Genomic DNA, 53102 nt, shown 5'->3' with positions numbered 1-53102 from the left:
TGACGAGCTTGGCGGTGATAAGGTGCATGTCCTTACCGGTCTCATAGTCCTTCGGCCTGTTGACTGCCCAAGTCGGGATTCCGTGGGCGACCGGATCCTCGAGGATCTCCTCAATCTTCTTGACCTGCTCGTCGGTCAGGTAACCGGTCTTCATGTACGGGTCAATCCCTGCAACCCTGAGCACTATGGTAGCGAAGTTTATCCCTATGCCCTTGATGCCCGTAAGGGCCCATCTCAGCTGCTTATTTCCGTCCAAATCAACTCCCGCTACACGGACGATGTGTCTGAAGTTGTCCGTCATTACGAATACACCTCCATATCAATCCTTCAGAGAGGATTTTGGCGCCGGGACGGGGATTTGAACCCCGGTGTCCATACGGACACGGGCTCTCAAGGCCCGCGCCATCCCAGGCTAGGCGATCCCGGCATACACGCGGTAACCGCTCCCCTTTGCCAGCTCTCTCACTTCGGTGAAGTGCTCCTCCATTAAACCCTTAATATATTTTGCCCCCTGCTTTGTCTTGATAACAAGTTGCAGGAGGCCTCCATCGTTGAGATGCCGGGGAGCATTTATAACTATTTCCCTCAGGATTTCCTTTCCCGCGTGCACCGGGGGGTTAGTGATGATTGTGTCGAACTTTTCGCCCCTGACGGGCTCATAGAGGCTTCCCCACCTAACCTCGGCGTTTCTAACGTTGTTGATTTTTAAATTTTTCCTCGCTATGCTTACCGCCCGTCTGTTCACGTCGGTCATGACGACGTATTCAACAAAACGAGAGGCAACGATCCCTATCGCACCGTAGCCGCAACCGAGGTCGAGGACACGCCAGTTCCCGTCAAGTATCATACTCTCTATGAGCAGTTCCGTTCCTCTGTCGAGTTTCCCGAAGGAGAAGACTCCACTGGCCGTTATGAATTTAAAGCAGTGACCCCTAAGGCAGACCTCAATGGTCTTTGTCTTGAGGGGAACGTTTGGCTCTTCGGAGTAGTAGTGGCTCATGTGCAGGGATAAGAAAAGGGGTTTATAAAGGTAAGTCATGTCCAAGAGGTTTCAGCCAGTTATACCTTTGAACCGCTCCCCAACCACAGCAAAACCGTCACTATAACCACCGCAAGCCATATCCATCCGACCGCACCCATCACGTAAAACGGAATGTTCCCACTGCGGATTCCCCAGACTATGAAGCCCGTAAGCACCATGAAAACCGCCATCTCCAGTTGAATTGCCCACGAAATCCTGCTACGGCCTGCGAAAGAATCCCTGAAGGCAAAAAGTAGAAAGAGGTAGATAAGCCCACCAATTATCGCCGCGTATGCACCATACTCCATCCAAGACATGCTTTACCACCCTACCACAATGTTCCACATTTAACCTTAATAAACCCAAGTGCATAAACACATACTTGCATTGATGGACAGTATCCATAGCATCCTGAGAGTGAAGCCCATGATCCAAAGACTCCCCCTGCGATACAAGCTATACACGCAGCTCCTCCAGACAGTACACAAGCTGCAGTGCATCCAATGACTATTGCATATAATGAGGCACAGCAGGCTCCTACTATAACCCATGAAGGGGCCTCTGGCTGGGTACATATGAACTTTATGTAGATTAAGGGGTTTAGCATAAATTCACATGCAGTCAATGAGTCCATACTAACACTTACCCCTATTGTCCGGTATTGATCATATTCTGAAAGTTTGAGCCGCACTAAGTGTGATAAGTGTCTCAGCTCATAGGCAGTTCTGCCCCAAACCCAGTTCGTCTCGTCTCCGCGCCTAAGCTTCATGAGAACCTTGTTAAGAGTCCAGTAGTACTCCGAAAGGGTCAAGTTGTCGGCAGTAATAATCGTGTCTCCAACGGGAACAACTCTGCCCTCGTCATTGGGAGCAATGTTCATTGTGGTGAGATAAATCCAGTAACCACCATGGATTTTATCTGTAAGAATCCTCGTAACCAGTGTAAAGTTGTATTGGCTCCTCTCAGCCTTGTAAACAAGGGCGTACATCGTGTAGTTAAATGATTCATTGTAGAAGTTAATCCCAAGGAAAAGCAATTGCTCGTGCTTTTCCGTCATGTTGTAAAGCGTGACCACCGAGACGTTTACATTGGTGGTCAAGTTGGAAGTGCAGGAACTTGAGTTGTGGCAGGGGCAGGAAGTGTTAGTCAAGTTTGCGAAGTCTATGGTCTTATTCACCCAAATGACGTTCATCTGAAGCCGGCCCCTCTCATCATACCAAGCAACCACAGCCCTGCGGAAGGTTATGCTCGTGGCGTTCTCCGTCAAAGCCTTAGTCTCCTGGACAATTCCGAACTGGAGACTCAACAGCAGGGCAAGCAAGAAGACAGCACCAACCTTCTTGACCCGGCCTTCCACGGAGGCACCTCCGGAGATTATCACCAAATCCAATGTCAAAATCCTTAAAAACTTTTCTAATTATGAGTTATAATTAGTTCTGTTTTTTTTTCGTAGAATTTTCAATTTCCAACCGTAGTATTGGGGAGAAAACGAGACGAAAGAAGGCAAAGTAAAAGAGTGAACAAATGAACACAAACAACCGTTACTTGTGCAACCAAAGTTTCAGGGGCGTGGGGGCGTTAGCCCTCCGAAGGTTTAGAAGAAAACAGGGTTCATGGGACAAACCCCCGGAGTGGGGCTTTGAGAGTACAGGAAACTTTGGGAAAGAGCTTCACCAAAAAATTGTAGCTCCTCATTGCGTTATCCCTGAAGGGCTGGTTTCCCAACTTAAGGCCCGACGTTTTAAGTGAGAATCCTTTTGTAGGGGCCCTTTTGTATAGGTTTGCTTTTCTTTTGACGCCCTTCGGGCGTCTTTTTAGAGCTAAACCTTCGGCAAAAGAGTATTTAACTTAGTTTTCCCTTTCAAACAATCCTATTGATTAAGGAACCACTCAAAAAAAGAAACTTTGGGAAGGAGCTACCAACTTTGATGAAACTTTGCCCCGCAAAGTTTCTACCACAGCTTTGGATACCAGTCCCTAGGCATGAAGACCTTATCAACATCAACCGCTATTCCCTTGCTCTTCTGGAGCATCTCACCGCTCGTCATGGTGGCCTTACCGAGGGCAACGAGTTCATCCTTGAGGGTCATCACAGCAACTAAATCGCCCTTCTTGATGCCCTTGTGAACCTTGACTATTCCCGGAACGGCTAAGTCAGCACCGTGCGTTACTGCCGCAACGGCCGAATCTCTAATCCAGACCTTCGGCAGATGTTCAACGGCCTTCTCCATCGGCTGTATCGCCTTCCTGAAGTATTCCTCAATGCCATCCTCCTTCCAGAAGTGATAGTAATCAACAAGGTCGTGGAGGGTTACCAGGGTTTCATCCTCCTTGAAGGGGCCGCTTCTGGTACGGCGCAGCTCGGCCATGTGGGCACCAACACCGAGGGCAAGGCCAATATGGTGGATGAGCGAACGGATGTATGTTCCAGCCTCAACACCGACCCTGAAGAGCACGTCTTTGCCGTCTATCTCAAGGATCTCAATGTAGTAGACCTTTCTCGTCCTCAGCCTTCTCTTAACGGCACTTCTCAGGGGTGGCCTCTGGATTATTTCCCCCTCAAACTCCTTCATGACGGCGTAGATTTTGTCCTCCGGGACCTCGCCGTGGAGGTGCATCAGAGCAACGTACTCCTTACCCGCTGGAAGCAGCGCCTGAACCACCCTTGTGGCCCTCTCGAGGGCAACCGGCAGGACTCCGCTCACCTTGGGATCAAGGGTTCCGCCGTGACCGGCTTTGTTAAGGTTGAAGAGCTTCTTAACCCAAGCAACTACCTCGTGGCTTGTAGGGCCTGGAGGCTTGTCGAGGTTGATTATGCCGAACTGCATGTGCATTTCCATTGGCCTCTTCTCGGGCGGAAAGCCCCACTTGGGGTTTGTCTCAGCCTTCTCGTCCTTTATCAGAACCTCGCGCTTTATATCGGCTGGAAGGATTCTCCTCACTTCGTCCCTCGCCATGAGCATCACCCGATGAGCGTTATCGTGGTAACCTCGAGTTCGCGCTTTATAAACCTGCCCTCAGAACTTGAAGCGGTAGTTGAAGACAGGCCAACGGGGGAGGTACTTCACGAGCTTAAGATAACTCGGAATGAAGACCTCGCGCTTGTTCTTTTCGATGGCGGTGATGATTGCACTGACGACATCCTTAGGGTGTAGTGCCCCCTGTGGAACCCTGTCGTTCCAAAAGGGTGTGGAGACCTGCTTGGGATAAACCCGGATGAGCGTTATTCCCTTCTTCTCAAGCTCGTGCTCTAGATTAACTGAGAGATAGTGAAGGGCCGCCTTTGAGGCACCGTAGGAGGGAAGGTCCCTCACGTTCACGAAAACCACACCGCTCAAAACCATCACAACCTTGCCATCCCGAGGGATTAAGTCCAAGAGCTCACGTGTGAGAGCCACTGGGGCTATTGTGTTCACCCTGAAAATCTCTTCCAGCTCCTCTTCGCTCTGCTCTACCAGGGGCTTCAGTATACCAAAGCCTGCGTTGTTTATGAGAACGTCGAGCCTCTCAACACCGAGGTTTCTCAACTCACTTCTAATAACTTTAGGGACGTTTCTCTCCCGCAGATCTGCCACGATATAGTCAAAGTTACCCAACGATTGGAGTTTCTTTAATCTCTCTTCATTTCTCGCAACGCCTATAACCCGGTAGTCCCTCCCAACGAGAGCCTCCACCAGAAGCCTCCCAATGCCGCCGGTCGCACCTGTTATAAGTGCAGTTTTCATGCCATCACCAAAAGAGTCTCCAGAGAAGGACCTTAAAAGTGTTGAGAAGTTAAAAAGAGGCCAAATGGCCTCCAGGGATTTCACTCGAGGCTGATTCCAGCCTGCTCAAGGGCGGCCTTAACGGCCTCGTCGTCAGCGCCCCTCTCGATGTTGACCCTCTCTGGGAGGGGCTCGAGGTGCTTGACGTTCATCCTCCTGCGCTTGACCTTGTTGAGGCCAGCGCCGGTAACGAGGACGAAGTTCTTGTCGATGACGTCAACGACGACGACCTTCTGGCCAGCCCTCCTTCCTGCAATGATAACGGCTATTCTTCCAACCTCAATGGCTGGCATTCATCCCACCTCCTTCTTTTTGTTGCCCGGGCTAACGCCCGACCCCGCGTCACCGTCGGGGTAAAGGTGGTCGATGGCGGCCTTCACAATCGCGAAGACCCCATCGGGACCCCATTTAGCGGTGTTGATTATCAAGTCATAAATCGACTTGTCGTCGATGTCAATACCGTAGAGGTTTAAATACCTTTTCCTGTTGCCCTTCTCGCGCTCGGCTATCTGCACGAAGGCCTCCTCTACGGTTATGCCCTCCCTGCGGGCGACACGTCTGGCGCGCTCCATTATCGGAGCGTCGAGCCATATCTTAAGGTCAGCGTCCTTAACCATCCAGCCTGCAAGGCGGCCTTCAATAACGACGTTGCACTCCTTGGCTGCCTCAACCTGCCTCCTGTCAACCTCCCTGTCGATCTCGGGATGAAGCTCGGCATACTCCTGGAACTCCTGGAGGGTCATGCCCATCTCCTTGGCCATCTGGCGGAAGATTAAGCCGGCGTAGATGTGCTTGAAGCCGTAGTGCTTGGCGAGATTCCTGCACAGAGTGGTCGTTCCTGAACCGGCTAGGCCGCTGACGGTTATGACGAGGCAGCCCCTGGGCATGTTCGCACCTCAGAGGGAAATTCCAGCCCTAATCTGGGCCTTTATAACCTTCCTCATGCAGCTCGGGCAGAGGTTCGGGTAGGGCCTCTCTGGCCTCTTCTTGGTCTTCGGGAGCTTCCTGAGCTCGCTCGGCCTGCCGCGCGGGACGCCGTTGAGCGGCCTGCCGCACATGGCGCAGTGTGCAATCTTTGGCTTCTTCCTCTCAAAGTGTATGACCGTCCTTCCGCCCGGAGTCCTGACGTACTTCCTTCTCCATGACCTTGACCTGTACATTGGCTTCATTTCTCTCACCTCGCAACCCCTTTTTGTCAAACGTTTTTAAATTTAACCCATGTCGAGGAGCTTCCTAAGGATGTAACCCGTTATCATGGAGGTCATGATGTACCAGCCGATGTAACCAAGCTCGTTGGCTGGAAGGCCAGAGTGATAGAGCCCGTGGAACCAGTCGAAGAGGAAGAAGTCGAACGGTGACTTAGCTATACCGACCTCAACGTACCATCTCCTGAGCCAGCTGAAGAATATCCAGAATATCGGCATCGTCAGAAGCGTGACCTTGAACATCGTGTCCTTCATGACCTCGCTCTGGAGCTTCATGAGCTCCATCTGCTCCTGCTGGAGCTTCCTGAGCTTCTTCTCATCCTTGGAGGCCTGGGCCTCCTTGTACTTCTTCTGGAACTCCTTGCTCTTCTTCTGGAGCAGCTTAACCTTCTCCTGATCAACCAAGGCGTAGTTAATCAGGGTGAAGAACGTACCAAGTATTATTCCCGACACGGTAACTACCCATATCGGGTGGTACGACGTTATCATTGGCCCGAACAGGGTGTCAAGGAATATGTATATACCCTCAATCATACTCTCCCACCGCCAAATCCAGTACTTCAACAAGCTCGTGGACGGCCTCTTCAAGGCCCTTATCCTCATGGTTCTCGATTATCTTTATAAGCGCGTTGGAGTGCATCGCGTAACTAACCGCCGCGGCGCGGTTCAGGTCCTGGTGCCTCTGTATCTGCTCCTCAGTTTCAACGTCCCTATCGCGCTTGAGGTCCCTAAGCCTCCTACCGAGTATCTCGCTTGGAGCCGCCTCGATTATGACTATGAAGTTGGGGTTTATGACCTCTATAACCTCCTTGGGAAAGCCGAGCAGGTAGCCCACAGGAGTTCTTATTGTGGCATGGGTATCGAGGAGTATTGGCTCGGTCTTTGACATCTCAACGATTCTTCTTGCCGCTTTCATCTGGAGCCCCTTCTGAACGTTCGGATTGAGCTTCCTCATCTCGTCCCTGTGCTTCACCAGGCCGGCCTTCAGGGCTTCTTCGAACATCAGATCCCCAAAGTTGACCAGCTTGAACTTAGCTCTGGTCTTCCGGAGAGCCAGCCTGGTTATGGTGCTCTTTCCTACGCCAGGGATTCCTGTTATCATGACCACAAACGGCATCATGCTCACCCAAGGAGGTTTCTGGAAGAAGTAATCGAACCGGGTTTAAAAGGTTTTGTAAAGAAAGGAAAGGGTTCACTTGGAGAAGAACTTCCTCAAAGCTGGGAACATTTCCGTGGCCTGCTCTCTGGCTATCTCCTCGTAGAACCTGTAGAGTATACCGACGGTAAGGAGGATTCCTGTTCCAGTACCGAGCGCTCCAAGGAAGTCTGCCAGCACTGCAACAAGCGCCAGGGTGAATGAACCCAAGAAGGTAACATAGGGTATGTACCTGTTGAGAACCCTCTCGAGTATCCTCGGGTCCCTCCTGAACCCTGGAATCTGAAGTCCAGCGCTCTGGAGCTGCCTGGCTATGCTCTTGGCGTCTAGGCCGGTGAGCTCAACCCACAGGAAACCGAAGATTATCGCCCAGAATATCGTCATCAGGGCGTAAACGAGTGCCCTTGTTGGATCTGCTATGACGTGGTAGATGTCCCTTGGTGGGTAGAGATAGGTAACGAATCCACTTATGGGGTATCCATTGGCATCGAAGGTTCCAAGCCAGGTGTAGCCGAAGTTGTTAAGGAGCCTGGCCCAGAGCTGTATGTTGGCGTAGAGGGCAAACGTCAGGATTATCGGAATGTTGCTGACGTACATGAACCTTATCGGGTACCTTCCGCGAACGGTAACCCTTCCGTAGCTGAGCGGGATCTCAACGCGCATGCTCTCGAGATAGACGACGACTAGGAATACAACTATGGTTGCCAGCAGATCCATCATGTCCGGTAGCGCGCCTCTGTACAAAGCTCCCGTAACGTCACCGTAGAACAGGTGCTGGATGAACGCAGGTATGGCACCGGCTATTGTAGGTCCGCCTGTTAGTGGGTCGATGTATTCGGTAGTGGTCATTGGGTTGAGGGCCTTAACAATAACTGTCTGTGAAACTCCCGCGGCGATGAAGAGGCTGATACCACTACCTATACCCCACTTACTGACAAGCTCATCGAGAAGGATGAGCATCACCGAGGCAAATCCCAGCTGGAGGAGTATCAGTATGGCGAGCCCTATGCCTATGTAAACCGCACCTCCTGGAGTTTGGACCGTCTGGAACGCACCGAGACCCATATCAACCTTACCGAACGCTCCTGCAAAGACGTATATGGCGGCCTCAAAGAAGCTCATGAATACCGCGAAGAGCTTTTGAGCCGCTTGATAAAACCTCCTATCCTCATGGTTTGAGAGATCAAGGTGAACTATGTCGGAACCGACGAGAAGCTGCATGATAATACTAGCGGTGACAATTGGACCGATACCAAGGGTCAGAAGAGAACCGCTCCTACCGGCGAGAACGAATCTGAGCGTGGCGAAGTAGTCCTGAATCTGCGCTGGGATTCCATAGAGCGGAATCTCGGCGAGGATAAAGTACAGTAGCAGAACAATGCCTGTCCACATGAACTTCTCCTTGAGTGGGACGTGCCTCTTGGGCCTTTCAACTTCAGGGAAGTACCTCTCTATCGCGAACACTACGTTCCTTAATCCCATGATTAACACCCGCCAGAAGTTAAATTAAAGGAAAATCAGGCGAGGAGAACCTCGCCGCCAGCGGCCTTAATCTTCTCCTCGGCCTTGGGGGTGACGTAGTAGGCCTTAACGACTATGGCCCTGGTGAGCTTTCCTGAGCCGAGAACCTTGTCAACGCCGAGCTGAGTGGTATCGACGATTATCTTTCCACCTTCCTCGTAGGCGATGCCCATTTGCATGAGCTCGTCGAGGTTCTCGTCGAGGAAGCTCAGGTTTACGGTCTGCGGGGTGTACTGAACAGCCTTCGGCCTGTGGAAGCCCCTCTTGCCGAGGTGGTCCGGGGCATACTTGATGGTCCAGGTCCACTTGGTGTTTTTCCTCTTTCCAGTTCCAGCCATTCCCTTACCGCCTTTGCTTCCACCGCCACGGTGCTTCTTCTTGCAGCCCCATCCGTGAGTGTGACTTCCGCGGAGCTTCCTAACCTTCTTCCTTCTCCTAATCATCTCTCGCCACCTCAGAGCATTCTCTCAATGAGCTCGTTAATCTTCTCGCCGCGGTAACCGAGGGCTCCGCCTTCCTTGAATGAGCGCTTCTTGCTTCCCTTGAGACCGCCCCTCGGTGGGTGGAGCCTGAAGACGGGCTTGATGTTCGGGAGGTCAGTGAGCTTCATCTCGCCCTCGACGACCTTTTTGGCGAACTCCTCTATGCTCATTCCGAGCTTCTCCTTGACATACTCATCGGTAACCGGCTTGTTGCCTATGAGCCTGCCCCTCTTCCTGATGAGCTTGGCCAAGGTTTCCGCATCTATCTCGCCCCAGGTGATGTAGTCCTTGACCTTCTGAACCATGCCCTTGTAGCTCGGGGTGTCGTCGATGAGGACTAGGTGGTTGATCCTGTGGAGGCGGAGCATAGCGAGGGTGTCTCTCACTTCTCCCCTCGCCCTGATTCCGCTCCTAAGCCTGATGAGTGCAAGCTTTGCCATTCTCTCTCACCTCACTCCAGCTCAAAGTTGGCTGCCATCTCCCTTCCAACGACGATGCCGTACTTCTCAACCATCTCCGGCTTGATTGCAACCCTGTTGGTGTTGTAAAGCGCGTTGAAGACTGCCTTGGCGAAGTTAACGGTGGTCCTCGTCTCACCGAGGGTCTGGGACCAGACGTCCTGAACGCCAGCGAGGCTGAGTATCTTCTTTCCAACGTCACCGATGACCAGTCCAAGGCCACGCGGTCCGGGCATGAGCTTGACGCGGACGCTTCCCTCCTTGCCCTCGACGGCGAACGGAATTGAGTGTGGCCTCCTGCACCTGCACTCCCAGCTTCCACAGCCGCGCTTTATCTCAATGATGTTCATCTTGGCGTAGTTGATGGCCTTCCTGATGGCTATTCCGACCTCCTTACCGTGGCCGATTCCAAGGCCGACATAGCCATCCCTGTTGCCCACAGCGGCAAGAACGCGGAAGCGAATCCTCCTACCGCTGTCGGTCATCCTAACCGTCAGAGCGATGTCGAGCACTTCCTGGTTCTCCCTGAGGTTAACCTCAGGAAGGAGCACGTCAACTATCTCGGGCTCCTTAATCTGGTAGCCCTTGCGGAATATCTCGTGAATGTCAGTTATCTGGCCCTCCTTGACGAGCATACCGAGCTTGGTCCTCGGCTGCCACTCCTCCAAAACCCTCTGGGCGATCTCCCTCGGGTCGCTCATTCTCTCGCCTCCTCAAACTTTTCGATTATTCTCGCCTTGACCTCCTCAAAGTGCTCTGGGAGCTTTTCGGGCTCGAGGCCCTTAACGAGATAGCCACCGAACTGCTTCCTGTAGAGGGTCTCGTCCTCCTCCTTGAGGGTCCTGGCGTAGTTGGCGATGTGCTCGCCGGTTATCCTGTAGTCCTCCGGGTAGATCTCCTCGCTGTGCGGGACGTTCAAGCCAGCATCGACGGCTCCCTTGAGGACGGCGAAGACGCTCGAGCCTCTGGTCGGCGGGTGGAGGCCTATGTCAAGTATGGCCTCTTCAATGCCGGCCTTCTTGGCCTTGTAACCGATGAGCAGGCCAAGCAGGTAAGCGCTTGGCGTGTTGCCACCGTGGCCCTTCCAGCCGAAGTCCCTCATAAGCTCCCTGGTGTGAGCCGAAACGAGGGTCTTGTCACCCTTTGGATCGTAAACCACTATCTGGGCGATGTGGTGGTTGAGGCTCTTCCTCACGACAAGCCTCGGCTTGCCCGACTTAAGGAGAGCGAGCCTCTTGTGATAGTTAGTCTTACCCTCTCTCCTCCTCCTGAAGGGAACCCTATACCTCGGTCCGTGCGCCATCTCTCTCACCTCACTCCTTCAGTATGCCGTGCTCCTGCATGAACAGGTAGAGCTGCCTCTTGTTCTTGAACTGACCACCCTTGGCCCTGATGTAGAGCCTCCTGTAGGTGTGCTCGTCTATCTTGCCCTCGGCCTTGAGCTTCCTGAGCTCCTTCCTGAGGGCCCTGATGGTCATCATCCAGCGCTCCTTCTTGCCCATCCTGGCGGTCTTCTTACCCTTCCTGCTTCCCGGGCCCCTGTGGCGGCCCTTCTTCCTGGCCTCCTGGTAGGCCCTCGCCCTAGCCCTACTCTGGCCCTTGATGGGCTTCTTCTTTATGACGCCATCGTTGATGAGCCTCTTTATGTCCTCCCTCGTGATGGCAGCGGCGACGTCATCAATCCTCTCAGGGTCAATCCAGACCCTGTTCTCACCGCACTTCAAAATGTCAGCGGCAATCCTTCTCTGCATCTTGAGCATCAGTCTCACCTCACGGGTTGAGTACCTTCACACCAAGCTCCTTGGCCCTAGCAAGTATCATCTCTCTCTTCCTCGCGCCGACGGTCCTCGCTATCCTGGCAGCCTGCCTGGTCGGGTCAATTGCTTCAAGCTCCTTGACGTTGTGGACGAGGACTTCCTCGTAGCCGCTCGGGTGGAGCCCACGGACGAGCCTCGGTGAGCTCCAGCCTATGCTCGGTGAGCGGGCCTTACCCTTCTTCTTGAGCCTCATCTTGCTGTCAATACCCTTAGGCCTGCGCCACTTGGGGTCGTTCTTGAACTTCGGATAGCGCCACCACTCCTGCCTGAGGAACCTGGGCTTCTTCCTCTTGAGCCTGGCCCTAATCCTAAGGAGTCTCGCTTTCTCGTTCATTTCTCACACCTCAGAACTTTATCGGCTTACCCGCCTTCTCAACTATGTAGATACCGTCCTGGAAGACTCTCCTATCCCACTTGGTTATCCTGGTGGCCTGCTCGATGTTTGCGGCGGTCTGACCAACTGCCTCCTTATCAATGCCCTCGACGATGACCTCTGAACCCATGACCTTGACGGTAACACCGGGCAGTATCTTGGCCCTCCTCGGGTTCTTCTCACCGAGGAAGTTCTCGATGACGACCTCGTCACCCTGAACCTTGACGGTCATCGGGAAGTGACTGTAGACGACCTTGAGCTTGTAAGTGAAGCCCTCGGTGACGCCCTTGATCATGTTGGCTATGTGGGCCTTAAAGGTCCTCGCTATGGCGATGTCCTTCTTCCTCGGGAACTCCTTGTAAATGACAACCTTACCGTCCTCGGTGAATATCTGAACGCCCGGGTACTTGAGCTCCCTCTCGAGCTCGCCCTTCGGGCCCTTGACCTTGACGACGTTCCTCTCAATGGTGACCTCGACTCCCTCTGGAATCTCAACCTCTTCCCTTACCCACGCATCTATCGGCATCTCTCTCACCTCAGTAGACGTAGGCTATCAGCCTTCCGCCGATTCCCTTCTCTATGGCCTCTTTGTGGGTCATGACGCCCTGGGAGGTCGAGACGATGAGGATACCGAACTCGAAGGCCGGAAGGAACCTCTTCTCCCAGGCCTCGTACTCCCTCGCCTTGACCGGGAACCTTGGCTTTATCGCACCGGCCTTGTTTATCTTGCCTATGAGCTGCACCCTGTAGATGCCGGCCCTTCCGTCGTCGATGAACTCGAACTCACCTATGTAGCCGTTCTCCTGCATAACCCTGAGGACCTCTCCAATGAGCTTGGAAGCGGGCTTTATGTAAACCTCCTTCTTTCCGACCCTCTCGCTGTTGGTTATGTGGGAGAGAGCGTTAGCCAGCGGGTCAAGCAAAGTCATCTCCTCTCACCTCACTCGTACTTCTTAAAGCCCAGCTTGGGGGCTATCTCTCTAAAGCAGTGCCTGCAGAGCATCAAGCCATGGATCCTGATGATTGGGCCGTACTGTCCGCAGCGGACGCATCTCCTGGCGCCCTTTCCAAACTTCCTCGGCTTCCTCTTGTTGTAGTCAGCCTTCGCCATCTCACAATCCCTCCACCTGGACGTTAAACTCCTCCATAGCGAAGACGATACCCTCTTCCTTGGTCAGCTTGTGCCTGTTCGGTATCTTCTTCCTCTGCCTCCTCCTCTTGGCAACCCTGAATCCAGGCCTCTCAAGGGTAACGCAGACGTCCATACCAAAGATGCCTATCTCAGGGTCGTACTCGACGCCCGGGATGTTGATGTGCTCGTCTATACCAAAGCAGAAGTTGCCGTGCTCGTCAAAGTTGCTCGCCTTGAGCTTGTTGTCAACCGCAGCGAGGAGCCTCCTGAGCATCTCCTCAGCCTTCTTGCCCCTGAGGGTGACCTTCACAGCGATAGGCTCGCCGCGCCTGATTCCGAAGTCCTTGTTGGTCTGCTTCGCGCGCCTCCTTATCGGCTTCTGGCCGACGAGCTGCTCGAGCATGGTCTCGGCCTTGGTAAGCCTCTCACCGCTCTCGCCAACTCCAATGTTGATGGTGACCTTCGCAATCCTGGGCTTCCTCATGGGGTGAGCTTCCCAGTCAGCAAGTATGGCCTCTCTGTTGATCTGCATCTCATCTCACCTCACGGAAGGGAAATCTCCGGCTTGTCCTTTCCAACCACGAAGGCGTACTCCTTCAGGGTGTCGAAGAGCTCGCCGTTCTCGTCCTCGATGGTGACGACATCCGGCCATCCCATCGGGAACTGCCTGACCTCGACGACCTTACCTTTCCTTGCGACGTTCTTACCCTGGGTAACGAAGACGTAGGCACCGACCTCGAATGGGATGACCTCGATTATCTCCCTCTCCGGAACCTTCATGAGAACAGTGTAGGCGGTCATGAACCTGTCCTTCTCGCTGAGGGCAACGAGGTGATTGCTTCCGTCGTGAAGGTTGAGCTGAACCTTGGCTCCCTTGACCATCCTCTTGTTGCTGATCCTGAGCGGCTTTATGTTAGCCTCCTTCTCAGTTATCGGGTGGAGTATGAGCTTGCCAATCCTGTTCGGAAGAACCCTGTAGTGCTCACCAGTCTCGGGGATGGAAACGACGTCCATTATACCGACCGGGAACTTGTAGTCCTTCCTAACGCGGCCGTCAACGAGTATCCTGCCCTCGTTGAGTATCTTCCTGGCCTCGCGAGCGGTCTTGGCATAGCCAAGGTAGTCCCTGACGATGTAGAGCAGCGGAATGGAGGTCTTCATGCTGTGCGGGCCGGGTCTCGGCCTAACAGCCCACTTGTAGGCCTTCCTCTCAATATACCACTGATTTGGAGCGGCAAGCCTCTTAAGGTGCCTCTTAGCGCCTTTCCTCGCCATCAACCAGCCCTCCTCTCAATTATCTTCTCCCTCTCCTCGTCCTCGAGGTTGAGCTCGACTATCATAACGTTCGACGGGTGAACCGGGTAGAAGACCTCGGTACCGTCGACCTTCTTCTGGGTAACGCCCTCGACGTAGATCCTGTACCTCTTGAGGTTGACCTCAACGACCTTTCCTTCCTTGCCCTTGTAGTCGCCGCGCATGATTTTGACCTTGTCGCCCTCCCTTATCGGAAGGCTCCTCACGCCGTACTTCTGCCTGAGCTCCTTGCTCAGGGTGGCGCTCATTATCTTGCTCCTAAGGTGAAGGGGAGCGTTGTAGAGGAACTTCCTCTGCTTCCTCGGCTGCTTGGTATCCAACTTCATCATTCTCACCTCACAACACAATGCTCGCTATGCTACCGAGCCTAACCCACCTCTCGGCGGCCTCTCTAGCTATGGCACCCCTGATCTCGGTTCCCCTCGGAACACCCTCCGGGGTGACTATGGCAGCAGCGTTGTCCTCGAACTTAACGCGCATGCCATCGAGCCTTCTGTACTCCTTCCTCTGCCTGACAACAACTGCCCTAACGACCTGGTGCCTTATGTCCGGCCTTCCCTTCTTGACGGTGGCGACGACCATGTCGCCGACGCCGGCACTGGCAAGCCTCCTCCTAGTTCCCTTGTAGCCAACGACACCGATTATCTGGATGAGCTTGGCACCGCTGTTGTCGGCGACCTTGAGGTAGGCGCCAATCGGCAGAGCGCGGGTCGGCCTGACGGGACTAATACCTCTCGTAGCACCTGCACCCTTCTTCGCCATGGTTATCACCTCTCCTCTGCCCTCTGGAGTATGCCAACGACGACGAAGCTCTTGGTCTTGCTAAGCGGCCTGGTCTCAGCAATGAGAACCTTGTCGCCGGGCTTGGCATTGATGCACGGCGGGTTGTGTGCGTGTATCCTGCTCCTCCTGAGCTCATACCTCTCGTACTTCTTGAGGTAGTGGTAGTGCTGCCTCTCAACGGTAACGGTCCTCTTGGGCTTGTCGCTGATGACGATGCCCTCAAAGTATCTGCCGTGTATCTTGAGGTTCCCGTGCCAGGGGCAGTGCGGGTCATCACACTTCTCAGCGGGAGGCTGAATCTTCAATCCAATCTCTCTCATCGTCTCCACCTCTTCTTCAATCTCATCTCGGGTCTTCCAATCAGTTCCCTTCCGTTGATCCGGATTCTTTTATCGCCAACCTCAAACTCGAGCTCCACCACGTCCTTCGGGATAACCCAGACCCTCTCACCACATATGGTGAGGGTGTTCCTCGTCTCATCAAGGACGTAGCCCTCGATGCCAACCAGCTCTGGATGAGATGCCCTTATAATTTTTGCTTTCAACCCTATGAGCTCGTGCCAGAGGATGTTTTTCGCCGTCACTCGATTTCTATCAAGTCCTCTGAAAATCCAAGGTCTGCTAGCAACTTCTTGACCCTTTCTCTGTGGTCTCCCTGGAGCTCTATCCTTCCCTTCTTTACCGTTCCGCCGCATGCCAGCTTCGCCTTCAGCTTTTTGGCTATATCCTCGAGGTCAAACTCCTTCTCGTCTATGCCCTCGATTATGGTTTTAAGCTTTCCGTAGCGGGCCTTCTCTATGTAAACTCTAATCCTCTGCTGCTCCTTCAGGACCTCCTTAAAGAGCATCTCATCCAGAGGGTTAACAATCCTAGGCACTAACCATCACCTTTTCTCCCTAAGCTTCTCTTTCTTTATGGTAAGCAGGCGCGCGATATCGCGCCTGATGTTGCGGATGACCATGGGGTTCTCAAGAGAGGCCCCCATGGTAAGCACACCCCTCTCCTTGGCAAGCTCGAGGCGGAGCTCCCTGATCTTCTTGTCGATCTCCTCAATGCTCATCTCTCTAATCTCGCTCGGCTTCATTCTTCACTCACCTCTTCCTCCTGGATGGGCTTCTCGATGACCTCAATTTCGTCCGGGAGCTTGGCGTCGGGCGGCATGATGGAGACCTTGACACCTATGACGCCGAGCTTGAGCAGGGCCTGGGCATAGCCCTTGCTGACGAGAGTCTCGGCCGGGTTTCCGACCTTGGCAAGGTAGCCCTGGTAGAACCTGACGCTCTTGGCTCTCTCTCCGGTGAGCTTGCCGCTGAGCCTTATCTCGACACCCCTGGCGCCGTTCCTCATGATGGCCCTTATGGCAGCGTAGGCAGCCCTCCTGAAGTGGACACCCCTCTCAAGGGCCTGGGCGAGCCTGACGGCCTGGACCTTAGCGTTGAGGTAGGGGTTCTTGATCTCCTCAACCTCGATCTGCGGGTTCTCGAGGCCAAACTGCCTCTCAAGGATCCTGGTGAGCTCTCTAATGCGCCTACCGCCCCTTCCGATGACGTAACCGGGGTTGGCGGCGAAGATGATGACCTTGGTTCCGAGCGGGGTCTTCTTGATGTCTATACCACTATAACCGGCGCGCCTAAGCTCCTTCTCAAGGTACTCGTCGATGAGCATCTCCCTAACGCCTTCCTTGATGAAGTATCTCTCGATCGCCAAACGTCTCACCTCCTAATCTCCTCAACGACTATCTCGATGTGGGTGGTCTGCTCGTTGAACGGTGTGGCCCTTCCGAAGGCCCTCGGGATGTATCCACGGAGCACTGGTCCCCTGTGGGCGGCAGCGTGGATTATCTTGAGCCTGTCTGGGTCGAGGCCCTTCTGCTCTGCGTTGTTCTTGGCGTTGAGGAGGACTTTCTTAACGGCCTTGGCGACCTTGACTGGGTAGCGACCTGGACCGAAGCCCTTGCCCGGCTTGTGGCCCTGGCTGTCGTTGAAGCGCCTCATTGGAACCGGCCTCTTGAGGGCAATAACGTCGTCAAGGTACTTGAGTGCGTCGTTGAGCATCATGCCCTTTATCTCCCTCAGGAGCTCAACGCTGTGCTTCGGGGAAATCCTGAGGTCCCTTCCGCTCGCACGAGCCATCCTCTCGGGGTCAAAATTTTGGAATGAGTAGGAAAACCTGCCCCTGCTCATCTAAACCACCTCACTTGATGGCCACGAACATCGATGACCTGGTTGCACCGACACCAGGCGAGCCGTGCTGGACGATCTTCCTCGTGAGAGCAAACTCACCGAGGTAGTGGCCTATCATTTCCTCCTTAATCTCGACTGGAACGAACTCCTTTCCGTTGTAGACGTGAATGGTCATGCCGACCATCTCTGGAAGGATGACCATGTCCCTGCTGTGGGTCCTGATGGGCTTGTTGTACTTGCCCTTCTTAGCAAGCCTGATCTTCCTGAGGAGCTTCTTCTGCTCGGGGCTGAGGCCCCTCTTAAGGCTCCTCCTCTGCCTCCCAGGGAGGAGCTTAGCAAAGTCCTCGAGTGACATGTTGAGCAGTTCCTCGAAGGTGTAACCCCTATACCTAAACTCCTTCTTTCTCGCCATCTTCACTTCCTCCTACCAGTTCTTCTCGCGGCTATGTGACCAACCTTCCTTCCGGGCGGAGCTCTACGCGAAACGGTGCTCGGCCTGCCGATGTGGTGCTCCTTACCACCGTGTGGGTGGTTGACGGCGTTCATCTTGACACCCCTCGGCTTCGGCCAGAACCTGTTCCTTGCCTTGGCGATGTAGTATGCCTTTCCTGCCTTGACTATGGGCTTCTCGAGCCTACCGCCACCGGCAACGACACCAATGGTAGCCCTGCACATTGGGTTGAACTGCTTGAGCTCGCCGCTCGGAAGCTGGACGATGACCTTGTCCTTCTCCCTGCTGACGACGAGGGCGTAGGCACCGCCAGCGCGAACGTACTTACCGCCGTCTCCAGGGGCTCCCTCTATGTCATAGACGTAGCTTCCCTCCGGTATCATGGCAAGCGGGAGGGTGTTGCCTATCTTGATTGGAGCGTTCGGTCCTATGGCAATCTCCTCGCCGACGAGGATTCCCTCGGGAGCGATAATGAGCTTCTCCATGCCATTCTCGAACTTGACGCGAGCCACTGGAGCGGTCCTTCCAGGGTCGTGGAGTATCTCAACGACCTTACCGACGATGGTCTTCTCCTTTGTCAGGTTGAGCGGAACGTACCTGACGGCACCCCTGTACCTGTGGGAGGGGGCCCTAAAGGTCGTGGTTCCCTTACCTCTCCTCTGTTGAATCAAACTCTTTCCCATCTCACTCACCCCGTCAGAACAATCCTATCCTGGCAGCAATCTCACTTGCGCTGTACTCAGGCTTGAGCTTCACGTAGGCCTTCTTCTCTCCCCTCATGGTGATGAGGGTATTGACCTTCTCGACCTTGACGTCGAACATCGCTTCCACGGCCCTCTTGATGTCCTGCTTGGTGGCGCGCCTGTCAACTATGAAGGTGAGCTTGTTCTCGTTCTCGATCATGGCAACGGCCTTCTCGGTGACGACCGGCCTGATAATAACCTTGTATGGGTCCATCTCTCATCACCCGTAAATCTCCCTAAGCCTCTCTATAGCGCCCTTGGTCCAGATGGTGAGCCTTCCCGGGTGGGTACCCGGAGCGAGCAGCTCGACGCCGAGGTTCTCGACGGTGACGACATCGACACCCGGGTGGTTCCTGGCTCCCTGGACGATTCCCTCGTTCTTGGCGACAACGATGAGCGGGCCCTTGGCCTTCTTGTAGCGCCTTCCGCGCATCTTACCCTTACCGGCCCGTATCTTGGTGTTCTTCTTGGCCCTCTCTATGTCGTCCCAGACGCCGAGCTTCTTGAAGATCTCCCTAGTCTGGGCGGTCTTGAAGACCTTCTCGAGGTCGTCGACGACAACGAGCGGAACCTGCGGAATGTTGTCAACGATGTGACCTCTGGCCCTAACGAGGTCGTAGTTGGCGGTGGCAGCTATGGCGCTCATGATGGCGAGCCTGCGCTCCTTCTTGTTGATGTCCTCCCAGATTATCTTCTCGACCTTCGGCGGGTGGGTCCTCCTTCCGCCCCTCGCGAATGGGACGAAGGCGGCAAACCTCGGGGAGGTCTTTATCCTCTCAACTCTCGCCATTCCGTGGCCCTTTCCGATGTTCTCTGTGACCCTTCTCTTTCCAGCGAGCGGGTCCCTACCCTGGGGCTGAATCCTGTGGGTCCATGAGGCGATGACAGCCCTCCTGATGAGGTCGGGCCTGAAGGGAGTGGCAAAGACCTTTGGAAGCTCTATCTCCTCGACTGGCTCGCCTTCGAGATTGAAAACCTTAACCTTCATCTATCTCACCTCACTGCTTGGATTCCCTACTGATGTAGGTTATCTGCGGCCTCTCAACGGGCGGCTTCTTCTTCGGCGGCCTTATAGCCGGCCTGACCCTGATTATCCTCTTGAAGGAACCCGGTATAGTGCCCTGTATCATGAGGAAGTCGCTCCTTATGATGCCGTAGTGCGGGAAGCCTCCCTTCGGGGTAATCTCTATCTCGTTCTTCTCGTCGAGCTTGAGCTTGCCGTTCTCGCCTATGGCGATGAGCCTCTTGTTGAACTCAGTCCTGTGGTGGAAGCCCATCTGACCGGCCTGCGGAACGGTCCACATGACCCTGGTCGGGTGCCATGGACCAAGGTTACCGACGTGCCTGCCCTTTCCAGCCCTCTGGGCCTTGTGGAACTGGATCTTTATTCCCCACCTCTTGACTGGGCCCTGGGTTCCCTTGCCCTTGGTGACGGCTATGACGTCGAGGAGCTCTCCCTCGTGGAGAACCTCGCTCGCGCGGAGCTCCTTGCCTATCTTCTCCTTGGCGTAGTCAAACTTGGCCTTGACGTCGTCGCCACCGATGGCGTACTCCATAACCTCGGGCTTCTTCTTGAGCTTGATGAGCCACGGCTGGGTGTGGACGAGCAGTCTGACGTCAACTATCTCGCCATCGTTGACGAGGTCCTCAAGCTGGCCAAGCTTGGCCTGGAAGGCCTCCTCGTTGTAGTCCTTCGGCAGGGTCTTTATCCTCCTCTTGACGTAGTCGTTGAGCTCGTGGAACCAGACCTCGGTGGCAGTTTCAAGTCCGAGGTAGCCCTGCCTGTAGGCCCTGATGCCGTAGACGAAGAGCGGCGGGACCTCGACTACCGTGACCGGCATAAATATCTCCTTGCCCTTGGTGAGCCCTGGCCTGTCGTCTATCATGAGGATGTGGGTCATGCCAGCTTTGTAGCCGGCGAAACCGAGCATCCTGACCTCGCTGTCCTTCGGCCACTTCCTGATTCTCGGGACTATGCTCTTAGCCCTCTTTCTTGGGGAGTAAGCCAATGAACCTCTCCTTGGCCTGTGTATTTTTCCCATCTCAATCCCTCCTTATGAGATTAAACACCGCAAGGGTGGCCAAGACGGCCTCCTCGGTGCGGACGGTAGCTGTCCGCTGATTTGGAATGGTGTTGAGGATTAGATCAAAGGGATAATCCTCCTCGCCGAGGAGCTCCATCACGCCCTTCCTCGGTGAGCCGAAGATGAATCCGACCTCCCCCTCGAGCGGGGGAAGCTTCACGTCTCGAATGTCTTGCCCCTTCCTGGAGGTGGCGATTGCCAAGTCAAGCCCGGCCTTTTTAAGTGTTTTTGCTAAGGACTTTTTCGTGAGGTGCACCCTGTATCCCCAGTACTCCTCTGGCTTCGCTGGTATGACCCTAAGCGGCCTCGTTGAGACAATTCTGAACGTTGCGCGCCCCTCAACGTCCCCCTCTACCAAAGCGAGCTCGTCGAGGCCGATGTCCGCCAGCGTCCTTTTCCCCCGCCTGAAGGCGAAGCCTTCACGGATTTCTCCAACCTTGGGCTTGCCCTTGAGCTTGTGGTGGGGCGTTCTGAGCGGGGGAATCACGCCAACGTACTTGAGTTCGGGCATGAGGGGGAAGAGCCTCTTCCTGAGGTACTGGGGCGTTTCCGCGTACTCGAGGATGAGCTTGATGAACCTTCCGTCCTTCCCGCCGGCCCTGTAAATCCAGATGTGCTCGACGCCGAATATCGCTGCCGCCCTGGCTATCTGTCCAACTTTGTACGTCCTGATTTTCGGGTCGTCGGTTTCTTCGAGGAGCGAATCGGGAATGAAGATGTGCCAGGCCATTTTTCCGTCATCCTTCGCTATGAGTACTCTAAAGCTGAGGGGAAGTCTATGGAGACTATTTAAAAGGCTTTCGAACCCTTCCACCCTTTTTTGGGTTTGGAGGTGTACAAAATTTTTGCAATCAGCCCTTGCTTGCGCAAGCGCTGGCGGAAAATTTGTGTGAGATTTTGGAATGCCAATTTTCGGCAGGGTTACTCTTCAGATGGCAGTTTACAATGTTTCACCCCCCACAAGGCGTCCAAAGGACGCCAAAAAGGATGTGAAACCTCTTCAATGACTCATTTTAGGGATTAAACCCTAATTTAAAAGTGCTGCTTTAATAGTGCACACTTTTATTCTCTGTCAATTTGGCAGAAAGGGAACTCTTTTGGTCAAGCTTTTTCTAAAAGCTTGTTCGCCTTCGCGAAGTTTGAGCAAGGTTGGTAGCTCCTTACTGAAATATCAATTCTCAGGTGGTTTTTTATTATCGGAGAATTTAACACAAAGAACCTCGACTCCAAAATACCCCTTTAAGAGGGGTTTACCATTTTTGACGCCCTATGGGCGTCTTTTTTCAAGCTAAACCCCATCAAAAGAAAGAACCAAGACAGGTTCTCACTTAAAACGTTGGCACCTGACTTGAAAACCTCCGTATTCAGAGCATAACTACAACTAAGAGCTACGAACTTTTGGTGAAGCTTTTTCCAAAAGCTTCCTGTACTCTCAAACCCCCGATGCGGGGTTTCACCCCACGGAAGGAAACTTTGCCTTCGCAAAGTTTCATCAAAGTTTGTACGTGCTTTTCAGGTGCCCTAATTCTAGAGGCTTTCCTCCTTAAGCAGATATTTTTCTAAGATGGGTTTACTTTCAGTAGCGCCCGAAGGGCGCGGAAGGGATAAACCCAGCAAATATTGACTACTCCACCCAAGAAAGCCCCCTAAAACTCCCCCTATTACAAAGCACGTACGAACTGCTCCAAGACGATTAAATAGTGTCAGAACCATTTGGTCAAGCTTTGCACAAGCAAAGGTTGCTGGGGGGCTGACGCCCCCACACCCCCAACTTTGCTTGTGCAAAGATGCCTTGTGCCCAACCGGAAGGATGCCTAACTTGCAGGGGTGCAAGTTACTTGTGGGGGTGCAAGTTAGTGCCATTCCCACGTGCCGGAAGATTGGCTCCTAGCAACTCCAACTTCTCGGCCCTGCTTAAGAACCTCGTGAAGTCAGGTTACGTGGAGAAAGAAACAGGAGGTATAGAATCTCAGACCCCGTGCTGGAGAGGGTCTTCATGGAGCTCTAAGCGGGAGTGATGCTCAGAGTTTCTTTATCTCTTCCACCCTGTCAAACTCACCCCGCTTTATAATCTCAACCGCGAAGGCTGTGAGGCCAATTTTTTGGAGGTTCTCCGGGGTCAGCCTCTCCCTTGAGAGCTCCCCAAGCATCGAGGTGAGCTTTTTAATGGCCTTTTCCTTCGCGCTCTCGGAGTAGTCCGCGAATTCCAAGGCTTTGAGGATGGAGAGGACTTCGAGCTTGAGGCTTTCTGGGAGGTTTGCGTTCTGGAACTCCACCTGCTTGAACTTCGGTGCTGGTGGTTTCTTCCCGCTGATCTCCGCCAAGAACTGCCGGAACTCTTCAAGTTCTGGCTCGATGTCAATGCCCGCTTGTTTGAGAATGTGGAAAGGATCGTCTGCCACGCCGGATATTGCCTTGCTGACTGCATGTACCTTTTCGGGGTCTCTGAAGTCAGGCGGCATCTTGTCAACTATCTTGATAGCCAACTCGAGAGCCTTTTGCAAATTTCTCCTCGTAGAATCCTTATCTATTATCAGGTGACGATCCTCCAGCTGTGTTATTAGTTCTTCTATGAATGAGTCTGGATCTTTCTTTATGTCATCATAATATAGATCTTGTATTACCCAGTTGTCCAGGGCCTCGCGGACAGCCTCGCCTATGGAATCTATGCTGCTTCCGGTGTGGTGGATTAATGCAAGGGTAAGTAATCCGTGGAGTATTGGGAATCTTGCTGCGCGGGGATCTCGCTCAGCTCTCAGTTTTTGATACTCCGCTTTTTCTATGTGGGTTATATATATCCTTCAGGCATCTTCTTTGTTCCCAGGGCTTTTGAAACCCTGTCGTGCCGCCCTTCGGGGTCTGCCCTCGCCAGTATTTTTAGGAGACCTTCATTAGCGTTGCTGTATAGGGATGCAAGATGTCTTACAGACTCTTTTGGCAGGCCGTATTTCCTTGCCCATTCCTCTAGCATTTCCTCGTAACTCTTCTTCGGCTTTTCCTCCTTTTTCTTTTTCTTGAAGAACATCACACCACTCCTCAAACTTCTCCCCCAGGAGAAATAAGCCTTTCGAGACTCTCGAGCTATAAGGCCCTTCTTGGATCCACAGATTTTCGAATTCCAATTATATAATCGTGCGTCGAAAAATGAAAACGGCCAACGAGATGATAACCGCGATTATCATAATGGCGATTATCATTCCCAGCGCTTTAATAGAGAACGCCTGCCTCAAAAACAAAGCGAGAGAAACTCAGTCCACAAAAGCCAATCCGTTCCACAGTTCTCTAATCTCGCGCGTGGCATCTGGGTAAACTCGCTTGAAGGTTATCCTCCAGTAGCCGTTCTTCAAGTCCTCGATGTCCTCGATATGGATCTTAACTCCGAGCCTCTCGAAGTGGGTCACCATTTTATGGGCGGTCGTTATGTTCTTGACCCTCACCGTGAAGACCTCCTCGACCTCGCCGCCGTTGGCCACCTCGTGGATGCTCTCAACGAAGGGCCGTAGCAGTGCCTTCCCCAGGGCTTTGGCATACTCATCGAACTCCTCACCCTTGATGTGCTTCTCCGCTAGATAGAAAGCGAGGCGCTTAATCCGCTGCATGAAGTAGCCGTGTGGCAGGTCAAAGAATATGTGCGAGCCTATCCTGACGTCGTTGATGTTAGCGTAGGGCGTTACGTACTTCGCCACCTTCTTCATGTCGGGGCTCTTCATGACGATTCCTTCTCTTCTCTCGCGGTGGAGCCTCTCAATGAGGTCGTAGAGGTCGTCAATGCGGCGTCGATCATAAACTCCGAACACTTCAACGTGGGGAATTCCATATTCTTCAGCGAGCTTCAGCCTTTCCTCTACGGAAAGGCTCTTCCCACTCCCCTTCTCCTGGATGTCAAAGAGGAAGAACTGAATATCCTCCTTCACGTAGGGCGGACCTTCGACGAGGTAAGGGCTTTCAGGCCCGGCCATCTCCCCAGCCAGAACGAGGTTCGGGTAGTCTCTGAAGAAGTCGAAATTTATGAAGTCCTCAACCCTCTCCGTCGTGAAGGGACAGACGAAGCCTCCTCTTGTGAGGGCGAGAACCTTATCTCCCACTTTAACGACTCTAACGTTGTATCCATCGACCTTCTCCTCGACGTAGAAAGGCCTGTTCTTGAAGACGCGCCTTATCCCGTTCTCAAGCTGGACGACGCGCTTTATGTGGGGAAAGCCCAGAACCACCTCGCCGTTCTCGAAGACGATGGTTCCACGCCTGAAGCCTTTGGCGGAGTCGCGGAAGCGGACGTATTTGATACCCTCAAACTCGTCTTCGACGAGGCCCCCCTTACCCTCGAGGACTGATAATCGCTCCTCAGGGATGCCGAGCTTGAGCAGAATGTTCCTGAAGTGAGAGCTTACCATCGTCTCACCAATCTAAGTGGGGTTGCATCGTTAATAATCATTATGAATATATGGCAAAGCTTCACGGAACAGAAAAGAGGTTAAGGGAAGCGCCGCGCTCCAGCGCTGCGCTTTAGCGTTGTGCGTCAGCGTTTCATGGTCGAGAGAACCTTGCTGGTAATGTCGTTGCCTTCCTTGTCGTAGATCCTGTAGTAGGCGCTGTATGGGAGCTTCATGGCAGCCCTGCGCATGGCCTCGAGGGCGAACTTGAGGTGGCCCTCGTTGACCCAGACGGTGAGTATCTTCTGATCCTTCTTAACGCGAGCGGCAAGGCCGATTGGCTTTCCGAAGGGCCTGCGCATACCGTTACCGTAACGATCTGCATTCCTTCCGGTAGCCATCGGATTCTCACGGAGAACCTGGAACGGGTAGACCCTTATCTTGAAGTGGTAGTTGCTCCTACCGACGTTCTTCTGGAGGTACCTGTTGACTTGTATACGGATGGCCTCAAGGGCGTTCTGCCTTATCTGCATGGCCTGCTCAGCGTGAAGGCTCACCTCGTACTGGAACTCAGCGGAAAGGTTGCCCATGTCGAAGATGGTTATCTTCGGACCGGGGGCACCGCGTATGTATTCCCTCCTCGTGTAAGCGGGCTTGTCAACGTCCCTATCAATCTTGGCTGGTCTCAGTCCCATACTCTCACCTCCAAATGAGCGTAAGCTAAGCCTAAACTTAGGCGAGTGGAGTGGCTTATAAAAGTTTTGGAAAGCCCGTCACCCCATCTTACTCCCCAGTCCCTTTAAGCTTAACGGACTCCCAGAGGAGTGCCAGTGAAAACGGCAGGAAGGAAAGCAGGGCGAGGTTCAACGTTACGCCCACGCTTATTTCCCCGAGCGAGTAGGCCAGGCCGAAGAGCATTCCCCCTGCGAAAGTCGAGAGGTTCTGAATTCCGTTCACACCGCCTATAGCTAATGAAGAGCGATAGTATGAAGCCAAGACTTTCCTCGAAATCGGTCTGAAGCTCTGGAAGGCGAAGAGGGCCATAAATATGCCAAGAAAAACTGTCGGAGCAGTCTTTACGGCAGCGAGGATTGGAGAGACCGCTGCCATAACTGACGTCAGAACAACCATCCTTCTCTCGCTCCTGACGTCGGCGAGCCAGGAGATGACGTAGCTGAGGAGTGCCGATAAAAAGCCTGCCCATCCGATAAGCGTCGCTGTTTTGGCTTTGTCCATGCCCAAAGCTTCGGAAACATAGATGTAGGTTATCTCACCGGAGGTGAAGGCAACTATGATCGCCATCAGCGACGCGATTATGAGAATCCTTTTTGGGTTGAGGCTCGGCTTCTCCCCATCGGGCGTTTTCTTTCTCTTGGGCACTATCCAGCCGTAGAGCAGGAAGTAGGCAAGGAGCATTATCACGCCGGTGAATACAAAGAATGCAGAGGCGATCCACATCTGACCGGACAAGCCAAGGTTAATGGTGTAGGCGTAAACGTAGTTGCCGAGGAGTGAAGCTATACTGCCAAAGAGGAAGTAAACCGATGTGACCCTTGCCCTTATCTCGTTTGGCGTAGTCACTGCTATGACAAATTGGGCCATTGGCCAGCTCAATCCATTGAGGAAGCCGTTGAGAAGCTTTATTCCGGCCACCTGAACCCAGGTGCTCGTGAGGGGGTAGAGATGGACCGCCAGAGCGTTGCCCATCATGGCCAGCGCACCGATGTAAACGAGCTTCCTGCCTCTCTCAAGGGTGAGACCACCAAGAACAGACGAAAATGCCCTTGCCAGGACAAATGACATGGAAACGATGGAGACCGAGAGCATTGAGGCCTGGAGAATATCCCTCGTGTAGAAGGCTATCGCCGGAGTCGCGAGGCGGAAAGCTATCGTTCCGGTGAAGGCGGAGATGATGAGCAGGATTATTCCAGCCAGGCGTTTGCGCTCCATCAAACCACCTTCTAAACGTTAGTGTGAAGCTTTTAAAAGTCTTGGTCAGGTCGAAAATTCTTCATTTTATTGCCTACAAAACGAACATAGCTTCGATAAGTTACGGGAAGGAACTAACGAACCCTTTTTATATTTCCCCTCCAACCTCCGCCGAGGTGATGCTGATGGAGCTCAGGTTCGACATGCAGTATGAGGACGCTTACAGGGAGCTCTACGAGATAGTCAAGCCGAAGTACAAGCTCTTCACGGCCGGCCCTGTTGCTTGTTTCCCGGAGGTTCTCGCGATAATGAGCGTCCAGATGTTCAGCCACCGCTCGTCTGAGGCAAAGGAAGTTCACGTTGATACCCTCAACAGGCTCAAAGCCTTCCTTGAGGCCGATAAAGGCGAGATAATCCTCTTCCCGAGCTCTGGAACGGGCTTTATGGAGGCCGCTGTGAGAAACACCATTCCGCGCGGTGGAAAAGTTCTCGTCACGATCATTGGCGCGTTTGGAAAGCGCTTTGCTGACGTCGTCAACGCCAACGGAAGGGAAGCCATTGTATTTGAAAAGGAGCCTGGAAAGGCCATCAAGCCAGAGGAGCTTGATGAAGTCCTCAAGAAGAACCCCGACGTCGAGGCCGTCACCATAACCTACAATGAGACCTCCACAGGTGTTCTCAACCCGCTTCCAGAGCTTGCCAAGGTCGTCAAGGAGCACGACAAGCTGCTCTTCGTCGATGCCGTCTCTGCCATGGGCGGAGCGGACATAAAGTTCGACAAGTGGGACATCGACCTCATCTTCGCGAGCAGCCAGAAAGCCTTCGGCGTCCCACCCGGTCTTGCCGTCGCCGCCGTCAGCGAGCGCGTTTTTGAGATAGCCGAGAAGATGCCCGAGCGCGGCTGGTACTTTGATCTGCCGCTCTACAAAAAGTTCAACGAGAAGAAGAAGGGAACGCCCTCAACCCCACCGCTCCCACAGATATTCGGCCTCAACGTCGTCCTCAGGATAATCGAGAAGATGGGCGGCAAAGGGGCCTGGCTCGATATGTACAGGAAGAGGAGCGAGATGATACGCGAGGGCGTCAAGGAGATGGGCCTCGGAATCCTCGCCGAGCCAGGCTACGAGAGCCCGACCATCACTGCCGTCGTCGTTCCTGAGGGAATGAAGGGCGTTGACGTCTACAACGCTATGCGCGAGAGGGGCTTTGAGCTCGCCAAGGGCTATGGAAGCGTCGCCGAGAAGACCTTCAGGATTGGAAACATGGGCTACATGACATTCGACGACATAAGGGAGATGCTCGACAACCTGAGGATGGTCATAGAAAAGCTTAAGGCCTGATGCTCCCTTTATATTTCTCCAGTGAAAAATAATGGCAAAGAAAAGATGGATTGCACTGTGGCTTTTCATCAATCTTCTGATATTTTGGAGTGTTGGACTCTACACTAGCGGATATTCCCTCGAGGGCTACCTCCCATGGGAAAGCGCCAAGATTCAAGAGTATACCCCCATCATCCACACCTTCCCCGGAGATGAACCTTACGGAATTCTATACATGGTGGACATAAAGGGCAACATCTACTACTACATCGTATGGGAGGACGAGTATTTTCACAACACGATAATCGACAGGCTCTACCGCTTCTTCCGTTCCTTGGTCTACGGCGGGAACACTTACGATATAGAGGTCGTGAAGGTCTACCCAGACAACAACAGTATATACCTCCAAACCTACGAGCACACCGATGTATGGGCAACGATGCAGCCCGACGGGAGCTGCCTCTGGAACGGGCAGACCATCCCCGACTGCACCGAGAAGAGAACCCACGTGAAAGTCTACGTCGTGACATGGAACCACATGCTCTCGCTGACTCCAGAGAACGGCACCATCAGGGTTGAGAACCTCCCTATGAGACACATGACGGTGGACGACTATGTTTCCCTCGGCATGTTCCGGAGAACCCAGAAGACCATCGGTGGTGTTACTGTAAACTCCCTCCTGATAGCAGTTCTGATAACCGTTCTGTTCAACGTGACTCTCTACGCCGGCTGGAAAAGGGGCTATCTATCCATGGAATACTACCGCAAACTGAAGGAAGAGATACACAAGGACCTTAAAAGGATAAGGAAATAAGCCTAAAGAAGCGGCTCGAGCTCCACTTTTTCTCTCGACTTTTTGACAGCGTATATCCTGTTGATCTTTCTGGTTCCAGTTCTGAAGTCCCTCTTAAGTTCGACCACAATATCAAACTTGCTCATGACGTCATTGTTTGCCCTTAGCCAGTGCTTGACTTCCTCGATTATATCGCCAGAGATGGCCAGCGAGGTCGCTATGAAGGTGTAGTCATCAAGGAGCTCGCTCAGAATCGTGGGCACGTGGACGGTGTGGATGGTGTCTATGACGATGTAGTCCGGGTTTATGCGCTTTATCTTTTCGATGACATCCTTGGTGCGGGCCTCAAGGCTTCTTGAGTCGAACTGCGTGTCTATGACTACTATGTTAGGCTTAAACGGCTTGAACTCCCCATAGGCCGTTATTACAGCGATTTTTCTGTCTTCAGGGATTAGATGAATCAGAGCCTCGACGAGCTTGGTCTTTCCAGACCTGCTGGAGCCAACGATTAGAACATCCTTTCTGTCGAGGAGAGCTTTCTTCAGAACTTCAAGCTGCTCCTCAGTTATCGTTCCGTAGCGCAGGAGGTCTTCAGGAGTAAATATGTAGACGCCCATGCTTTACCACCGTATAGGGTTCTCCTCGGGCATTATAACGCTATCGTTTACTCGTCCCCCTCTTCGTCAATTAAATTGTGATTTTCTGACATTTGTTCAAAATTAATCCGTATTTTATGTCTAATTTTGTCCAAAATTCAACTTTTCTTGCACAAAAGACATAAAGGTAAAAATCACTGACAAAAGCCAGGTGATGAAAATGAACGCTCTCCAAATTGTGACCCGAAAAATTGAACCAGTTATAGAAGTCCAGACGAGAGTAATTGACTATATGACAAGATACATGGTAGGCAAGGGCTTCAAGTGGATGCTCCCGGTGATGCTCAGCTCCATAACCGATCCCCTCTGGCCAGACCCTGCTGCTAGCGAGGCCCTAAAGCCGCCAGAAGTCGAGGTCTACGGCGAGAGGCTGAGGCTGACCCACAGCATGATACTCCACAAGCAGATGGCGGTAGCTATGGGAATTGACAGGCTCTTCATACTCTCGCCGAACATAAGGCTCGAAGGGAGAAGCGCCGACGATGGCAGACACGCCTACGAGTTTACGCAGCTTGACTTCGAGATAGCCTACGCGAGCATGGACGACGTCATGAGCCTCATAGAGGAGCTGATAAGCGGATTGTTCAAGGAAGCTAGGAGCTGGGGACTGGAGAGGGAAGTACCCAAGGTAAGGCCGCCCTTCAAGCGCTTCACCCTTGAGGAGATTAAGGCCGAGTTTGGAAGCGAGGACGAGGCCAGTAAGGCCATGGACGAGCCCTTCTGGGTGACGGACATTGAGAGGGAGTTCTACGACAGGGAGGACCCCGAAAGGCCCGGCCACTTCAGGAACTACGACCTCTACCTACCGGAGGGCTACGGAGAGGTTTCCAGCGGTGGCGAGAGGGAGTGGGAGTACGAGGTAATAGTCAGAAAAATGAAGAAGGCAGGCATAAGCCTCGACGCCTTCAGACCCTACCTCGAGGTCGCCAAAGCGGGCCTCCTGAGGCCGAGCGCTGGAGCGGGCATAGGCATCGAGAGGCTCATCAGGTACATGGTCGGGGCTGAGCACATAGCGGAGGTTCAGCCCTTCCCGAGAATCCCGGGGGTTCCGGCGGTTATTTGAGCTTCCAATCGTTATTTCCGTTTTTTTCAATCATCCATGGAGAGAGGTAAAAGAAAAGTCACTGGAAGAGCTCCACCGGGCTGAAGCCCTCCCTAGCCCTTCCGACCTTCAGCTCCATGTTGAAGGCGTTGGTGACCGTTCCGGCTTTCTCCGCCCACAGACCAGCAGGAAGGACTAAGACTTCACCTTTGAGCTCTCCCTTAGGCCTCCCTATTACCACGTAGGCATCGCTCTGGGGAATGCCCTTTATCCCAGCTCTCAGTAGTCCAGCGGCGTTGACGCCTTCATGCAGGATCAGCGTTGGGACTTCAAGCGGCTGAGCCGGGGCCTCGAGCACGGCTACATCATAGCCCTCCTCGACGATTTCCTTGCCCTTCAGCAGTATCTTGAGGAGCGGGAACTTCTCAACGTCGGCCTTGAGGAGAACGCGTTTCGCCTTCCTGATGTCCTCGAGGGTTGCTGTAGAGAGGCCTTCCTCGACCATCGCACCTATTGGGATGCCCTTCCTCTCAGCAAACTCCTTGAAAAAGACTATCTCCTCGTTGGTGAGCTCCGGCGTCAGGATTAATGCATAGCTCTTCTCGGCAAGGAACTTTTTGGCCTCCTCCCAGCTTACGGGCTCCCCGTTGAGGAGCGGCTGAGCCAGATCCTCGGCCCAGGGCCTTCCGAAGCGGCAGTAGTCGCAGAGGTGCAGGTTCCATGAAACAGCTCTGCTCGACGCCCTCACGAGCATGCCGTCGTAGACCTCTATATTCATCTCGCAGGCAAAGGAACAGCCGTTGCAGACCGTTGGAACGGCTTTCGTCTTCCACGGGCCGGGCTTGATGAAGGGCAGCTTCTCTGTAATCGCTCCAACCGGGCAGATGTCGATGAGCTCGCCTATGAACCTCCCGTCCATATCACCGAGCTTCTCCCCGAGGGGCGGTGAAATCATGGTCTTGAAGCCCCTGAAGAGGTAGTCCACGACTCCTTCTCCGGCTACCTCATGGGTGAAGTTGACGCACTGGCCGCAGAGGACGCACTTGTTGTTGTCAAGGGTGATCCATGGGTGGCTCTCATCAAGCTCAAACTTGTTCTGCTCTCCCTCGAAAGCATCCTGCTTCGCGTCGTAGAGCGTTGCGTATTCCCTCAGCTTGCAGCGGAAGACCTCCATACAGCCGCAGCTCATACACCGCTCTGCTTCCTTGAGCACCTGCTCCTCGGTCAAAGCGGGTTCGACTTCCTCAAAGCTTCTCCTCCGCTTTTCGGGATCGAGGAGCTTCACCTTTGCCCTCGGCTTCCTCTCCACATGCTCGTAGTCCTTCTCCGTGACCTTCTTCCAGTGGTTGTAGGGCCTCAGGTCGAAGAGAACCCGATAAAGGTCTTTGTCCTCAACTACGTCCTTCACGTGCTTTACCGGCTCCGTGAGAACGGCTTTTGCCTTCTCAAGCTTGCCTTTGAGGTAGAGGTCTATCATTATCGCGGCTCTCCTGCCCGTGGCTATGCTTTCTATGACAGTCGATGGGCCGAGAACGAGGTCGCCGCCAGCGAAGACGCCTGGAACGCTCGTCTGGAGCGTCACGTCGTCAACGATGGCCTTTCCGCGCCTTGCCTCGATGCCGAGGGCCTTTAAGAACTCTTCGTCGCAGTACTGGCCTATGGCCAGGATCACGTTGTCCGCTTTAACTCTGAAGTTCGAGCCCTCTATCGGGATCGGCCTCCTCCTTCCGCTCGCGTCCGGCTCTCCAAGCTTCATTCTGATGAGCTCTACCTCCTCGACCCTGCCATCGCCGAGTATCTTAACCGGGTTCGTCAGGAATAGGAACTCGACGCCTTCCTCCTCTGCCTCCTCCACCTCGCGCTCGTTGGCCGGCATTTCAGCCCTGGAGCGCCTGTAGACGACGGTAACCTTTGCACCGAGCCTCAGTGCCGTCCTAGCGACGTCCATGGCAGTGTTTCCACCGCCGACAACTATAACGCGCTCCCCGAGCTCGACCTTCTCGCCCATGTTTACCTTTCTCAGGAACTCTATACCGTGCATGACGCCGTCGAGGTCTTCCCCCGGAATGCCCATCTTCCTGCTTCTCCACGCACCGACACCGAGGAAGACGGCATCATACTTCTCCCTGAGCTCCTCTAAGGTGATGTCCCTCCCAAGGGCAGTGTTCGTTCTCACTTCTATCCCCGTGTTTATGACCGTCGCTATGTCCTTGTCGAGCACGTCCCTCGGGAGCCTGTAGGTTGGAATGCCATAGCGCATCATGCCGCCGAGCTCCGGCATCGCCTCAAAGATAGTAACTTCATGTCCCATCGTCCTGAGGTAGTAGGCACATGCGAGACCCGCGGGCCCACCACCCACCACCGCCACTCTCTTTCCGGTTGAGGTGGGTATTTCCGGCATCCAGGGCCCGTGCTCAAGGTCGTAATCAGCGGCAAAACGTTTGAGCTGCCTTATCGCCAGAGGTTCATCAACGAGGTTCCTCCTGCAGGCGTCCTCACAGAAGGCCGGACAAACTCTCCCAAGAACGGCCGGAAGGATGTACTTCTCCTTCATGAGCTTAACGGCCTCGTGGTACTTGCCCATCGCTATGAGAGCGAGGTAGCCCTGTACGTCGCTGTGTGCAGGACAGCCTTCCTGACACGGACCGATACAGTCACCGTAGTGGTCGGAGAGTATTAACTCCAGGGCGGTTCTCCTCATCTCGATGACTTCATCGCTGAAGGTCTCTATTTCAAGGCCATCCATAGGCTTGAGTGTGCACGAGGTCGTCACTCCCCTCTGGGTCTTCACGAGGCAGAGCCTGCACGAACCGTAGGGGTCTATCTCCGAGCCGTAGCAGAAGCCCGGCAGATGGCCGAGCTCCCTGAGGAACTCGATGAGCGGCTTCTCGGGAGGTACTTCGTAGGTCTTCCCGTCGATTTTAATCTTAACCATCTCAATCACCCCCCGCGTCGACGATCTCAATCGCGTTGAACCGGCAGACCCCGTAGCAGGTGCCGCACTTTATGCATGCCTCCTGGTCTATCTCGTGGGGCTTAAGCTTCTCGCCATGGATGGCCTTGACAGGGCAGAATATCGCACAGGCGGTGCAGCCCGTGCACCTGTCGGCGATTATTACGTACTTGATGAGCGGCTTGCACACCTTGGCCGGACACCTGCCCTCGATGTGGGCGAGGTATTCGTCCCTGAAGTAGCGGAGCGTCGTCAGAACCGGGTTGGGCGCGGTCTGACCTAGGCCGCAAAGGGAGCCAGCCTTAACCTGATACGCAAGCTTCTCCAGCTTTTCCAGATCCTCCAGCGTCCCCTCGCCCCTTGTGAACTTGTCGAGGATTTCCCACATCCTCTTGGTACCGAGCCTGCAGAAGGTGCACTTGCCGCAGGATTCTTTCACTGTGAAGTCGAGGAAGAACTTGGCGACGTCAACCATACAGGTGTCCTCGTCCATGACGACCATTCCGCCGCTCCCCATTATCGCACCGGTCGCATTCACGCTCTCGTAATCCACGGGCGTGTCAAAGAGCTCCTCTGGGATGCAGCCTCCGGAGGGGCCGCCGAGCTGGACGGCCTTAATTCTCTTGCCAGTCTTCGTGCCGCCTCCTATCTCGTAGAGTATTTCCCTCAGGGTCATTCCCATCGGAACCTCGACGTTTCCGCCGTGCTTTATCTTGCCCGAGAGCGCGAAGACCTTTGTCCCCTTGCTCTTCTCGGTGCCGATGGCGGCGTAGGCCTCCCAGCCGTGCTTTATTATCCAGGGCACATTTGCCCAGGTTTCGACGTTGTTTATGTTCGTGGGCTTGCCCCAGAGGCCCTTTTGAGCTGGATAGGGCGGTCTCGGCCTCGGCATTCCGCGCTTGCCCTCAATGGAAGCTATCAGAGCCGTTTCCTCACCGCAAACGAAAGCTCCAGCACCCTCCTTTATTTCGATGTCGAATGAGAAGCCGCTTCCGAGGATGTTCTCCCCCAGAAAGCCCCTCTCCCTCGCTTGCTTGAGGGCTATCCTGAGCCTGTGGATAGCTAGGGGATATTCAGCCCTGACGTAGATAAAGCCCTTACTGGCTCCAATAGCGTAGGCGCCGATAATCATACCCTCTATAACCCTATGGGGGTCTCCCTCAAGGACGTTCCTATCCATAAATGCACCGGGGTCGCCCTCGTCGGCGTTGCATACGATGTACTTCTCATCGCCCTTCGCCTGCCTAGCGAACTTCCATTTGAGTCCGGTCGGGAAGCCAGCTCCTCCCCTCCCCCTGAGGCCGGACTTCATGATGATCTCGATTATCTCCTCGGGTTCCATTTCAAGGGCCTTTTTGAGGGCTTCGTAGCCGCCGACGGCTATGTACTCATCTATGTTTTCCGGATCGATGTAGCCAGAGTTTTCGAGCACTATCTTCCTCTGCTTGGCGAAGTACCCGTCAATGTCCCACGTTTTCCTCTCACCGTTCTCCCACCAGTCCCTCTTGACTATCCACTCCTCTACAGGTTTCCCAGTGATTACGTGCTCCTCTATGATCCTGGGCACCTTTTTGGGTGTCACGTGGCCGTAGGTGATGATTTCGTCCTCGGTGATTATATCGACGAGGGGTTCGCGGTAGCACATCCCAACGCAACCGACTATCTTGAGCTTAACATCAAGGTTTCTCTTCTCAAGCTCCTGCTTTATGGCCTCGTAGGTCTCCCTAGCACCAGCCGCTATTCCGCAGGAGTTCATTCCAACCGCTATGGCTTTGATCTCAGACATCGAGCTTCCCCTCCTTAAGGCTCTTCACGAGCTTTCTGACCTTCTCGGGCGTGAGCTTGCCGAAGACCTTCTCGTTTATCATTATCACCGGTGCCAAACTGCAGCAGCCGAGGCAGGCAACGCGCTCAAGCGTCACGAGGCCGTCCTCTGTGGTCTGCCCTTCCTCTATACCAAGCTCCTCCGTGAGAGCCTGTGCGATGTTAACGGCACCGTTAACGTGACAGGCCGTCCCGTGGCAGATTTTAATGACGTACTTCCCAAGGGGCTCAAAGCGGAACTGGGCATAGAAGGTAGCGACACCGTAGACCCTGCTCAGGGGCACGCCGAGGTACCTCGCGATCTCTTCAAGGGCCTCCCGGGGAAGGTAGCCAAAACGCTCCTGCGTCCGCTGGAGAAGGGGTATCAGCGAGCTCGGCTCAGGATGATACTCCGAAAGATAACTCACATCAACATTGCTCATTTCCCTCCCCCCACAAGGTTAACAAAAAGTTTTACTTCAACGCTTATAAAAGTGCACTAAAGTACAAGTTTGTAACGAGGGGTTAATAACCATTTGTTTGAAAAATTCTTAAATCAGACCTTTACAAACATAAAATTGTAACCCCCATATGGGCTGGTGATACCCTTGAGATATATAAAATTGCCTTCGGAAAATTTTGAGAAATTCTTCAACTCACTTAAGGCATGGGGTAGCATCTACGCCCCCGTGAAGAGGGGGAGCATCTATTCTTTCCAGGAGGTTCAGAGGGCAGAGGAGGTTGCCCTGGACTACAACCGAACTATGCTTCCTCCCAAGAAGTTTTTCGTAAGGCCGAGGGACGAAATTCTTCGTCTGAAGAACGGGCGCTGGGAAAACGGAACCGATGCAGAGCCAATAGTGCTCTTCGGCCTCCACTCCTGTGATATACACGGGCTCAAGATTCTCGATAAGGTCTACCTCGACGAGCCCGTCGACCCGTACTACAAGGCGAGGCGCGAGAAAACCTTCATAGTTGGGATAAGCTGCATGCCCGACGAGTACTGCTTCTGCAAGAGTCTCGGCACGCACTTTGCCATGGACGGCTTTGACCTATTCCTGCACGAGCTTCCTGACGGCTGGCTCGTCAGGATAGGAAGCGTGAGAGGCCACGAGATAGTCTGGGAGAACGGTGAGCTCTTCGAGGAGGTGACCGACGAGGACTTGAAGCACTTCAAGGAGTTCGAGGAGAGGCGCGCAAATGCGTTCCAGAAGGAGATCCCGCAGGAAGGGCTCGCAGACATGCTCGATTTGGCCTACAACAGCCCGGTCTGGAAGGAGTACGCCGAGATATGCCTGGCCTGCGGCAACTGCAACATGGTCTGTCCTACCTGCCGCTGCTACGAGGTCTGCGATAAATGGATCAGCGCCTACGACGCCGTCAGAGAGAGACGCTACGACTCCTGCTTTATGGAGAACCATGGGCTGGTTGCCGGAGGCCACAACTTCAGGCCAACTAGACTCGACAGATTCAGGCACAGATACTACTGCAAGAGCTACTTCGATCCCTCCTCGGGTTACAACTGCGTAGGTTGTGGAAGGTGTGACGAGTTCTGCCCAGCGAAGATAGAGCACGTCAAGGTTCTTGAGGAGGTTAGGGGGTCGCTGAGATGAGCGAGAACCCATATCAAACTTACGATGCGCGCATTCTGGAAGTGAAGGACCTAACACCCAGGGAGAAGCTCTTCATGCTCCGCTTCTTAGACCCGGAAATTGGCGAACACTTCACATTCAAGCCCGGCCAGTTCGTCATCGTCGATATACGGGGCTTCGGTGAGTTCCCCATAAGCCTCTGCTCCTCACCAACGAGAAAAGGATACATTCAGCTCTGCATCAGAAAAGCCGGAAGAATGACCAAGTTCATCCACCAGATGAAAGAGGGAGAAGTGGTGGGCATCCGCGGGCCCTACGGCAACGGCTTCCCGATGGAGAAAATGGAGGGCTCGAGTCTAATCCTGGTCGCCGGTGGACTCGGTATGGCACCCCTCCGCTCGGTTCTCTGGTACGCGATAGATACCGGAAAGTACGAGCACGTCTGGCTCCTCTACGGCACCAAAGCCTACGAGGACATACTCTTCCGCGACGAGATAATCCACCTGCTGAAGCACGGCGACGCGGTTGGCTGCAGCGTAAAGCTCGCCTATGAGGTCGAAAGCCCCTCGTGCATCTACCTCGAGCGGGGCTTCTCCGACAGGGTGTGCAAGGGTGTCGTTACCGACCTCTTCCGCGGGGAGGAGTTCGACGTCGACAACACCTATGCCCTCATCTGCGGACCGCCGGTTATGTACCGCTTCGTCATCAAGGAGCTCCTAGACAGGAAGCTCTCGCCAGGCAGGATATACATGACCCTCGAGAGGCGCATGCGCTGCGGAATAGGCAAGTGCGGCCACTGTATAGTGGGAACGAGCACCTCCATAAAGTACGTCTGCAAGGACGGCCCCGTCTTCACATACTGGGATGCTCTCTCCACGAGGGGGTTGATATGATGGACAAGCTCAAGTTGGCCGTCTTCGAACTTACCGACTGCGGCGGCTGTGCGCTGAATATTCTCTTCCTCTACGAGAAGCTGTTTGACCTGCTCGAGTTCTACGAGATAACGGAGTTCCACATGGCGACCAGCCTAAGTGAGGGGAGCCACTACGACGTGGCCCTCGTAACCGGAACGGTCTCAAGCCAGCGCGACCTGGCGCTCCTCAAGGAGGCAAGAAACCACTCCGACTACCTCATAGCCCTCGGAACCTGCGCAACGCACGGCTCGGTTCAGGCGAGCGTCGAGGGGAGCATAAGGGAGAAGCTGAAGAGGGTCTATGGAGACGAGGGCAACCCGATGAGGGCGCTGGACTCGAAGCCCGTCGTTGAGTACGTCGCCGTTGATTTTGCCCTCCCAGGCTGTCCCTACGACAAAAACGAGGTCTATCAGGTTCTGATAGACATAGCCAAAGGCATTGAGCCGGTAAAGAAAGACTACCCCGTCTGCGTCGAGTGCAAGCTCAACGAATACGAGTGTGTTCTCGTGAAGAAGGGCCTCCCCTGCCTCGGTCCGATAACCTACGGCGGCTGCAACGCTGCTTGTATACGCTCCGGGCTGGGATGCATAGGCTGCCGCGGGCCGTTGCCCGGCGAGGTGAATCCTGCAAGCGAGTACGAGATACTCAAGGATCTGGGCTACGATGACGACTACATCATCAGGAAGTTCAAAACCTTCGCGAGGTGGGAGCCATGATAATCGAGTTGAGGGAGTTCACGAGAGTTGAAGGCAACGGCAAAGCCGAGATAGTTGTCGAGAACGGTGAAGTTAAGGACGTCAGGCTCAAAATCGTTGAAGGGCCGCGCTTCTTCGAGCTGCTGACTTTGGGAAGGCATTACTATGACGTTCCAGACTTGGAAGCGAGGATATGCGCCATATGCTACCTCTCACACAGTGTCGCCTCGGTTCTGGGCATAGAGAGGGCCTTCGGAGTTGAGGTTTCGGAGGAAATCCAGCTGCTAAGAGAGCTCGGCCTCATTGGTGAATTGCTGGAGAGCCACGCACTCCACCTGTACCTGCTCGTTGCTCCGGACGTTTTCGGCTATCCTGACGCGATAAGAATGGCGACCAAACACGGCGAGCTAGTGAAGGAGGGATTAGCTCTAAAGGCATTTGGAAACAGGATAAGGGAACTCATTGGAGGAAGGGAGATCCACGGCATAAACGTTAAACCCGGTGGATTTGGCAGGTATCCGACGGTTGAGGAACTTGAAAACATCGAGAGGGAGAGTGAAGCCCTCCTGAGACTCGCGAGGAGAGCGGTGAGGCTATTCGCTTCGCTCGAGCCCTACGGTGAAAAGGCGGAACACTTCGTCGCGACGGACGGCTACCTATGGGGCGACAAGCTGATTTCCGATGAGAATGGCTCTTTCCACTACATGGAGAGAATAGAGGAACGCTCGCTGGTTTACAGCTTCGCAAAGCAGAGCCGCTATAAGGGTGAGCCCTTCTTCGTTGGCGCACTGCCGAGGCTCCTGCTCAAGGCGGAGATGCTGACGCCCACAGCGAAGAGGCTCTTTGAGGAGCACAGAGAAAAGCTCGTCACGGGTTACGTCAGCTACAACAACCTCGCTCAGGCCATAGAGCTCGTCTACGCGCTTGAAAGGGCGGGAGAGATAGCAAAGAAACTCCTCGACAAGGGCATAAAGGGGGAAAACGTTCCCGTTGAAGTCAAAGAAGGCGAGGGCATAGGCTACGTGGAAGCGCCGAGGGGTGTCCTAATACACCACTACCTCATTGACTCTGAGGGCAAAATCGCCTACTCGAACATCATAACGCCCACGGCTTTAAACCACGCTATGATGGAGGCAAGCCTGTTCAAGGAAGCGAGGGAACTCTACGGAGAGGCCGACGAGGGGGCACTCATCCAGAGGCTGGAGGAAACGGTTAGAGCCTTTGATCCATGCATTTCCTGCTCGGTGCACATCGTGAAGCTTTAATCGGCAATCTTTTTATTTCTCCTCTTCAATCCCTTTCGGGGGAGAGCATGGGATTCCTAAGCAGACTGTTCGGTGGAAAGAAGGAAACCGACAGTGAGGAAATTCAGATAGTCTCAAGGAAGCCGGTTGGAAAGTTCCATGTTGAGAAGGTCTTCCACATCATGGGACGCGAAACCCTCGTGGGGACCGTGGAGAGAGGAGTAATCTATCCCGGCTACAAGGTGAAGGGAAAGAAAGCCGCAGTGATTTACAGGATAGAGAAAGGTAGAAAGGCTGTGGATTTTGTCGTCGACGGAGACAAGGCTGCACTCATTCTCGAGGGAAGTACTAAAGCGAAAGAGGGAGATACCCTTGAAGTCTATCAGTCGTGAGGTGAGGGAAATGATAATCCTCGATGACCACTTCCACGTTGATCCTTTCAAGGGCCTGTTTCTGGAAGCTGTCAAGCAGTTCCACAGAGCTGGCGGGACTCACCTGATGGTGGTCTACAAGACGGCCCACGACTACGGCTTCCCTGGAATGAGCGCAGAGGATTTCATCAAAGCCATGGACTTCCACATTGAGCTTGTGGAGAAGATAAACAAAGAAACACCTGTAAAAGCATACGCCGTCGTCGGCGTCCATCCAGCAGAGTTCGTCTACCTTGCAGAGAAAAAGGGCCTCGAATATGCCAAGAACGAAGTGATGAAGGCCTTAGAATACGCCCAGAGGCTCTGCCTTGAGGGGAAAGCGGTAGCGATAGGCGAGATAGGCAGACCCCACTACGAGGTTCCGCCCGAGATCTGGGATGCGAGCATCGAGCTGATGAAGTACGGCATGGAACTGGCCAAGGAAGCCGACTGCGCGGTCCAGCTCCACACGGAGAGCTTCGACGAGGCCAAGTTCCGCGAGCTGGGCGAGATAGTTAAGGAGGTCGGAATAAAGCCGTACAGGGTCGTCAAGCACTTCTCGCCGCCGCTGGTGAAGATTGCCGAGGAAGTCGGTGTCTTTCCGAGCATAATCGCGAGCAAGAAGAACATTGCCGAGGCCATCAAGCAGGGCAACCGCTTCATGATGGAGACGGACTACATAGACGACAAACGCCGTCCCGGAGCCGTTTTGGGACCGAAGACAGTGCCGAAGAGGACAAAGGCCTTCCTCCAGAACGGCCTGTTCACGGAGGAGGACGTTTACAAAATTCATGTGGAAAATCCAGAGAAGGTTTACGGGATGGAGATGCCTTAAAGTTCGGCCTTTCTCACAACCCTCACCCTTCCAGGCTCTCCAACCTCTCCCTCCACCTCGAAGATCTTGCCCAAAAACTGCTCCACGACCCAGACGTTCGTCACGAGGTGGTTCGTTATCTCGGCAACTTTTATCTCGCCTCCTGCAAAGGCTAGGAATGGTACCAGCTGGTCGCCGAGGAATCTATCAACCGCGGCCCTGCTCGTCAGCTGCTCCAGAAGCTCGTCCGCCGCTTCCCTGCCCACTGCTTCAGCGGGCTTTCCGCGCTTTCCTAGAGCGTCTCCACTGAGTCTCAAAACGTCCGTCTCGGCCCATACCACTATCCCACTACCCGGCCCGAGGGAACGCGAGACTTCTTCATATATATTAATAGGAACATCGTAAAACTCACTCAACCTCTCCCTAGCGGCCTTCGCCTGCCTACTCGCCACGTGCTCTGGGAGGTTGGTAGCGTGGCTGATGCCACCAAATAGCTCTATATGCCTCCACTCCAAAGCAACCAGCGGCTTTCTCTCCTCCCACGGCTCGACCCTGCCGACCACCAGTCCGCCGCCTTTGGGATAGTGTCCCCTGCGCTTGATTTCAATCTCGGCTCTTAGTCCCATTTTTTCCAAGGCGAAAAGGGTAACGTGCCTGAGGTAGTCCACCGGCGGCGACCAAGGGACGTCGGTTCCGCCCCTTATCTCGAAGCTCCCACCGATGAAAGCCATCGCCGGAAGCAAAGCCTGGAGAACGAGGGTTATGCTCCCGGCGGTCTTTATCGGTACGCGGATGTGCCTCGGCCTAGCCCTGCCGGGGTAGAACTCGAGAACCGTCGAGCCAACCTGGGCCCCCTTAACCTCAGCGCCGCTCAGCTCCTTCAGAGCCAAGATGCCGTGCATGTGCTGGGGCCTTAAACCCGGGTTCGGCCTGTTTATCCTGATGTTGATTATCTTGAGGGGCTTTCCAGTGAGGACAGATAAGGCCACGCTCGTCCTCAGTATCTGACCACCACCCTCGCCGTAGGAACCATCTATGACTATCATACTCATGCTTTCTCACCATGACTAAATTCCCGGCTTGGGCTAAAAAGCTTCACCCAAAAGGCTTTTACAATTGAAAACCGAATTCACAACGGTGGAAGTATGGACGAGCTGGAGTTCTGCCTGAAGAGCCTAAGTTATCCCCTTGGGATGCTCCTTGAGAGGTTGGAAAGAAGAAACGGCAAAGTGGTAACTGTCTCAAAGGAAACACTCACCCTCCCGGAAATCCCCTTCGTGGTGAAGTGCTACTTAACAGCCGTAGCGCTCTTCGAGAGCCTCGACATTGTCGATAAGAAGCGCCTGAGCGACGACTACAAGGCCATCGAGGAGTTCAGGCTCAAGATACTCCACTCGAAGCTTGGGGAGGGTGTTGCCGAATACCTCACCGACCCGGGGAGATACCTCCTGATCAGCGAGCACTTGGCGATAGACTGGCTCGAGTTTGAAAGGCGGGAGGAAAAGGTTAGGCCATACCTCGAGCGGCTGAAGGAGCTCAGAAATGAAGTGAAAGAGCGCTCAGAGTTTCTTAAGAGGACAGACTTCTTAGAAGAGCTGGGCGTTGACGAGGGTCTGCTCTTAAGATATCTCGCTGAGGATGAGAAGTTCAAAGAGCTAATAAACGCCGCACTGGGCAAACATAACCCAGAGTTCAAGGCCATGGTGGTTCGCTACTTCAAAGCTCTCCGAGGTTGAGTCTCACTGCGAGCTCCAGAGCATCTTTTTCGCTCAGCCCCTTCTTTTCCATCAGAGCCCTAACGAGCTTTGCGAGGGCTTCAACGTTTCTAAGGTTGAGCCTCTCGGGAGGATAGCTGAGGAAGTGTCGAGAATCGACATCGAAGCCAAGCCGTTGGGAAAGCTCCGCCGTGAACTCCTCAACGGTCAAGGGTGGAAGTCTTAGAACCACCGGGAAGTCGAGAGGTGCGTATTTTTTCAAATCTTTAGTCTCGACGATGAGGGGGTAATCCCTCTCTCCGCTCAGGAGTTCGACCACTCTCTCAACCGGCGGCTCCCTGAGGAGAAGTGCATTTTCCGGGAGGAACTCCGACAGCTCAACCCCACGGAGGTTCTCGACAACGGCATCGAGTCCAAGAGAAAGGGCTTCAAGCTCGTCCACAGGTCCCCCTATTTTGACCCTCCGGGATTCCTTGGTGGCAGTTGCAGAGGCTATCCTCTCGTAGAGGGTCTCGCTGACGAGGGTGAACTGATAGAGCCTCTCAATGTTCTCCAGGTAGAGGACGCCGTTCGAGAGTAGCTTAAGGCCGAGCCTCGCGAGGGCGGCGCTGAGCGAGCCTTCCGTCTTTGTCGTTATGACCTTTCTCTCCCCGACTTCCTCGTGGCCGCGGCTGACGAGGCGGTAGTCCCCGGGAAAGAGCCCCCTAGCGTTGAAGAACTCTTCCAGGGTTTTTTTCGCTATCTCCTCGCTGACCGCGTAGACCTTGATGAACTCGACGTTCTCCCCTCTGTCCACGCCTATTAAGACCACCGCATCGTGCCTTTCCCGGGGAACTAAAACATCTTCCATACTCATCGCCAGGCTGTTCTCCTGATTCTATCCTCCAGAGGTTCTTCAAAGGCGCTCGTCAGAGACGTTCGTTAGAGACGCTCGCTAGAGACTCATGACCCCGAGCAGTTCACCCGTTTCAATGTTCACTATTCTGACTTCCCTCTTCCTCGTGTCCAGCAGTGCAACGCTCTTAATGCCGGTAATGTAACCGCAGACCTCACCGGGATTTATCAGTATCGTCCTGCCATCCTCCCTGATCTCATAGCGGTGCGTGTGGCCAACGACTACAACGTCGTAGAGCCTGCTCCTCGCCAGGGCCCTCACTATCCTCTCGTCCGTACCGTGGGTGACCGCTATTTTCATACCATCAGCCTCGATTTCAGGTATCTCGTCGGCTATTCCCAGCACTTCGTGGAGGCCCTTTTTCTCGCCATCGTTGTTTCCGAAGACTCCCTTAAGAGGGGCTTTGAGCTTCTTGAGCTCCCTCGCCACGAACGGCGCCACGTAGTCGCCAGCGTGAATCACCAGCTCGACGTTCTGCTCGTTGAAGAACTCCACAGCCTTCCTTACCGCCGGAAGGTTATCGTGGGTGTCGCTCATTATCCCTATCAGCATGCTCCCACCGGGTTAATTTTGGGAGGCTGAGCTTATAGCCTTAACCCACCCACAGCCATAAGGTTAATAGACCCAAGGGAGTAGGCATACATTCGAGAGGGTGATGTCATGTTCACAGGGAGGGCAATAATAGCCGTTAAAATCCTCCGCCCCTTCGGAGACTGGAACGCCGGCGATATAGTGCTCATCGAGGACTGGAAAGCGAAGGAGCTGTGGGAAGCGAGGATCGTGGAGGTTATCGATGAGACCGACAAGGTTATAGGCGAGATAGACAGGGCAATAGCCGAGGAGAGGGAGAACGAGCCCCTCATGCCCCTTCCGGCCGGCCTCTACGAGAGGGCGGAGTTCTACATGTATTACCTCGAAAACTACGTCAGAATGAACGCCGGAGATAACATCGAGACTATAAACGTCAAGCTCACCAAGCTGGCCAACCTGAAGAAAAAGCTTGAGCACCTCAAGGCTATACGCTTCAAGAAGATACTCAACTCCGTCATGCTGAGGCCGAACAGCCTTGAGTTGCTCTCCAGACTCTCCCCCGAGGAGAGGAGGATATACCTGCAGCTGTCGAAGATTAGAAACGAGTGGCTGGGTGAGGGCTGATGGACAGGGAGGACATGATAGAGAGGTACGCGAGATTTCTGCGTGAGTACGTCGATGACAACGGCAATGAGGTTTATCTGAACAAGCTTAAAGACCTGCTCACGGTTACCCCAAGGCGCTCTCTCTCGATAGACTGGACCCACCTCAACTCCTTTGACCCCGAATTGGCGGAAGAACTTCTCAAAAACCCCGAAGATAGCATTTTGGCTGCCGAGGATGCCATCCAGATAGTCCTCCGCGAGCCTCCCCTTTTGAAGGAGGAGGAGTTTAAGGTTCACGCGAGGTTTTTCAACCTTCCAAGGACGCTCCTCGTTAAAGAACTCGGCAGCGAGCACATAAACAGGCTCATACAGGTTGATGGAATCATCACGCGCGTGAGCGAGGTCAAGCCATTCGTTGAGAAGGCCGTCTTTGTCTGTAAGGACTGCGGCAACGAGATGGTAAGACTGCAGAGGCCCTACGACAACATAGTCAAGCCGAGCAAGTGCGACGCCTGTGGGTCAAGAAACGTTGAGCTCGACGTCGAGAAGAGCAGGTTCATCAACTTCCAGAGCTTCCGCCTCCAGGACAGACCCGAGAGCCTCAAGGGTGGCCAGATGCCGAGGTTTGTCGATGCAATCCTCCTCGACGACCTCGTTGATACCGCCCTGCCAGGCGACAGGGTTCTCGTCACGGGAATACTTCGCGTAATTCTCGAGCAGAAGGATAAGCGGCCGATATTCAAGAAGGTTCTCGAGGTCAACCACATCGAGCAGCTCAGTAAGGAGATAGAGGAGCTTGAGATTACTCCTGAGGACGAGCAGAAGATAAGGGAGCTGGCAAAGAGAAAGGACATCGTTGATGCTATTGTCGATTCGATAGCCCCGGCAATCTGGGGACACAAGACCGTGAAGAAGGGCATAGCTTTGGCGCTCTTCGGTGGCGTGCAGCGGGTTCTCCCTGACGGAACGAAGCTGAGGGGAGAGAGCCACGTTCTGCTGGTTGGAGACCCGGGTGTTGCGAAGTGCGTTGATTATGACACCCAGGTTGTTCTGGCCGACGGGAGCTTAGGGGAGATAGGTGAGCTTGTGGAGGGGGCAATTAAGAGAGCCAAAAAAGAGGGAACCCTCGGCAGGGTTGACGACGGCTTCTACGCTCCAATAGACCTTGAGCTTTACGCTCTAGATGCCAAGACGCTCAAAGTGAAAAAGGTGAAGGCTAACATAGCCTGGAAGAGAACCGCGCCCGAGAGAATGTTCCTCATAAGGACCGCGAGCGGAAGGGAGATAAGGGTAACACCGACTCATCCATTCTTTGTCTTTGAGAATGGGCAGTTCAAGACAAGGAAGGCTGAGGAACTAAAAGCGAGCGACTTTATAGCAGTTCCACGCATCATTCCGATTGCTGGGAAACCTACTAGGCTTTGGGACATTGAGATAGAAAAGCCCAAAACTGCCAAGAGCAGGTTAAAGCTTCCTGAATTTGCGGACGAGGAGTTCTGGTATGTTATCGGCCTACTGGCCGGAGAGGGCTACGCACAGAACAGAAACGGTAGCGCTACGATATTCTTTACGAACAACGACGAAAAGCTGATTCAAAAAGTCTACGAATACTTCAGAAAGCTCGACCTTAACCCAACGATTAGAAAGCCTCATAGAGGTAAATCGGCGAAAGAGGTTTACGTGAGCAGCGTTGAGTTCTTCAGATTGTTTAAACGTCTTGGAATCGCGGAGAACTCTTCAAAGAAAAAAGTACCATCCCAGATATTCTCCGCAAGGTTGGAGGACATCAAGGCGTTCCTTCAGGGTTACTTTGACGCAGAGGGGACAGTTGATAGAGCCAGACCAAAAATCACAGTGGTTTCAGCATCGCTGGAACTCCTGAGAGGTGTCCGGCACCTTCTTTTGAGGTTTGGAATAAAATCACAGCTGCACGCGACAAGAAGCATAGCCACAAACGGAAAGATGAAGGAGGCAAAAACGTACTACCGCCTGGTCATAACGGGCAAAGATGTCATAAAGTTCGGAGAGACCATCGGCTTTGGAGTTGAGGAGAAGGCAAAACTCCTCGCAAAGGTTACCAACGGGATAAAACTGAACACCAACGTTGATGTTGTTCCGGGCGTCTCGAAGCTGCTCAGAGAACTCCGTGAATCAGCGGGACTAAGACAAAAGGACCTAGGAATAAACCGCTCCACTTACCTGCACTATGAACGGGGGGATAGGCTGCCCAGCAGGGAAAAGCTCAAAATCGTCGTTGAAACACTGAAAGAGAAGTCGCCTGATGTCCCCAAAAAGCTCAAAGTACTTGAACTGCTTGCGGACTCCGATATCTTCTGGGACAGAGTCGTCGAGGTCAGAGAATACAAGCCAGAGCATCCGTGGGTCTACGACCTCCAGGTGCCGGAGCACCACAACTTCATAGCCAACGACATCTTCGTCCACAACAGCCAAATTCTCCGTTATGTTGCTAATTTGGCACCGAGAGCGATTTATACGAGCGGTAAGAGCTCATCGGCGGCGGGTCTCTGTGTTGCGCCCGATTCGATAGTAGTAACCGACGACGGTGCCCTTGAGATTGGTCTCCTCACGGAGTGCTGGATGCGCGAGAGTGGGAGCATTGAATACTCTGAGGGGATTGAGTATTCGCCGTTCCTCGGAGAAACTGTTTCGATAGAAAAAGGACGCACCGAACAGGCCCCATTGAGCAGAGTATGGCGGCTGAAAGCACCTGAGAGACTCATCAAAGTAAAGACAACAACCGGCAAAGAGCTTATCTTAACCCCAGAAACAAAGCTCAGAACCATTGAAAAAGGCACCCTCAAGTGGATTAAGGCGGAAGACATCAAACCGGACACGTACGTTGCCACCGTCCGCAGAATAGAAGTTCCCAAAAAGCGTATTACAGTCCTCGAATTGCTGAGCGACCTTGATGAGCTTGTCATATGCGGAATCAAGGATAAAGTCAGGGAACTGATTGAGAGAGCCTGCAAAAACCTCGGAGTAACCAAGAGGGAACTCGCAAAAAGACTCGGGGTTAGTGAGGACGCGGTGTACTACAACTGGGTCAGCCAAAACGCCAGGGGCAACATCAGAATGAAGCATCTTCGTGAGCTGATCGAACTCTCCGAGGCCAGTTGGGAAGAGATAGAGCCTGAATGCGTGTCCCTGCAGGCTGGAACTGGAATCAAACTCCCCAAGTACGTGGACGAAAGGCTCGCCTACTTCGCCGGACTCATTGCCGGAGATGGAGATGTTTCAAAGTCTGGATGGGGAGTTTCAATAAGGTTCTCCAACGGCAGTGAATCCATGAGGAAGAAGTTCAAGTCGCTCGCCAAGGAACTGTTCGACATTGAGGCAAAGGAAAGCAGACAGAGTAACCGTGTGCCAGCCGTAAGGTTCCACTCAAAGATAGTTGCCCATCTTCTTGAAAAGCTCGGCATTCCTCCCTCCCCAAAGTCATCACACCTCGACATTGCCCCACAGCTGATGGTTGCTCCAGAAGAAGTTCTCGCGGCATTTATACGAGGGCTCTTCGACTGCGACGGAACGGTCGTTGTACGCGAAAAGGGCTCCTCGTACATCGAGCTTGATACTACCAGCGAGAGACTCGCCAAAAAGCTCCAGCTTGCCCTCCTCCGCTTCGGAATCGTCTCGCACTTGAGAAGGCGCAGAGGGGCAGGTGCAATCTCAGAGATCAATGGAACGCAGGTAGTTTCAAAACACGACCGCTGGGAACTGAAGGTTTACGGGGAGAACATCATCAAGTTCGCCGCGTTTATAGGTTTGGAGCATCCAGAAAAAGCAGAGAAACTTGAAAAACTCGTGAAGGCGCTGCAAGAATCTAAAACAGACACTAACGTAGATGTTGTCCCCGAAGTGGGAGGGTTGATAAAGGAAATCAGAGAATTCTACGGGCTAAGCATAGAAGAAGCCTACGGCTCAAACTTCGGAAGCGCGGTAGAGAGAGGAAAACCGATATCACGGAGAGCGCTTCAAAGGGTCGTTGAAAGACTAAAGGAGAGAACCGATATCTCGAAGATTCCCATAGAGTTACCGAACAAACTTAGGCTCAACATTGGACACCTGATTAAACCCGAAGAGCTTGGGATGACCTATGCCGAGTTCTACGAGCTCTTTAGGAGAAAACGGTCAAGGGCACTTCCGTATGACCTCCTTGTAAAAGTGGCAAAGATCATCAAAGAGAGGGATGAAACGACTTACAGAGAAATTGTTTGGACCCTCAGCGAGATTTCCGGAAAGGAGGAGCGTATCAGAGCGAAGCTCTCAATCCTCGAGGAGATTGCACATTCAGACGTCCTGTGGGAGAAGGTTAGGAACATTGAAGTTATTGAAAGCCCCTACAAATACGTCTACGACCTAACAGTCGAGGGCTCCCACAGCTTCATCGCCAATGGCTTCATCATCCACAACACGGCCGCAGCCGTCCGCGACGAATTTACAGGTTCGTGGGTTCTGGAAGCAGGTGTCCTAGTTCTCGCAGATGGCGGATTTGCCCTAATTGACGAGTTCGACAAGATGAGCGACAGGGATAGGAGTGCCATACATGAGGCACTCGAGCAGCAGACAATCAGCATCTCCAAAGCGGGCATCACAGCGACACTTAACGCCAGAACGACAGTTATAGCTGCTGCCAATCCGAAGTACGGCAGGTTTAACCGCCACAAGTCCCTCCCGGAGCAGCTCGACCTCCCGCCGACTCTGCTGAGCCGTTTCGACCTTATATTCCTCCTGCTGGACGAACCGGACGAGAAGATAGACGCATCTATAGCCGAGCACATACTTAAGGTCAGGAGGGGAGAGGCCGAGGCAGTAACGCCCAAGATACCCTACGACCTGCTCAAGAAGTATATAGCCTATGCGAGGAAGAACATCCACCCGGTTTTGAGCAAAGAGGCGATGGACGAGATAAAGCGCTACTACGTCCGCATGAGGAAGGGCTTCAGAAAGAGCGGTGAGGACGAGGGAGTGCAGCCGATTCCGATTACTGCGAGGCAGCTGGAGGCACTCATACGTCTCAGCGAGGCCCACGCGAGAATGCGCCTGAGCGAGACCGTGACGAGGGAAGACGCCAGAGCGGCGATACAGATAATCGAGGAGATGATAAGAAAGATAGCGACCGACGAGGAGGGAACGCTGGACGTTTCGATCCTCGAGGTCGGCAAGAGTTCCAAGAAGATAAACAAGATTGACAAGCTCATAGACATCATCAAGAGCCTTGAGAGTGAGGGCGAGTTCGGCGCACCGGAGGACAAGGTCGTGGAAGCGGCGAAGCAGGCTGGAATTGGAACGGAGAACGAGGTAAAGAAGCTCATCAGCGACCTCAAGAGGGACGCAAGGATATACGAGCCGAGGGCCGGCTTCTACAGGGTGCTCTGATTTTCTCCATTTTCCCCACGCCAAAAGGTTATAAACGGCTCTGCATACCTTAAGTGGAGGTGAGGAAAGTGAGCGAGAAGAAGGTTGACTTTTACGATTTCGAAGGCTTACTCGATAAGGCTTACGAGGAGCTTCCCGAGAACGTTAAGCATCACATCTCGAGGTTTGAGGTTCCCGCTGCCATAGTCACGATAGCCGGAAACAGGACTATAATCGAGAACTTCATGGACATAGCCGAGGCCATGAACCGCGACCCGAACCATCTCCTCAAGTTCATCCTGAGAGAGGTGGCAACGGCCGGAACACTCGAGGGAAGAAGGGTTGTCCTCCAGGGACGCTTCACACCCTACCTGATAGCCAACAAGATGAAGAAGTACCTCAAGGACTACGTTATCTGCCCGGTCTGCGGCTCACCAGATACCAAGATCATCAAGAGAGGACGCTTCCACTTCCTCAAGTGCGAGGCCTGTGGTGCAGAAACTCCGATACAGCACCTCTGAATTCTTTCTACCCTTTTCTACTCTACTCCTTTTGCGGCTTTCAACATTTGAACATTTTATCACCCTTCCAGCACGCGGTGGAGTAAAAACCCTTTTAAACTTTACAAACTACAACCACCAGACACTCTCAGCTGTTAGGGGGAGTTCTCATGAGCATGGAGGAAAAGGTTAACGAGCTGTACGAACGGAGGAAGAAGATTCTTGAGATGGGCGGCGAAAAGGCCGTCGAAAAGCAGCACGCTAAAGGCAAGCTCACAGCGCGCGAGAGGATCGAGAAGCTCCTCGACCCGGGAAGCTTCGTCGAGATCGGCATGTTCGTCAAGCACAGAGGAACAGAGTTCGGTCTCGACAAGAAGGAACTGCCCGCGGATGGTGTCATCACCGGCTATGGAACCATCGATGGAAGGCTTGTCTTCGTCTATGCCCAGGACTTCACTGTCATGGGAGGTTCCCTCGGCGAGATGCACGCTGCCAAGATAAAGCGCATAATGGAGCTCGCCCTTGAAGCGGGAGCACCGGTAATAGGCCTCAACGATTCCGGCGGTGCAAGGATTCAGGAGGGTGTGGATTCCCTCAAGGGCTACGGCGAGATCTTCAAGATGAACACGATTCTCAGCGGTGTTGTGCCGCAGATCACCGCAATTATGGGTCCCTGTGCCGGAGGAGCGGTTTACAGCCCGGCGATAGGAGACTTCATCCTCATGGTGGACAACCCGTCGAGCTTCATGTTCATCACCGGCCCGCAGGTCGTTAAAGCTGTCACGGGCGTCGAGGTTACGCCCATTCAGCTCGGTGGAGCCATGGTTCACGCCCAAAAGAGCGGACAGGCCCACCTCATAGGAAAGAGCGACGAAGAGGTTCTAGCGTTGATAAGGCGTCTCATGAGCTACCTGCCGTCAAACAATATGGAGAAGCCGCCGCGCGTTAAGACAAGCGATTTGCCATTCAGGAAGACCGAGAGCCTGTACTCCATAGTTCCGGACGACCCGAACAAGGGCTACGACGTCAGGCAGGTCATCTACGAGATAGTTGATAGGGATGAGAACGGCAATCCGGACTTCCTGGAGATTCTGCCCTACTTCGCCCCAAACGCCGTCGTCGGCTTCGGAAGGATGAACGGACAGACGGTTGGTATAGTTGCCAACAACCCCAACTACTTCGCGGGCGTTCTTGACATAGACAGCTCCGACAAGATAGCGCGCTTTGTGAGAACCTGCGACGCCTTCAACATACCCATCGTCACGCTTGTCGACGTCCCCGGCTACCTGCCGGGCACCCAGCAGGAGTATGGTGGAATCATCAGGCACGGAGCCAAGGTCCTTTACGCCTACTCCGAGGCCACCGTCCCGATGGTAACCGTCATTCTCAGGAAGGCCTACGGTGGCGCTTACCTCGCAATGGGAAGCAAGCACCTCGGTGCCGACTTCGTCTTCGCCTGGCCGACCGCGGAGATAGCCGTTATGGGGCCAGAGGGAGCGGCCAATATCATCTTCAGAAAAGAAATTGCAGCGGCAGAGAACCCTGAGGAGGTCAGGCAGCAGAAGATACAGGAGTACAGGGACAGGTTTGCCAACCCATATGTAGCTGCCGCGAGAGGATACATCGATGATGTCATAGACCCAGCCGAAACGAGGGCAAAGATAATCCTCGCCCTCGAGGCCATGGAAAGCAAGCGCGTCAAACTCCCGCCGAAGAAGCACGGCAACATACCGCTGTGAGGTGTGAGACATGGTAACAATGGCCGAGTTCATGGAGGGCCTCAACATAACCGTCCTCGGAGTGACGGTGGTCTTTGCCGTCCTCACCATTTTAGCTTTAGTCCTCTACTTCGTCGGCTGGCTCGAGAGGAAGCTTATCGAGAGGGAAACTCCGAAGGAAGCTCCTATCCCGGCGAAGGTCGAAGAAGTACCAAAAGTTGAGGAAGCGAAGCCGGAGATACCGCCGAGAGATCTGGCAGTTATTACCGCAGCTATTTTAGCATATACTGCCGAGAAGGCAGCCCAGCTGAGGCCTTTACCCTTCAAGAGGAAGGTTTCTGACTCATGGCGCCTCTACGGCATCCAGACAACTATGGAAGAGGTTGAGGACTTCAACTACGAGATAGGGAAGTGGTAAAGATGGCGAAGGTTAAGGTCATCGTTGATGGTGTTGAATACGAGGTCGAGGTTGAAGAGCTTGGAATGGGCCGCTTTAAGGTCTCCTTCGAGGACAAGAGCTACGAAGTCGAGGCAAAGGGCCTCGGAATAGATCTGAGCGCGATAAGCGGGCCGACAGCTGCCCCGGCCACCGTCAGCGCTCCCTCCGTTCCAAGTGCTCCCGCTCCTGTTCCGGCGCCAGCAGCGCCGACTCCAGCGCCAACAGGTGAGGGGGTTGTAACTGCTCCAATGCCGGGTAAAATTCTTAGAGTACTCGTTAAAGAAGGCGATCAAGTCAAAACCG

At 53.8% G+C, this 53102-nt stretch carries 65 protein-coding genes and 1 tRNA gene (1 of these 66 running past the window's edge); 16 read left to right on the top strand and 50 right to left on the bottom strand.

Annotated elements, in window-relative coordinates; translation table 11 throughout:
• The 43 genes from E3E26_RS09585 to E3E26_RS09375 all read right to left on the bottom strand — a co-directional run.
• On the bottom strand, positions 1-301 hold the 5' portion of the coding sequence (locus E3E26_RS09585; RefSeq protein ID WP_167901109.1) for a 30S ribosomal protein S13. It extends 149 nt beyond the left edge of the window; the window shows 301 of its 450 coding nt (coding positions 1-301); it begins with the start codon at positions 299-301; its stop codon lies off the left edge, out of view.
• A gap of 39 nt (positions 302-340) precedes the next feature.
• A tRNA-Ser gene (locus tag E3E26_RS09580) sits at positions 341-427 on the bottom strand.
• Entirely contained in the window at positions 413-1000 is a 588-nt protein-coding gene (locus tag E3E26_RS09575; protein ID WP_167901108.1) for a class I SAM-dependent methyltransferase, read from the bottom strand. Before E3E26_RS09575 ends, E3E26_RS09580 begins: the two co-directional genes overlap by 15 nt.
• A 59-nt stretch (positions 1001-1059) precedes the next feature.
• Positions 1060-1338, bottom strand: a complete 279-nt coding sequence (locus tag E3E26_RS09570; protein ID WP_167901107.1) for a hypothetical protein — start codon at positions 1336-1338, stop codon at positions 1060-1062.
• An 11-nt stretch (positions 1339-1349) separates the two neighbouring features.
• Positions 1350-2402, bottom strand: coding sequence for a hypothetical protein (locus E3E26_RS09565; RefSeq protein WP_370520112.1), 1053 nt, complete (start codon positions 2400-2402; stop codon positions 1350-1352).
• Positions 2403-2973: 571 nt separating this feature from the next.
• A complete protein-coding gene (locus E3E26_RS09560) occupies positions 2974-3978 on the bottom strand; it encodes an RNA-guided pseudouridylation complex pseudouridine synthase subunit Cbf5 (RefSeq protein ID WP_012571054.1) in 1005 nt (334 codons plus the stop codon).
• 60 nt (positions 3979-4038) lie between these two features.
• Positions 4039-4746, bottom strand: coding sequence for an SDR family oxidoreductase (locus E3E26_RS09555; protein WP_167901106.1), 708 nt, complete (start codon positions 4744-4746; stop codon positions 4039-4041).
• 80 nt (positions 4747-4826) lie between these two features.
• Positions 4827-5078: a 50S ribosomal protein L14e gene (locus E3E26_RS09550; RefSeq protein ID WP_012571052.1), complete on the bottom strand. Its 252-nt coding sequence runs from the start codon at positions 5076-5078 to the stop codon at positions 4827-4829.
• A complete protein-coding gene (gene cmk / locus E3E26_RS09545) occupies positions 5079-5672 on the bottom strand; it encodes a (d)CMP kinase (RefSeq protein WP_167901105.1) in 594 nt (197 codons plus the stop codon). It abuts the gene before it with no gap.
• A 9-nt stretch (positions 5673-5681) separates the two neighbouring features.
• On the bottom strand, positions 5682-5954 hold the full coding sequence (locus E3E26_RS09540) for a 50S ribosomal protein L34e (protein ID WP_012571050.1): 273 nt from the start codon (positions 5952-5954) through the stop codon (positions 5682-5684).
• Positions 5955-5996: 42 nt separating this feature from the next.
• Positions 5997-6524 (bottom strand): DUF106 domain-containing protein, encoded by a 528-nt coding sequence (locus tag E3E26_RS09535; RefSeq protein ID WP_167901104.1) that lies wholly within the window; start codon positions 6522-6524, stop codon positions 5997-5999.
• Entirely contained in the window at positions 6517-7107 is a 591-nt protein-coding gene (locus tag E3E26_RS09530; protein WP_167901103.1) for an adenylate kinase, read from the bottom strand. Before E3E26_RS09530 ends, E3E26_RS09535 begins: the two co-directional genes overlap by 8 nt.
• Positions 7108-7182: 75 nt before the next feature.
• Positions 7183-8628: a preprotein translocase subunit SecY gene (gene secY / locus E3E26_RS09525; protein WP_167901102.1), complete on the bottom strand. Its 1446-nt coding sequence runs from the start codon at positions 8626-8628 to the stop codon at positions 7183-7185.
• 35 nt (positions 8629-8663) lie between these two features.
• Positions 8664-9110, bottom strand: coding sequence for an uL15m family ribosomal protein (locus tag E3E26_RS09520; RefSeq protein ID WP_167901101.1), 447 nt, complete (start codon positions 9108-9110; stop codon positions 8664-8666).
• Between the two features lie 11 nt (positions 9111-9121).
• Complete coding sequence (locus E3E26_RS09515; RefSeq protein ID WP_167901100.1) at positions 9122-9589, bottom strand: 50S ribosomal protein L30; 468 nt, start codon at positions 9587-9589, stop codon at positions 9122-9124.
• Between the two features lie 11 nt (positions 9590-9600).
• Positions 9601-10308, bottom strand: a complete 708-nt coding sequence (gene rpsE, locus E3E26_RS09510; protein WP_167901099.1) for a 30S ribosomal protein S5 — start codon at positions 10306-10308, stop codon at positions 9601-9603.
• Positions 10305-10910: a 50S ribosomal protein L18 gene (locus E3E26_RS09505; protein WP_167901098.1), complete on the bottom strand. Its 606-nt coding sequence runs from the start codon at positions 10908-10910 to the stop codon at positions 10305-10307. The genes rpsE and E3E26_RS09505 overlap by 4 nt, the downstream gene beginning before the upstream one ends.
• A gap of 10 nt (positions 10911-10920) precedes the next feature.
• On the bottom strand, positions 10921-11367 hold the full coding sequence (locus E3E26_RS09500; protein ID WP_012571042.1) for a 50S ribosomal protein L19e: 447 nt from the start codon (positions 11365-11367) through the stop codon (positions 10921-10923).
• Positions 11368-11377: 10 nt separating this feature from the next.
• Complete coding sequence (locus tag E3E26_RS09495) at positions 11378-11758, bottom strand: 50S ribosomal protein L32e (protein WP_167901097.1); 381 nt, start codon at positions 11756-11758, stop codon at positions 11378-11380.
• A 10-nt stretch (positions 11759-11768) separates the two neighbouring features.
• Positions 11769-12323, bottom strand: a complete 555-nt coding sequence (locus E3E26_RS09490) for a 50S ribosomal protein L6 (protein WP_167711036.1) — start codon at positions 12321-12323, stop codon at positions 11769-11771.
• Between the two features lie 10 nt (positions 12324-12333).
• The gene (locus E3E26_RS09485) at positions 12334-12726 is read right to left on the bottom strand and encodes a 30S ribosomal protein S8 (protein ID WP_012571039.1); all 393 of its coding nucleotides are present in this window, start codon (positions 12724-12726) and stop codon (positions 12334-12336) included.
• Positions 12727-12737: 11 nt separating this feature from the next.
• Positions 12738-12908 (bottom strand): 30S ribosomal protein S14, encoded by a 171-nt coding sequence (locus tag E3E26_RS09480; protein WP_012571038.1) that lies wholly within the window; start codon positions 12906-12908, stop codon positions 12738-12740.
• Between the two features lies 1 nt (position 12909).
• Complete coding sequence (locus E3E26_RS09475) at positions 12910-13461, bottom strand: 50S ribosomal protein L5 (protein ID WP_167901096.1); 552 nt, start codon at positions 13459-13461, stop codon at positions 12910-12912.
• Positions 13462-13472: 11 nt separating this feature from the next.
• Entirely contained in the window at positions 13473-14204 is a 732-nt protein-coding gene (locus E3E26_RS09470; RefSeq protein ID WP_167901095.1) for a 30S ribosomal protein S4e, read from the bottom strand.
• Positions 14204-14569: a 50S ribosomal protein L24 gene (rplX, locus tag E3E26_RS09465; protein ID WP_167730762.1), complete on the bottom strand. Its 366-nt coding sequence runs from the start codon at positions 14567-14569 to the stop codon at positions 14204-14206. The genes E3E26_RS09470 and rplX overlap by 1 nt, the downstream gene beginning before the upstream one ends.
• 10 nt (positions 14570-14579) lie before the next feature.
• Positions 14580-15005 carry a 50S ribosomal protein L14 gene (locus E3E26_RS09460; RefSeq protein ID WP_012571034.1) on the bottom strand — a complete coding sequence of 142 codons (426 nt, stop codon included), beginning with the start codon at positions 15003-15005 and terminating at the stop codon, positions 14580-14582.
• 5 nt (positions 15006-15010) lie between these two features.
• Positions 15011-15346 (bottom strand): 30S ribosomal protein S17, encoded by a 336-nt coding sequence (locus tag E3E26_RS09455; RefSeq protein ID WP_012571033.1) that lies wholly within the window; start codon positions 15344-15346, stop codon positions 15011-15013.
• On the bottom strand, positions 15343-15720 hold the full coding sequence (locus tag E3E26_RS09450; RefSeq protein WP_012571032.1) for a ribonuclease P protein component 1: 378 nt from the start codon (positions 15718-15720) through the stop codon (positions 15343-15345). The genes E3E26_RS09455 and E3E26_RS09450 overlap by 4 nt, the downstream gene beginning before the upstream one ends.
• Complete coding sequence (gene yciH / locus E3E26_RS09445) at positions 15606-15872, bottom strand: stress response translation initiation inhibitor YciH (protein WP_206204400.1); 267 nt, start codon at positions 15870-15872, stop codon at positions 15606-15608. Before yciH ends, E3E26_RS09450 begins: the two co-directional genes overlap by 115 nt.
• A 36-nt stretch (positions 15873-15908) precedes the next feature.
• Complete coding sequence (gene rpmC, locus E3E26_RS09440; RefSeq protein ID WP_167894555.1) at positions 15909-16109, bottom strand: 50S ribosomal protein L29; 201 nt, start codon at positions 16107-16109, stop codon at positions 15909-15911.
• Positions 16106-16732 (bottom strand): 30S ribosomal protein S3, encoded by a 627-nt coding sequence (gene rpsC, locus E3E26_RS09435; RefSeq protein WP_167901094.1) that lies wholly within the window; start codon positions 16730-16732, stop codon positions 16106-16108. Before rpsC ends, rpmC begins: the two co-directional genes overlap by 4 nt.
• A gap of 5 nt (positions 16733-16737) precedes the next feature.
• The gene (rplV, locus tag E3E26_RS09430) at positions 16738-17208 is read right to left on the bottom strand and encodes a 50S ribosomal protein L22 (protein WP_012571028.1); all 471 of its coding nucleotides are present in this window, start codon (positions 17206-17208) and stop codon (positions 16738-16740) included.
• Positions 17209-17218: 10 nt separating this feature from the next.
• The gene (locus E3E26_RS09425; protein WP_167901093.1) at positions 17219-17620 is read right to left on the bottom strand and encodes a 30S ribosomal protein S19; all 402 of its coding nucleotides are present in this window, start codon (positions 17618-17620) and stop codon (positions 17219-17221) included.
• A gap of 2 nt (positions 17621-17622) precedes the next feature.
• Positions 17623-18342 (bottom strand): 50S ribosomal protein L2, encoded by a 720-nt coding sequence (locus tag E3E26_RS09420; protein WP_167901092.1) that lies wholly within the window; start codon positions 18340-18342, stop codon positions 17623-17625.
• A gap of 13 nt (positions 18343-18355) precedes the next feature.
• Positions 18356-18616 (bottom strand): 50S ribosomal protein L23, encoded by a 261-nt coding sequence (locus E3E26_RS09415; RefSeq protein WP_012571025.1) that lies wholly within the window; start codon positions 18614-18616, stop codon positions 18356-18358.
• 6 nt (positions 18617-18622) lie between these two features.
• Entirely contained in the window at positions 18623-19390 is a 768-nt protein-coding gene (gene rpl4p / locus E3E26_RS09410; protein WP_167901091.1) for a 50S ribosomal protein L4, read from the bottom strand.
• Positions 19391-19400: 10 nt separating this feature from the next.
• Positions 19401-20444, bottom strand: a complete 1044-nt coding sequence (locus E3E26_RS09405) for a 50S ribosomal protein L3 (RefSeq protein ID WP_012571023.1) — start codon at positions 20442-20444, stop codon at positions 19401-19403.
• A 1-nt stretch (position 20445) separates the two neighbouring features.
• On the bottom strand, positions 20446-21216 hold the full coding sequence (locus E3E26_RS09400; RefSeq protein ID WP_167901182.1) for a putative RNA uridine N3 methyltransferase: 771 nt from the start codon (positions 21214-21216) through the stop codon (positions 20446-20448).
• A 1291-nt stretch (positions 21217-22507) separates the two neighbouring features.
• On the bottom strand, positions 22508-22972 hold the full coding sequence (locus tag E3E26_RS09395) for a hypothetical protein (protein WP_167901090.1): 465 nt from the start codon (positions 22970-22972) through the stop codon (positions 22508-22510).
• A 302-nt stretch (positions 22973-23274) separates the two neighbouring features.
• Positions 23275-23511 (bottom strand): hypothetical protein, encoded by a 237-nt coding sequence (locus E3E26_RS09390; protein ID WP_167901089.1) that lies wholly within the window; start codon positions 23509-23511, stop codon positions 23275-23277.
• A 223-nt stretch (positions 23512-23734) separates the two neighbouring features.
• Entirely contained in the window at positions 23735-24877 is a 1143-nt protein-coding gene (locus tag E3E26_RS09385) for an RNA ligase (protein WP_167901088.1), read from the bottom strand.
• A 125-nt stretch (positions 24878-25002) separates the two neighbouring features.
• The gene (locus E3E26_RS09380; protein ID WP_167901087.1) at positions 25003-25551 is read right to left on the bottom strand and encodes a 50S ribosomal protein L16; all 549 of its coding nucleotides are present in this window, start codon (positions 25549-25551) and stop codon (positions 25003-25005) included.
• An 88-nt stretch (positions 25552-25639) separates the two neighbouring features.
• Complete coding sequence (locus tag E3E26_RS09375; protein ID WP_167901086.1) at positions 25640-26806, bottom strand: MFS transporter; 1167 nt, start codon at positions 26804-26806, stop codon at positions 25640-25642.
• 164 nt (positions 26807-26970) lie between these two features.
• Here E3E26_RS09375 and E3E26_RS09370 point away from each other — a divergent pair, with 164 nt between their 5' ends.
• Together E3E26_RS09370 and E3E26_RS09365 are read left to right on the top strand one after the other, a co-directional pair.
• Positions 26971-28125, top strand: a complete 1155-nt coding sequence (locus tag E3E26_RS09370; protein ID WP_167901181.1) for an alanine--glyoxylate aminotransferase family protein — start codon at positions 26971-26973, stop codon at positions 28123-28125.
• A 31-nt stretch (positions 28126-28156) separates the two neighbouring features.
• On the top strand, positions 28157-28918 hold the full coding sequence (locus E3E26_RS09365) for a hypothetical protein (protein WP_167901085.1): 762 nt from the start codon (positions 28157-28159) through the stop codon (positions 28916-28918).
• A 2-nt stretch (positions 28919-28920) separates the two neighbouring features.
• On the opposite strand, the gene E3E26_RS09360 is transcribed toward E3E26_RS09365, so the two are convergent.
• Positions 28921-29514: an ATPase, T2SS/T4P/T4SS family gene (locus E3E26_RS09360; protein ID WP_167901084.1), complete on the bottom strand. Its 594-nt coding sequence runs from the start codon at positions 29512-29514 to the stop codon at positions 28921-28923.
• A 193-nt stretch (positions 29515-29707) separates the two neighbouring features.
• Here E3E26_RS09360 and E3E26_RS09355 point away from each other — a divergent pair, with 193 nt between their 5' ends.
• Positions 29708-30616: an asparagine synthetase A gene (locus tag E3E26_RS09355; protein ID WP_167901083.1), complete on the top strand. Its 909-nt coding sequence runs from the start codon at positions 29708-29710 to the stop codon at positions 30614-30616.
• A gap of 58 nt (positions 30617-30674) precedes the next feature.
• Here the strand turns inward: E3E26_RS09355 and E3E26_RS09350 are convergent, their stop codons facing one another.
• From E3E26_RS09350 to nuoE, 3 genes are read right to left on the bottom strand one after another with little or no spacing between them, the layout of a single operon-like run.
• Positions 30675-33530: an NAD(P)-binding protein gene (locus E3E26_RS09350; protein WP_167901082.1), complete on the bottom strand. Its 2856-nt coding sequence runs from the start codon at positions 33528-33530 to the stop codon at positions 30675-30677.
• A gap of 1 nt (position 33531) precedes the next feature.
• Positions 33532-35334 carry an NADH-quinone oxidoreductase subunit NuoF gene (gene nuoF / locus E3E26_RS09345; protein WP_167901081.1) on the bottom strand — a complete coding sequence of 601 codons (1803 nt, stop codon included), beginning with the start codon at positions 35332-35334 and terminating at the stop codon, positions 33532-33534.
• Positions 35327-35794 carry an NADH-quinone oxidoreductase subunit NuoE gene (gene nuoE / locus E3E26_RS09340; protein ID WP_167901080.1) on the bottom strand — a complete coding sequence of 156 codons (468 nt, stop codon included), beginning with the start codon at positions 35792-35794 and terminating at the stop codon, positions 35327-35329. Before nuoE ends, nuoF begins: the two co-directional genes overlap by 8 nt.
• 165 nt (positions 35795-35959) lie before the next feature.
• On the opposite strand from nuoE, the gene shyB reads away from it, so the two are divergent.
• Genes shyB through E3E26_RS09310 form a run of 6 tightly spaced genes read left to right on the top strand, consistent with a single transcriptional unit; the run spans position 35960 to position 41041 of the window.
• Complete coding sequence (shyB, locus tag E3E26_RS09335) at positions 35960-36964, top strand: NAD(P)-dependent hydrogenase/sulfhydrogenase 2 subunit beta (protein ID WP_167901079.1); 1005 nt, start codon at positions 35960-35962, stop codon at positions 36962-36964.
• Positions 36961-37836: an NAD(P)-dependent hydrogenase/sulfhydrogenase 2 subunit gamma gene (gene shyC, locus E3E26_RS09330; RefSeq protein ID WP_167901078.1), complete on the top strand. Its 876-nt coding sequence runs from the start codon at positions 36961-36963 to the stop codon at positions 37834-37836. The genes shyB and shyC overlap by 4 nt, the downstream gene beginning before the upstream one ends.
• On the top strand, positions 37833-38573 hold the full coding sequence (shyD, locus tag E3E26_RS09325) for an NAD(P)-dependent hydrogenase/sulfhydrogenase 2 subunit delta (protein WP_167901077.1): 741 nt from the start codon (positions 37833-37835) through the stop codon (positions 38571-38573). The genes shyC and shyD overlap by 4 nt, the downstream gene beginning before the upstream one ends.
• Entirely contained in the window at positions 38570-39817 is a 1248-nt protein-coding gene (gene shyA, locus E3E26_RS09320; RefSeq protein WP_167901076.1) for an NAD(P)-dependent hydrogenase/sulfhydrogenase 2 subunit alpha, read from the top strand. The genes shyD and shyA overlap by 4 nt, the downstream gene beginning before the upstream one ends.
• 47 nt (positions 39818-39864) lie before the next feature.
• The gene (pbp11, locus tag E3E26_RS09315; RefSeq protein ID WP_167901075.1) at positions 39865-40188 is read left to right on the top strand and encodes a tRNA-binding protein Pbp11; all 324 of its coding nucleotides are present in this window, start codon (positions 39865-39867) and stop codon (positions 40186-40188) included.
• 10 nt (positions 40189-40198) lie between these two features.
• Complete coding sequence (locus tag E3E26_RS09310) at positions 40199-41041, top strand: TatD family hydrolase (protein WP_167901074.1); 843 nt, start codon at positions 40199-40201, stop codon at positions 41039-41041.
• On the opposite strand, the gene rtcA is transcribed toward E3E26_RS09310, so the two are convergent.
• Complete coding sequence (rtcA, locus tag E3E26_RS09305; RefSeq protein WP_167901073.1) at positions 41038-42072, bottom strand: RNA 3'-terminal phosphate cyclase; 1035 nt, start codon at positions 42070-42072, stop codon at positions 41038-41040. The genes E3E26_RS09310 and rtcA overlap by 4 nt on opposite strands.
• A gap of 93 nt (positions 42073-42165) precedes the next feature.
• Here rtcA and E3E26_RS09300 point away from each other — a divergent pair, with 93 nt between their 5' ends.
• The gene (locus tag E3E26_RS09300; RefSeq protein ID WP_167901072.1) at positions 42166-42756 is read left to right on the top strand and encodes a hypothetical protein; all 591 of its coding nucleotides are present in this window, start codon (positions 42166-42168) and stop codon (positions 42754-42756) included.
• Here the strand turns inward: E3E26_RS09300 and E3E26_RS09295 are convergent.
• Both E3E26_RS09295 and E3E26_RS09290 read right to left on the bottom strand, forming a co-directional pair.
• Complete coding sequence (locus E3E26_RS09295; RefSeq protein ID WP_167901071.1) at positions 42737-43591, bottom strand: hypothetical protein; 855 nt, start codon at positions 43589-43591, stop codon at positions 42737-42739. The genes E3E26_RS09300 and E3E26_RS09295 overlap by 20 nt on opposite strands.
• A gap of 78 nt (positions 43592-43669) precedes the next feature.
• On the bottom strand, positions 43670-44182 hold the full coding sequence (locus tag E3E26_RS09290; RefSeq protein WP_167901070.1) for a metallophosphoesterase: 513 nt from the start codon (positions 44180-44182) through the stop codon (positions 43670-43672).
• A gap of 108 nt (positions 44183-44290) precedes the next feature.
• Between E3E26_RS09290 and E3E26_RS09285 the strand changes: the two genes are divergently transcribed.
• The 6 genes from E3E26_RS09285 to E3E26_RS09260 all read left to right on the top strand — a co-directional run.
• Positions 44291-44785 carry a DNA replication complex GINS family protein gene (locus E3E26_RS09285; protein WP_167901069.1) on the top strand — a complete coding sequence of 165 codons (495 nt, stop codon included), beginning with the start codon at positions 44291-44293 and terminating at the stop codon, positions 44783-44785.
• Positions 44785-50163, top strand: a complete 5379-nt coding sequence (locus E3E26_RS09280) for an LAGLIDADG family homing endonuclease (RefSeq protein ID WP_167901068.1) — start codon at positions 44785-44787, stop codon at positions 50161-50163. Before E3E26_RS09285 ends, E3E26_RS09280 begins: the two co-directional genes overlap by 1 nt.
• A 68-nt stretch (positions 50164-50231) precedes the next feature.
• A complete protein-coding gene (locus E3E26_RS09275) occupies positions 50232-50663 on the top strand; it encodes a translation initiation factor IF-2 subunit beta (RefSeq protein ID WP_167901180.1) in 432 nt (143 codons plus the stop codon).
• Between the two features lie 149 nt (positions 50664-50812).
• Positions 50813-52381 carry a carboxyl transferase domain-containing protein gene (locus E3E26_RS09270; protein WP_167901067.1) on the top strand — a complete coding sequence of 523 codons (1569 nt, stop codon included), beginning with the start codon at positions 50813-50815 and terminating at the stop codon, positions 52379-52381.
• Between the two features lie 10 nt (positions 52382-52391).
• Complete coding sequence (locus E3E26_RS09265; RefSeq protein ID WP_167901066.1) at positions 52392-52778, top strand: OadG family protein; 387 nt, start codon at positions 52392-52394, stop codon at positions 52776-52778.
• 2 nt (positions 52779-52780) lie between these two features.
• A partial coding sequence (locus E3E26_RS09260; RefSeq protein ID WP_167901065.1) for an acetyl-CoA carboxylase biotin carboxyl carrier protein subunit occupies positions 52781-53102 on the top strand: 322 nt, incomplete at its 3' end.

Origin of the sequence: Thermococcus sp. LS1 (assembly GCF_012027395.1) — an archaeon.
Taxonomy (GTDB): Archaea; Methanobacteriota_B; Thermococci; order Thermococcales; family Thermococcaceae; genus Thermococcus.
This window is presented reverse-complemented; position numbering and strand designations above follow the sequence as displayed.

Coding starts and splice junctions, on each gene's coding strand:
- E3E26_RS09475 (WP_167901096.1), bottom strand. CDS start 13,461: ATGCAGATCAACAGAGAGGCCATACTTGCTGACTGGGAAGCTCACCCC.
- E3E26_RS09535 (WP_167901104.1), bottom strand. CDS start 6,524: ATGATTGAGGGTATATACATATTCCTTGACACCCTGTTCGGGCCAATG.
- nuoE (WP_167901080.1), bottom strand. CDS start 35,794: ATGAGCAATGTTGATGTGAGTTATCTTTCGGAGTATCATCCTGAGCCG.
- E3E26_RS09555 (WP_167901106.1), bottom strand. CDS start 4,746: ATGAAAACTGCACTTATAACAGGTGCGACCGGCGGCATTGGGAGGCTT.
- E3E26_RS09360 (WP_167901084.1), bottom strand. CDS start 29,514: ATGGGCGTCTACATATTTACTCCTGAAGACCTCCTGCGCTACGGAACG.
- E3E26_RS09560 (WP_012571054.1), bottom strand. CDS start 3,978: ATGGCGAGGGACGAAGTGAGGAGAATCCTTCCAGCCGATATAAAGCGC.
- E3E26_RS09270 (WP_167901067.1), top strand. CDS start 50,813: ATGAGCATGGAGGAAAAGGTTAACGAGCTGTACGAACGGAGGAAGAAG.
- E3E26_RS09485 (WP_012571039.1), bottom strand. CDS start 12,726: ATGACTTTGCTTGACCCGCTGGCTAACGCTCTCTCCCACATAACCAAC.
- shyD (WP_167901077.1), top strand. CDS start 37,833: ATGATGGACAAGCTCAAGTTGGCCGTCTTCGAACTTACCGACTGCGGC.
- E3E26_RS09400 (WP_167901182.1), bottom strand. CDS start 21,216: ATGGCCTGGCACATCTTCATTCCCGATTCGCTCCTCGAAGAAACCGAC.
- E3E26_RS09570 (WP_167901107.1), bottom strand. CDS start 1,338: ATGTCTTGGATGGAGTATGGTGCATACGCGGCGATAATTGGTGGGCTT.
- E3E26_RS09420 (WP_167901092.1), bottom strand. CDS start 18,342: ATGGGAAAGAGTTTGATTCAACAGAGGAGAGGTAAGGGAACCACGACC.
- E3E26_RS09530 (WP_167901103.1), bottom strand. CDS start 7,107: ATGCCGTTTGTGGTCATGATAACAGGAATCCCTGGCGTAGGAAAGAGC.
- E3E26_RS09495 (WP_167901097.1), bottom strand. CDS start 11,758: ATGAACGAGAAAGCGAGACTCCTTAGGATTAGGGCCAGGCTCAAGAGG.
- E3E26_RS09520 (WP_167901101.1), bottom strand. CDS start 9,110: ATGATTAGGAGAAGGAAGAAGGTTAGGAAGCTCCGCGGAAGTCACACT.
- E3E26_RS09380 (WP_167901087.1), bottom strand. CDS start 25,551: ATGGGACTGAGACCAGCCAAGATTGATAGGGACGTTGACAAGCCCGCT.
- shyA (WP_167901076.1), top strand. CDS start 38,570: ATGATAATCGAGTTGAGGGAGTTCACGAGAGTTGAAGGCAACGGCAAA.
- E3E26_RS09405 (WP_012571023.1), bottom strand. CDS start 20,444: ATGGGAAAAATACACAGGCCAAGGAGAGGTTCATTGGCTTACTCCCCA.
- E3E26_RS09515 (WP_167901100.1), bottom strand. CDS start 9,589: ATGGCAAAGCTTGCACTCATCAGGCTTAGGAGCGGAATCAGGGCGAGG.
- E3E26_RS09285 (WP_167901069.1), top strand. CDS start 44,291: ATGTTCACAGGGAGGGCAATAATAGCCGTTAAAATCCTCCGCCCCTTC.
- E3E26_RS09375 (WP_167901086.1), bottom strand. CDS start 26,806: ATGGAGCGCAAACGCCTGGCTGGAATAATCCTGCTCATCATCTCCGCC.
- E3E26_RS09425 (WP_167901093.1), bottom strand. CDS start 17,620: ATGGCGAGAAAGAAGGAGTTTAGGTATAGGGGTTACACCTTCGAGGAA.
- rpl4p (WP_167901091.1), bottom strand. CDS start 19,390: ATGAAGGTTAAGGTTTTCAATCTCGAAGGCGAGCCAGTCGAGGAGATA.
- E3E26_RS09295 (WP_167901071.1), bottom strand. CDS start 43,591: ATGAGTATGGAAGATGTTTTAGTTCCCCGGGAAAGGCACGATGCGGTG.
- E3E26_RS09365 (WP_167901085.1), top strand. CDS start 28,157: ATGGCAAAGAAAAGATGGATTGCACTGTGGCTTTTCATCAATCTTCTG.
- E3E26_RS09540 (WP_012571050.1), bottom strand. CDS start 5,954: ATGAAGCCAATGTACAGGTCAAGGTCATGGAGAAGGAAGTACGTCAGG.
- E3E26_RS09480 (WP_012571038.1), bottom strand. CDS start 12,908: ATGGCGAAGGCTGACTACAACAAGAGGAAGCCGAGGAAGTTTGGAAAG.
- E3E26_RS09300 (WP_167901072.1), top strand. CDS start 42,166: ATGGACGAGCTGGAGTTCTGCCTGAAGAGCCTAAGTTATCCCCTTGGG.
- rplV (WP_012571028.1), bottom strand. CDS start 17,208: ATGAGCAGGGGCAGGTTTTCCTACTCATTCCAAAATTTTGACCCCGAG.
- E3E26_RS09455 (WP_012571033.1), bottom strand. CDS start 15,346: ATGAGAGAGATTGGATTGAAGATTCAGCCTCCCGCTGAGAAGTGTGAT.
- E3E26_RS09290 (WP_167901070.1), bottom strand. CDS start 44,182: ATGCTGATAGGGATAATGAGCGACACCCACGATAACCTTCCGGCGGTA.
- E3E26_RS09575 (WP_167901108.1), bottom strand. CDS start 1,000: ATGAGCCACTACTACTCCGAAGAGCCAAACGTTCCCCTCAAGACAAAG.
- E3E26_RS09310 (WP_167901074.1), top strand. CDS start 40,199: ATGATAATCCTCGATGACCACTTCCACGTTGATCCTTTCAAGGGCCTG.
- pbp11 (WP_167901075.1), top strand. CDS start 39,865: ATGGGATTCCTAAGCAGACTGTTCGGTGGAAAGAAGGAAACCGACAGT.
- E3E26_RS09265 (WP_167901066.1), top strand. CDS start 52,392: ATGGTAACAATGGCCGAGTTCATGGAGGGCCTCAACATAACCGTCCTC.
- E3E26_RS09505 (WP_167901098.1), bottom strand. CDS start 10,910: ATGGCGCACGGACCGAGGTATAGGGTTCCCTTCAGGAGGAGGAGAGAG.
- E3E26_RS09350 (WP_167901082.1), bottom strand. CDS start 33,530: ATGGTTAAGATTAAAATCGACGGGAAGACCTACGAAGTACCTCCCGAG.
- rtcA (WP_167901073.1), bottom strand. CDS start 42,072: ATGAGTATGATAGTCATAGATGGTTCCTACGGCGAGGGTGGTGGTCAG.
- cmk (WP_167901105.1), bottom strand. CDS start 5,672: ATGCCCAGGGGCTGCCTCGTCATAACCGTCAGCGGCCTAGCCGGTTCA.
- secY (WP_167901102.1), bottom strand. CDS start 8,628: ATGGGATTAAGGAACGTAGTGTTCGCGATAGAGAGGTACTTCCCTGAA.
- E3E26_RS09460 (WP_012571034.1), bottom strand. CDS start 15,005: ATGGCGAAGAAGGGTGCAGGTGCTACGAGAGGTATTAGTCCCGTCAGG.
- E3E26_RS09370 (WP_167901181.1), top strand. CDS start 26,971: ATGGAGCTCAGGTTCGACATGCAGTATGAGGACGCTTACAGGGAGCTC.
- E3E26_RS09390 (WP_167901089.1), bottom strand. CDS start 23,511: ATGTTCTTCAAGAAAAAGAAAAAGGAGGAAAAGCCGAAGAAGAGTTAC.
- E3E26_RS09490 (WP_167711036.1), bottom strand. CDS start 12,323: ATGCCGATAGATGCGTGGGTAAGGGAAGAGGTTGAGATTCCAGAGGGA.
- E3E26_RS09470 (WP_167901095.1), bottom strand. CDS start 14,204: ATGGCGAGGAAAGGCGCTAAGAGGCACCTTAAGAGGCTTGCCGCTCCA.
- E3E26_RS09500 (WP_012571042.1), bottom strand. CDS start 11,367: ATGCTCAAGATGCAGAGAAGGATTGCCGCTGACATTTTGAAGTGCGGT.
- yciH (WP_206204400.1), bottom strand. CDS start 15,872: ATGCTCTTTAAGGAGGTCCTGAAGGAGCAGCAGAGGATTAGAGTTTAC.
- rpmC (WP_167894555.1), bottom strand. CDS start 16,109: ATGAAGCCGAGCGAGATTAGAGAGATGAGCATTGAGGAGATCGACAAG.
- E3E26_RS09280 (WP_167901068.1), top strand. CDS start 44,785: ATGGACAGGGAGGACATGATAGAGAGGTACGCGAGATTTCTGCGTGAG.
- nuoF (WP_167901081.1), bottom strand. CDS start 35,334: ATGTCTGAGATCAAAGCCATAGCGGTTGGAATGAACTCCTGCGGAATA.
- shyC (WP_167901078.1), top strand. CDS start 36,961: ATGAGCGAGAACCCATATCAAACTTACGATGCGCGCATTCTGGAAGTG.
- rpsE (WP_167901099.1), bottom strand. CDS start 10,308: ATGAGCGACCCGAGGGAGATCGCCCAGAGGGTTTTGGAGGAGTGGCAG.
- E3E26_RS09355 (WP_167901083.1), top strand. CDS start 29,708: ATGAAAATGAACGCTCTCCAAATTGTGACCCGAAAAATTGAACCAGTT.
- E3E26_RS09385 (WP_167901088.1), bottom strand. CDS start 24,877: ATGGTAAGCTCTCACTTCAGGAACATTCTGCTCAAGCTCGGCATCCCT.
- E3E26_RS09415 (WP_012571025.1), bottom strand. CDS start 18,616: ATGGACCCATACAAGGTTATTATCAGGCCGGTCGTCACCGAGAAGGCC.
- rplX (WP_167730762.1), bottom strand. CDS start 14,569: ATGAAGTTGGATACCAAGCAGCCGAGGAAGCAGAGGAAGTTCCTCTAC.
- E3E26_RS09550 (WP_012571052.1), bottom strand. CDS start 5,078: ATGCCAGCCATTGAGGTTGGAAGAATAGCCGTTATCATTGCAGGAAGG.
- E3E26_RS09450 (WP_012571032.1), bottom strand. CDS start 15,720: ATGCGGCGGAACGGTAAAGAAGGGAAGGATAGAGCTCCAGGGAGACCA.